58 protein-coding genes and 1 pseudogene (1 of these 59 only partly in view) are annotated in these 55,110 nt (G+C 61.9%); 42 read left to right on the top strand and 17 right to left on the bottom strand.

What is annotated here, in order from left to right:
* Positions 1–12: 12 nt before the first annotated feature.
* The 9 genes from Q1W70_RS02895 (at position 13) to flhB (ending at position 7,146) form a co-directional block, all read left to right on the top strand.
* Complete coding sequence (locus Q1W70_RS02895; protein WP_302098618.1) at positions 13–1,287, top strand: flagellar hook-length control protein FliK; 1,275 nt, start codon at positions 13–15, stop codon at positions 1,285–1,287.
* A 463-nt stretch (positions 1,288–1,750) separates the two neighbouring features.
* The gene (gene fliL, locus Q1W70_RS02890) at positions 1,751–2,251 is read left to right on the top strand and encodes a flagellar basal body-associated protein FliL (RefSeq protein ID WP_166592929.1); all 501 of its coding nucleotides are present in this window, start codon (positions 1,751–1,753) and stop codon (positions 2,249–2,251) included.
* Positions 2,252–2,260: 9 nt separating this feature from the next.
* Positions 2,261–3,229 (top strand): flagellar motor switch protein FliM, encoded by a 969-nt coding sequence (fliM, locus tag Q1W70_RS02885; protein WP_166592930.1) that lies wholly within the window; start codon positions 2,261–2,263, stop codon positions 3,227–3,229.
* A gap of 54 nt (positions 3,230–3,283) precedes the next feature.
* Positions 3,284–3,742: a flagellar motor switch protein FliN gene (gene fliN / locus Q1W70_RS02880; RefSeq protein WP_166592931.1), complete on the top strand. Its 459-nt coding sequence runs from the start codon at positions 3,284–3,286 to the stop codon at positions 3,740–3,742.
* Positions 3,743–3,787: 45 nt separating this feature from the next.
* On the top strand, positions 3,788–4,174 hold the full coding sequence (fliO, locus tag Q1W70_RS02875) for a flagellar biosynthetic protein FliO (protein ID WP_166592947.1): 387 nt from the start codon (positions 3,788–3,790) through the stop codon (positions 4,172–4,174).
* A complete protein-coding gene (gene fliP / locus Q1W70_RS02870) occupies positions 4,174–4,923 on the top strand; it encodes a flagellar type III secretion system pore protein FliP (RefSeq protein WP_166592932.1) in 750 nt (249 codons plus the stop codon). Before fliO ends, fliP begins: the two co-directional genes overlap by 1 nt.
* Before the next feature lie 24 nt (positions 4,924–4,947).
* Entirely contained in the window at positions 4,948–5,217 is a 270-nt protein-coding gene (fliQ, locus tag Q1W70_RS02865; protein WP_027621022.1) for a flagellar biosynthesis protein FliQ, read from the top strand.
* A 3-nt stretch (positions 5,218–5,220) separates the two neighbouring features.
* On the top strand, positions 5,221–6,003 hold the full coding sequence (gene fliR, locus Q1W70_RS02860) for a flagellar biosynthetic protein FliR (protein ID WP_302098617.1): 783 nt from the start codon (positions 5,221–5,223) through the stop codon (positions 6,001–6,003).
* 3 nt (positions 6,004–6,006) lie between these two features.
* Positions 6,007–7,146, top strand: a complete 1,140-nt coding sequence (gene flhB, locus Q1W70_RS02855; RefSeq protein WP_166592934.1) for a flagellar biosynthesis protein FlhB — start codon at positions 6,007–6,009, stop codon at positions 7,144–7,146.
* Between the two features lie 101 nt (positions 7,147–7,247).
* On the opposite strand, the gene Q1W70_RS02850 is transcribed toward flhB, so the two are convergent.
* Both Q1W70_RS02850 and Q1W70_RS02845 read right to left on the bottom strand, forming a co-directional pair.
* A complete protein-coding gene (locus tag Q1W70_RS02850) occupies positions 7,248–7,451 on the bottom strand; it encodes a cytochrome b (RefSeq protein ID WP_302098616.1) in 204 nt (67 codons plus the stop codon).
* Between the two features lie 109 nt (positions 7,452–7,560).
* A pseudogene (locus Q1W70_RS02845) lies at positions 7,561–7,740 on the bottom strand (cytochrome b); the annotation flags it as partial.
* 558 nt (positions 7,741–8,298) lie between these two features.
* On the opposite strand from Q1W70_RS02845, the gene flhA reads away from it, so the two are divergent.
* The 14 genes from flhA (at position 8,299) to Q1W70_RS02775 (ending at position 22,500) form a co-directional block, all read left to right on the top strand.
* Positions 8,299–10,428 carry a flagellar biosynthesis protein FlhA gene (gene flhA, locus Q1W70_RS02840; protein WP_166592935.1) on the top strand — a complete coding sequence of 710 codons (2,130 nt, stop codon included), beginning with the start codon at positions 8,299–8,301 and terminating at the stop codon, positions 10,426–10,428.
* Positions 10,429–10,439: 11 nt separating this feature from the next.
* Positions 10,440–11,765, top strand: a complete 1,326-nt coding sequence (gene flhF / locus Q1W70_RS02835; protein ID WP_182343897.1) for a flagellar biosynthesis GTPase FlhF — start codon at positions 10,440–10,442, stop codon at positions 11,763–11,765.
* A 114-nt stretch (positions 11,766–11,879) separates the two neighbouring features.
* Positions 11,880–12,710, top strand: coding sequence for a flagellar synthesis regulator FleN (gene fleN, locus Q1W70_RS02830; RefSeq protein ID WP_166592937.1), 831 nt, complete (start codon positions 11,880–11,882; stop codon positions 12,708–12,710).
* Positions 12,707–13,447, top strand: coding sequence for an RNA polymerase sigma factor FliA (gene fliA, locus Q1W70_RS02825; protein WP_018925059.1), 741 nt, complete (start codon positions 12,707–12,709; stop codon positions 13,445–13,447). The genes fleN and fliA overlap by 4 nt, the downstream gene beginning before the upstream one ends.
* Before the next feature lie 165 nt (positions 13,448–13,612).
* A complete protein-coding gene (locus Q1W70_RS02820) occupies positions 13,613–13,984 on the top strand; it encodes a chemotaxis response regulator CheY (RefSeq protein ID WP_162530195.1) in 372 nt (123 codons plus the stop codon).
* A gap of 22 nt (positions 13,985–14,006) precedes the next feature.
* Positions 14,007–14,795 carry a protein phosphatase CheZ gene (locus Q1W70_RS02815; RefSeq protein ID WP_302098615.1) on the top strand — a complete coding sequence of 263 codons (789 nt, stop codon included), beginning with the start codon at positions 14,007–14,009 and terminating at the stop codon, positions 14,793–14,795.
* A 14-nt stretch (positions 14,796–14,809) separates the two neighbouring features.
* Positions 14,810–17,029, top strand: coding sequence for a chemotaxis protein CheA (locus Q1W70_RS02810; RefSeq protein WP_166592939.1), 2,220 nt, complete (start codon positions 14,810–14,812; stop codon positions 17,027–17,029).
* A 51-nt stretch (positions 17,030–17,080) separates the two neighbouring features.
* A complete protein-coding gene (locus tag Q1W70_RS02805; protein ID WP_302098614.1) occupies positions 17,081–18,232 on the top strand; it encodes a protein-glutamate methylesterase/protein-glutamine glutaminase in 1,152 nt (383 codons plus the stop codon).
* Positions 18,232–18,972, top strand: a complete 741-nt coding sequence (locus tag Q1W70_RS02800; protein ID WP_166592941.1) for a flagellar motor protein — start codon at positions 18,232–18,234, stop codon at positions 18,970–18,972. Before Q1W70_RS02805 ends, Q1W70_RS02800 begins: the two co-directional genes overlap by 1 nt.
* A 15-nt stretch (positions 18,973–18,987) precedes the next feature.
* Positions 18,988–19,881, top strand: coding sequence for a flagellar motor protein MotD (gene motD / locus Q1W70_RS02795; protein WP_166592942.1), 894 nt, complete (start codon positions 18,988–18,990; stop codon positions 19,879–19,881).
* Between the two features lie 43 nt (positions 19,882–19,924).
* The gene (locus tag Q1W70_RS02790) at positions 19,925–20,713 is read left to right on the top strand and encodes a ParA family protein (protein ID WP_185818469.1); all 789 of its coding nucleotides are present in this window, start codon (positions 19,925–19,927) and stop codon (positions 20,711–20,713) included.
* Between the two features lies 1 nt (position 20,714).
* Entirely contained in the window at positions 20,715–21,545 is an 831-nt protein-coding gene (locus tag Q1W70_RS02785; protein WP_166592944.1) for a CheW domain-containing protein, read from the top strand.
* A gap of 76 nt (positions 21,546–21,621) precedes the next feature.
* On the top strand, positions 21,622–22,107 hold the full coding sequence (locus tag Q1W70_RS02780; protein ID WP_166592945.1) for a chemotaxis protein CheW: 486 nt from the start codon (positions 21,622–21,624) through the stop codon (positions 22,105–22,107).
* Positions 22,108–22,500, top strand: a complete 393-nt coding sequence (locus tag Q1W70_RS02775; protein ID WP_166592946.1) for a DUF2802 domain-containing protein — start codon at positions 22,108–22,110, stop codon at positions 22,498–22,500. It abuts the gene before it with no gap.
* 194 nt (positions 22,501–22,694) lie between these two features.
* Here the strand turns inward: Q1W70_RS02775 and Q1W70_RS02770 are convergent, their stop codons facing one another.
* The gene (locus Q1W70_RS02770; RefSeq protein WP_185818468.1) at positions 22,695–23,024 is read right to left on the bottom strand and encodes an EscU/YscU/HrcU family type III secretion system export apparatus switch protein; all 330 of its coding nucleotides are present in this window, start codon (positions 23,022–23,024) and stop codon (positions 22,695–22,697) included.
* The gene (gene fliK, locus Q1W70_RS02765) at positions 23,021–24,586 is read right to left on the bottom strand and encodes a flagellar hook-length control protein FliK (protein ID WP_302098613.1); all 1,566 of its coding nucleotides are present in this window, start codon (positions 24,584–24,586) and stop codon (positions 23,021–23,023) included. The genes Q1W70_RS02770 and fliK overlap by 4 nt, the downstream gene beginning before the upstream one ends.
* A 247-nt stretch (positions 24,587–24,833) precedes the next feature.
* Here fliK and ccmA point away from each other — a divergent pair, with 247 nt between their 5' ends.
* From ccmA to Q1W70_RS02710, 11 genes are all read left to right on the top strand, one after another.
* The gene (gene ccmA / locus Q1W70_RS02760; RefSeq protein WP_232534587.1) at positions 24,834–25,415 is read left to right on the top strand and encodes a cytochrome c biogenesis heme-transporting ATPase CcmA; all 582 of its coding nucleotides are present in this window, start codon (positions 24,834–24,836) and stop codon (positions 25,413–25,415) included.
* Positions 25,412–26,080, top strand: coding sequence for a heme exporter protein CcmB (ccmB, locus tag Q1W70_RS02755; RefSeq protein WP_166590888.1), 669 nt, complete (start codon positions 25,412–25,414; stop codon positions 26,078–26,080). The genes ccmA and ccmB overlap by 4 nt, the downstream gene beginning before the upstream one ends.
* Positions 26,081–26,157: 77 nt before the next feature.
* Positions 26,158–26,913 carry a heme ABC transporter permease gene (locus tag Q1W70_RS02750; protein WP_166590887.1) on the top strand — a complete coding sequence of 252 codons (756 nt, stop codon included), beginning with the start codon at positions 26,158–26,160 and terminating at the stop codon, positions 26,911–26,913.
* Positions 26,910–27,086 (top strand): heme exporter protein CcmD, encoded by a 177-nt coding sequence (gene ccmD / locus Q1W70_RS02745; protein ID WP_166590886.1) that lies wholly within the window; start codon positions 26,910–26,912, stop codon positions 27,084–27,086. Before Q1W70_RS02750 ends, ccmD begins: the two co-directional genes overlap by 4 nt.
* Complete coding sequence (ccmE, locus tag Q1W70_RS02740) at positions 27,083–27,538, top strand: cytochrome c maturation protein CcmE (protein ID WP_159994420.1); 456 nt, start codon at positions 27,083–27,085, stop codon at positions 27,536–27,538. Before ccmD ends, ccmE begins: the two co-directional genes overlap by 4 nt.
* A 3-nt stretch (positions 27,539–27,541) precedes the next feature.
* A complete protein-coding gene (locus Q1W70_RS02735) occupies positions 27,542–29,530 on the top strand; it encodes a heme lyase CcmF/NrfE family subunit (RefSeq protein WP_166590885.1) in 1,989 nt (662 codons plus the stop codon).
* Complete coding sequence (locus Q1W70_RS02730; RefSeq protein ID WP_185818466.1) at positions 29,527–30,063, top strand: DsbE family thiol:disulfide interchange protein; 537 nt, start codon at positions 29,527–29,529, stop codon at positions 30,061–30,063. The genes Q1W70_RS02735 and Q1W70_RS02730 overlap by 4 nt, the downstream gene beginning before the upstream one ends.
* A complete protein-coding gene (locus Q1W70_RS02725; RefSeq protein ID WP_182343905.1) occupies positions 30,060–30,533 on the top strand; it encodes a cytochrome c-type biogenesis protein in 474 nt (157 codons plus the stop codon). Before Q1W70_RS02730 ends, Q1W70_RS02725 begins: the two co-directional genes overlap by 4 nt.
* Positions 30,526–31,734, top strand: a complete 1,209-nt coding sequence (gene ccmI / locus Q1W70_RS02720; RefSeq protein WP_182343907.1) for a c-type cytochrome biogenesis protein CcmI — start codon at positions 30,526–30,528, stop codon at positions 31,732–31,734. The genes Q1W70_RS02725 and ccmI overlap by 8 nt, the downstream gene beginning before the upstream one ends.
* 15 nt (positions 31,735–31,749) lie before the next feature.
* Positions 31,750–32,160: a hypothetical protein gene (locus Q1W70_RS02715; RefSeq protein WP_166590882.1), complete on the top strand. Its 411-nt coding sequence runs from the start codon at positions 31,750–31,752 to the stop codon at positions 32,158–32,160.
* A gap of 111 nt (positions 32,161–32,271) precedes the next feature.
* A complete protein-coding gene (locus tag Q1W70_RS02710) occupies positions 32,272–32,670 on the top strand; it encodes a RidA family protein (protein ID WP_302098612.1) in 399 nt (132 codons plus the stop codon).
* A 57-nt stretch (positions 32,671–32,727) separates the two neighbouring features.
* On the opposite strand, the gene Q1W70_RS02705 is transcribed toward Q1W70_RS02710, so the two are convergent.
* The 8 genes from Q1W70_RS02705 to gcl all read right to left on the bottom strand — a co-directional run bounded on the left by Q1W70_RS02705 (position 32,728) and on the right by gcl (position 42,290).
* Positions 32,728–33,726 (bottom strand): sulfate ABC transporter substrate-binding protein, encoded by a 999-nt coding sequence (locus Q1W70_RS02705; protein WP_166590880.1) that lies wholly within the window; start codon positions 33,724–33,726, stop codon positions 32,728–32,730.
* A 92-nt stretch (positions 33,727–33,818) separates the two neighbouring features.
* Entirely contained in the window at positions 33,819–34,643 is an 825-nt protein-coding gene (locus Q1W70_RS02700; protein ID WP_182343911.1) for an ion transporter, read from the bottom strand.
* Between the two features lie 21 nt (positions 34,644–34,664).
* Positions 34,665–35,579 carry an urea transporter gene (locus Q1W70_RS02695; protein ID WP_265537337.1) on the bottom strand — a complete coding sequence of 305 codons (915 nt, stop codon included), beginning with the start codon at positions 35,577–35,579 and terminating at the stop codon, positions 34,665–34,667.
* 163 nt (positions 35,580–35,742) lie between these two features.
* On the bottom strand, positions 35,743–37,158 hold the full coding sequence (pyk, locus tag Q1W70_RS02690) for a pyruvate kinase (RefSeq protein ID WP_166590877.1): 1,416 nt from the start codon (positions 37,156–37,158) through the stop codon (positions 35,743–35,745).
* Positions 37,148–38,428 carry a glycerate kinase type-2 family protein gene (locus Q1W70_RS02685; RefSeq protein ID WP_166590876.1) on the bottom strand — a complete coding sequence of 427 codons (1,281 nt, stop codon included), beginning with the start codon at positions 38,426–38,428 and terminating at the stop codon, positions 37,148–37,150. Before Q1W70_RS02685 ends, pyk begins: the two co-directional genes overlap by 11 nt.
* A 173-nt stretch (positions 38,429–38,601) precedes the next feature.
* Positions 38,602–39,492: a 2-hydroxy-3-oxopropionate reductase gene (locus tag Q1W70_RS02680; protein WP_166590875.1), complete on the bottom strand. Its 891-nt coding sequence runs from the start codon at positions 39,490–39,492 to the stop codon at positions 38,602–38,604.
* 172 nt (positions 39,493–39,664) lie between these two features.
* Positions 39,665–40,447 (bottom strand): hydroxypyruvate isomerase, encoded by a 783-nt coding sequence (hyi, locus tag Q1W70_RS02675; RefSeq protein ID WP_182343913.1) that lies wholly within the window; start codon positions 40,445–40,447, stop codon positions 39,665–39,667.
* Between the two features lie 67 nt (positions 40,448–40,514).
* The gene (gene gcl, locus Q1W70_RS02670; protein ID WP_166590873.1) at positions 40,515–42,290 is read right to left on the bottom strand and encodes a glyoxylate carboligase; all 1,776 of its coding nucleotides are present in this window, start codon (positions 42,288–42,290) and stop codon (positions 40,515–40,517) included.
* Between the two features lie 268 nt (positions 42,291–42,558).
* On the opposite strand from gcl, the gene Q1W70_RS02665 reads away from it, so the two are divergent.
* Complete coding sequence (locus Q1W70_RS02665) at positions 42,559–42,999, top strand: GlcG/HbpS family heme-binding protein (protein WP_166590872.1); 441 nt, start codon at positions 42,559–42,561, stop codon at positions 42,997–42,999.
* Between the two features lie 211 nt (positions 43,000–43,210).
* A complete protein-coding gene (locus tag Q1W70_RS02660) occupies positions 43,211–43,669 on the top strand; it encodes an REP-associated tyrosine transposase (protein WP_166590871.1) in 459 nt (152 codons plus the stop codon).
* Positions 43,670–43,793: 124 nt separating this feature from the next.
* Here the strand turns inward: Q1W70_RS02660 and Q1W70_RS02655 are convergent, their stop codons facing one another.
* Positions 43,794–44,402, bottom strand: a complete 609-nt coding sequence (locus tag Q1W70_RS02655) for a TetR/AcrR family transcriptional regulator (RefSeq protein WP_166590870.1) — start codon at positions 44,400–44,402, stop codon at positions 43,794–43,796.
* Positions 44,403–44,535: 133 nt separating this feature from the next.
* Between Q1W70_RS02655 and Q1W70_RS02650 the strand changes: the two genes are divergently transcribed.
* Positions 44,536–45,450: a DUF808 domain-containing protein gene (locus Q1W70_RS02650; RefSeq protein WP_166590869.1), complete on the top strand. Its 915-nt coding sequence runs from the start codon at positions 44,536–44,538 to the stop codon at positions 45,448–45,450.
* A gap of 99 nt (positions 45,451–45,549) precedes the next feature.
* Here Q1W70_RS02650 and Q1W70_RS02645 read toward each other — a convergent pair whose 3' ends face one another.
* Together Q1W70_RS02645 and Q1W70_RS02640 are read right to left on the bottom strand one after the other, a co-directional pair.
* Positions 45,550–46,338 carry an MlaA family lipoprotein gene (locus Q1W70_RS02645; protein ID WP_166590868.1) on the bottom strand — a complete coding sequence of 263 codons (789 nt, stop codon included), beginning with the start codon at positions 46,336–46,338 and terminating at the stop codon, positions 45,550–45,552.
* Positions 46,331–47,629 (bottom strand): serine/threonine protein kinase, encoded by a 1,299-nt coding sequence (locus Q1W70_RS02640; RefSeq protein ID WP_166590867.1) that lies wholly within the window; start codon positions 47,627–47,629, stop codon positions 46,331–46,333. The genes Q1W70_RS02645 and Q1W70_RS02640 overlap by 8 nt, the downstream gene beginning before the upstream one ends.
* 223 nt (positions 47,630–47,852) lie before the next feature.
* On the opposite strand from Q1W70_RS02640, the gene Q1W70_RS02635 reads away from it, so the two are divergent.
* A complete protein-coding gene (locus Q1W70_RS02635) occupies positions 47,853–48,221 on the top strand; it encodes a hypothetical protein (protein WP_166590866.1) in 369 nt (122 codons plus the stop codon).
* A gap of 47 nt (positions 48,222–48,268) precedes the next feature.
* On the opposite strand, the gene Q1W70_RS02630 is transcribed toward Q1W70_RS02635, so the two are convergent.
* Complete coding sequence (locus Q1W70_RS02630) at positions 48,269–49,864, bottom strand: glycoside hydrolase family 17 protein (RefSeq protein WP_302098611.1); 1,596 nt, start codon at positions 49,862–49,864, stop codon at positions 48,269–48,271.
* A 287-nt stretch (positions 49,865–50,151) separates the two neighbouring features.
* Between Q1W70_RS02630 and Q1W70_RS02625 the strand changes: the two genes are divergently transcribed.
* From Q1W70_RS02625 to Q1W70_RS02615, 3 genes are all read left to right on the top strand, one after another.
* Positions 50,152–51,000, top strand: coding sequence for a glycine betaine ABC transporter substrate-binding protein (locus Q1W70_RS02625; RefSeq protein WP_095172027.1), 849 nt, complete (start codon positions 50,152–50,154; stop codon positions 50,998–51,000).
* A gap of 218 nt (positions 51,001–51,218) precedes the next feature.
* Positions 51,219–51,530: a DUF485 domain-containing protein gene (locus Q1W70_RS02620; protein WP_166590864.1), complete on the top strand. Its 312-nt coding sequence runs from the start codon at positions 51,219–51,221 to the stop codon at positions 51,528–51,530.
* Entirely contained in the window at positions 51,527–53,185 is a 1,659-nt protein-coding gene (locus tag Q1W70_RS02615; protein ID WP_182343922.1) for a cation acetate symporter, read from the top strand. The genes Q1W70_RS02620 and Q1W70_RS02615 overlap by 4 nt, the downstream gene beginning before the upstream one ends.
* Positions 53,186–53,450: 265 nt before the next feature.
* Here the strand turns inward: Q1W70_RS02615 and gltA are convergent, their stop codons facing one another.
* Entirely contained in the window at positions 53,451–54,740 is a 1,290-nt protein-coding gene (gltA, locus tag Q1W70_RS02610; RefSeq protein WP_007959044.1) for a citrate synthase, read from the bottom strand.
* A gap of 363 nt (positions 54,741–55,103) precedes the next feature.
* Between gltA and sdhC the strand changes: the two genes are divergently transcribed.
* Positions 55,104–55,110: the beginning of a succinate dehydrogenase, cytochrome b556 subunit gene (sdhC, locus tag Q1W70_RS02605; protein WP_095167532.1), read on the top strand. Its footprint extends 368 nt past the window's final position; only the first 7 of its 375 coding nucleotides appear in the window; the start codon lies at positions 55,104–55,106; its stop codon lies off the right edge, out of view.

Below are 55,110 nucleotides of genomic sequence, written 5' to 3'. Positions count from 1 at the left end.
GCGGAGACCGCTATGCCCCTTTCCCCCAACATCCTGCTTCAGGCTGGCACGCAGGCCAAGTCTCAGTCGGCCTCGGCCAATGCCCCGGCGACGCCTGTGGACAAGGCGTCCGGCTTCGCCCGGGTGTTTGCCGGCCAGGGGGCGGGCAAGTCCTTGGCGGCGGCCGATGTGGGGGCTAAACCACTGCGTGACAAGGTCCCGGACCACCCGGGCCGTGGGGACAAACCTGCCGCCTCGGCCCCAGCGGTTGCCGCTAGCGGCAAAACCTTGCCCGCCGAAAAAGTGGCGCCTGAAGAGGCCTCCGACACCGAGCCTGGTGCAGTGGTTGGAGACGCTGCGGTAGATCCGGCGCAGGCCCAGGCCGCAACCCCGGCGCCGGTCCCCGTCCCTGTCCCCGTAGTCGAGACCCCTGCCACCGTAGACCCGGCCATCGAGGCGGCGCTGCTGGCCACCACGCAGGCGGTCAGCGGTCCGGCGTTCGATCCTGAGGCCGATCCGCTGGATAGCTTGCCGGCAGTGCGCCTGGCGATGGAGCAGAGCGGTCATCTGTCCGCCTCCAGCCAGGCTCAAGCCAAGACCCCGCCTGCGACCGCCCAGCTCGACGGCGAGCCGACCACGACGCAGACCTTCGCCGCAGGCATGGCCAGTATGCTCGGCCTGCAAGCGGAGCAGGACGGTGCGGGCGAGGGCGGCGAAAAGGCCTTCAGCGGCCTGATCGACGAAGGCCTCAAGGACCTCAAGGCCGCCAGCAGCGACACCCGGGTGGAAGGTTTTGCCGACCGCCTGGCTGCGCTGACCCAGGCCGCCACGGCGAAAACCGCCAATGCGCTGCCGGTCAATCAGCCGATTGCCATGCACCAGAGCGGCTGGACCGAAGAGGTGGTCAACCGGGTCATGTACCTGTCGAGCGCTAACCTCAAGGCGGCGGACATCCAGTTGCAGCCCGCCGAGCTGGGGCGCCTGGACATCCGCGTCAATATGATTCCCGACCAGCAGACCCAGGTCACCTTCATGAGCGCCCACGTTGGCGTGCGCGAAGCGCTGGACGGGCAGATGCATCGCCTGCGCGAGATGTTCGCGCAGCAGGGCATGGGGCAGGTCGACGTCAATGTCTCCGACCAGTCCCGTGGCTCTCAGGAGCAGGCGCAGCAGGGGCAGGGTGCCCGCACCTCGGCCACTGCCAACCGACTGGAGCCGATGGCGGATGAATCGCCGGCCGGCATCGCTGAAGTCGCCGCCAGCGCCACCCGTGTGATGGGCTCCAGTGTGGTCGACTATTACGCTTGATTGACCCTTGTGGGGGTTGCCGAAGGCTTGAGGCAGAAGGCTGGATAACCAGCTTCTTGGCGTCCGCTGCCAGGAGACAGGCCCAGCAAAAAAACGCTTGCCCCAGGCGTACGGCCCCTCGCTACGGTATCCATCCCGGGGCATCGCCTCCGGTTTGCTTCGCTGCACCTCCTCTGGATGTATGCGGCTTCGCCGCACGGCGCTCCACGCCTCCCCCAGATGGGCACCTTCGCTCAGCCTGCCGATGGGGCCGGTGGATCAAGATCAACAGCCAGAGCACGGCGACCTGCCGGTTTTTACCGGTGTGCAAATTTCCACTGTGTGAGCCTGCTGGCGAAGTCCGCAAGTGCGCTCGCGCGCCTACAGGATCTATGCAATCCGGGTCCCCCGACACTTCTGGCATAACACTTGCTCTTGCCTTGCCGTGCGACTGTGAAAACCCGAATAGTGACGGATTATTGGCATGGCGAAGAGCGACGCAGCAGTAAAAGATCCCGCCGGCAAAGGCAAACTCAAGCTGATCCTGGTGATTGCCGCGGCCTTGTTGCTGGCGATCGGTTTGTCCGTGGGCGCGACCTGGTACTTCATGCACGGTGCCCAGAGCAAGCCTGAGCCTGCAGCCGATGCGGCCGGCAATGCCAAGCCTGCGGCCATCTACGAAGCCATGGCGCCGGCCTTCATCGCCAACTACAACCAGAACGGCCGCCAGCGCTACATGCAGGTGAGCATTACCCTGCAGGCCCGTAACCAGGCCGATCTGGACGCCCTGAAGGTGCACATGCCGGTGATCCGCAACAACCTGGTGATGCTGTTCTCCGGGCAGAGTTTCGACAACCTGGCCACCCCGGTCGGCCAGGAAATGCTGCGCCAGAAAGCCACTGCCAGCGTGCAGGAAGTGGCGCAGAAAGAAGTCGGCAAAGTGGTGGTCGAGCAGTTGCTCTTTACTAATTTCGTACTGCAGTAGGAACACGACATGGCCGTGCAAGACCTGCTGTCCCAAGATGAGATCGACGCGCTGTTGCATGGCGTCGACGATGGTCTGGTTGAGACCGACGCCGCTGCCGAGCCGGGCAGCGTCAAAAGCTATGACCTGACCAGTCAGGACCGGATCGTCCGGGGGCGCATGCCGACCCTGGAAATGATCAACGAACGTTTCGCCCGCTACACCCGCATCAGCATGTTCAACATGCTTAGGCGCTCGGCCGATGTGGCCGTGGGCGGGGTGCAGGTGATGAAATTCGGCGAGTACGTGCATTCGCTGTACGTGCCCACCAGTCTCAACCTGGTCAAGATCAAACCCCTGCGCGGCACGGCCCTGTTCATTCTCGATGCCAAGCTGGTGTTCAAGCTGGTGGATAACTTCTTCGGCGGCGACGGACGTCACGCCAAGATCGAAGGGCGTGAATTCACCCCCACCGAATTGCGCGTGGTGCGCATGGTGCTGGAGCAGGCCTTCATCGACTTGAAGGAAGCCTGGCAGGCGATCATGGAAGTCAATTTCGAGTACATCAACTCGGAAGTGAATCCGGCCATGGCCAACATCGTCGGGCCCAGTGAAGCGGTGGTGGTTTCCACCTTCCATATCGAGCTCGATGGGGGCGGCGGCGACCTGCACGTGACCATGCCGTACTCGATGATCGAGCCGGTCCGGGAAATGCTCGATGCCGGTTTCCAGTCCGACCTCGACGACCAGGACGAGCGCTGGGTCAACGCCCTGCGCCAGGACGTGTTGGACGTCGATGTGCCCTTGAGTGCCACCGTCGCGCGCCGCCAGTTGCGCCTGCGCGACATTCTGCACATGCAGCCGGGCGACGTGATCCCGGTGGATATGCCCGAAGACATGATCATGCGCGCCAACGGCGTGCCGGCTTTCAAGGTCAAGATGGGGTCCCACAAGGGCAACCTGGCGTTGCAAGTGATCGAACCCATCGAGCGCCGCTGAGCGGCGTTGCTCTCCACTCGTTTTTAAATGCTTGCTGCCCGCCGAGGACAAATGATGGTTAACGATATGAATGCCCAGGACGACCAGGCCCTGGCTGATGAATGGGCCGCCGCGCTGGAAGAAGCCGGTGATGTCGGACAGGACGATATCGATGCCCTGCTGGCGGCCGATGCGGCCAGTTCGCCGTCCAACCGTCTGCCGATGGAAGAGTTCGGCAGCGTGCCGAAAAACAACGGCCCGGTGACGCTGGACGGTCCGAACCTGGACGTGATCCTGGACATCCCGGTATCGATCTCGATGGAAGTCGGCAGTACCGACATCAACATCCGTAACCTGTTGCAGCTCAACCAGGGGTCGGTGATCGAACTCGATCGCCTGGCGGGTGAACCTCTCGACGTGCTGGTCAATGGCACGCTGATCGCCCATGGCGAAGTGGTGGTGGTCAACGAGAAGTTCGGCATCCGCCTGACGGACGTGATCAGCCCAAGCGAACGCATCAAGAAGCTGCGCTGAGTGAACAGGTTACTCGGTGGGTTGCTGGCCTTGCCTGGTTGCGTGATGGCGGCCGAGCCGGTGGCGGCCGTGGCTGCGCCAGCGGTCGGCGGCGGGGTGGCCGGGCAGTTGACGCAGCTGGTGCTGGGTCTGCTGCTGGTGCTGGGCCTGATCTTTTTCCTCGCCTGGCTATTGCGCCGGGTGCAGCAGGCAGGGCCGGCGGGCAAGGGTCAGGTGATCGAGCTGATCGGTTCGCGCGCCCTCGGCCCGCGGGACCGGCTGGTCCTGGTGCAGGTCGGCAACGAGCAGATTCTGCTGGGCCTGACGCCGGGCACCATCAGCGCGCTGCATGTCCTCAAAGAGCCAGTGCAGGTGCCCGGCACCGAGCAGGCCACCCCCGAGTTTGCCCAGCGCCTGATGGAGTTGCTGGGTAAAGACAAGGATAAGAAGTAATGCCGTTGCGTTTCCTCCTGACGCTGCTCCTGTTGCTGACCGCGCCCCTGGCGCTGGCCGCCGATCCGCTGTCGATCCCGGCGATCACCCTGGGCACCAATGCCGACGGTGCCCAGGAATATTCGGTCAGCCTGCAGATCCTGCTGATCATGACCGCGCTGAGTTTCATCCCGGCGTTTGTCATGCTGATGACCAGCTTCACCCGGATCATCATCGTCTTCTCGATCCTGCGTCAGGCCCTGGGCCTGCAGCAGACGCCGTCGAACCAGATTCTCACCGGCATGGCGCTGTTCCTGACCTTGTTCATCATGGCGCCGGTCTTCGACCGAGTGAACCAGGACGCCTTGCAGCCGTATCTGGCGGAAAAAATGACCGCCCAGGATGCCGTGGCCAAGGCCCAGGTGCCGATCAAGGATTTCATGCTGGCCCAGACCCGCAGCAGCGACCTCGAGTTGTTCATGCGCCTGTCCAAGCGCACCGACATCGCGTCGCCGGATCAGGCGCCGCTGACCATCCTGGTACCGGCCTTCGTCACCTCGGAGCTCAAGACGGCGTTCCAGATCGGTTTCATGATCTTCATCCCGTTCCTGATCATCGACCTGGTGGTGGCGAGTGTGCTGATGGCGATGGGTATGATGATGCTCTCGCCGCTGATCATTTCGCTGCCGTTCAAGATCATGCTGTTTGTGCTGGTGGACGGCTGGGCGCTGATCATCGGCACCCTGGCCGGCAGTTTCGGCGGTGTTTAGCCTGGTGCGAGCGAGTGGCCCGATATGACGCCTGAAGTAGCGGTAGACCTGTTCCGGGAAGCGCTCTGGCTGACCACCGTGATGGTCGCGGTGCTGGTGGTGCCCAGCCTGTTGGTGGGCCTGCTGGTGGCGATGTTCCAGGCGGCGACCCAGATCAACGAACAGACCCTCAGCTTCCTGCCGCGCCTTTTGGTGATGCTGGTCACGCTGATCGTTGCCGGCCCGTGGCTGGTGCAAACCTTCATGGAATACATCCTGCGCCTGTACGGCAGTATTCCGCAGTTGATCGGCTAGGCTATGTCGCTGCTGGCGCTGACCGACGCGCAGATCAGTACCTGGGTGGCCAGTTTCATGCTGCCACTGTTCCGGGTGACGGCACTGCTGATGACCATGCCGATCATCGGCACCACCCTGGTGTCCAAGCGCATCCGCCTGTACTTCGCCCTGGCGATCACCGTGGTGATCACCCCCAGCCTGCCGCCGATGCCCACGGTCAATGCGCTGGACTTGAGCGGCCTGTTGCTGATTGCCGAACAGATCCTGATTGGCGGGCTGCTGGGGTTCTCCCTGCAGCTGTTTTTCCAGGCTTTCGTGATTGCCGGCCAGATCATCTCGATCCAGATGGGCATGGGCTTCGCGTCCATGGTCGATCCCACCAACGGCGTGTCGGCGGCGGTGATCGGGCAGTTCCTGACCATGCTGGTGACCCTGCTGTTTCTCGGCATGAATGGCCATCTGGTGGTGTTCGAAGTGGTCACCGAGAGCTTCACCACCTTGCCGGTGGGCAGCGCCATGCTGGTCAATCACTTCTGGGATATCGCCAACAAGCTCGGCTGGGTGCTGGGTGCGGCCATGCTGCTGGTACTGCCGGCGATCACCGCGTTGCTGGTGGTCAACATTGCCTTCGGCATCATGACCCGCGCGGCGCCGCAGTTGAACATCTTCTCCATCGGCTTTCCGCTGACCCTGGTGCTGGGCCTGGTGATCTTCTGGATCAGCCTGGGCGACATTCTCAATCAGTATCAACCGCTGGCCACCGAGGCTTTGCAGTTGCTGCGCGATATGGCTCAGGCGCGCTAAGCCATGGCCGAGAGCGAGAGTGGCCAGGACAAGACCGAAGAGCCCACGGACAAAAAGAAAAAGGACGCCCGGGAGAAGGGGGAGATTGCCCGCTCCAAGGAGCTCAATACCCTGGCGGTGATGCTCGCCGGTGCCGGAGGCCTGCTGATCTACGGCGGTGGCCTGGCCCTGGATTTACTTGAAATCATGCGCCTGAACTTCAGCTTGCCCCGCGATGTGCTGCTCAGCCCCGGTGCCATGGGCCAGTACCTGCTGCACTCGGGCAAGATCGCGATCATCGCCGTGCAGCCGGTGTTGATTACCTTGCTCCTGGCCGCGCTGATCGGCCCGATTTCCCTGGGGGGCTGGTTGTTCGCCGGCAGCAGCCTGGCGCCCAAATTCAGCCGGATGAACCCGGCCAATGGCCTCAAGCGCATGTTCTCCTCGACCGCGGTGATCGAACTGCTCAAGGCGCTGGCCAAGTTCCTGTTGATCCTGTTCGTCGCGTTGACCGTGTTGAAGTCCGACATCGACGACCTGCTGCGCATCGCCCATGAACCATTGGAGCAGGCGATTATCCACAGTGTGCAACTGGTGGGCTGGAGCACGCTGTGGATGGCCTGCGGGCTGATCCTGATTGCCGCCGTCGACGTGCCGGTGCAGTTGTACCAGAGCCATAAGAAGCTGCTGATGACCAAGCAGGAAATCCGCGACGAGCACAAGGACCAGGAAGGGCGTCCCGAGGTCAAGCAGCGCATTCGGCAACTGCAGCACGATATGTCCCAGCGGCGGATGATGGCGGCCATTCCCGACGCCGACGTGGTCATCACTAACCCGACCCACTATGCGGTGGCGCTCAAATACGATCCGGACAAAGGCGGCGCGCCGATGCTGGTCGCCAAGGGCAGCGACTTCCTGGCCCTGAAGATCCGCGAAATCGCGGTCAGCAACAATGTGCTATTGCTCGAGTCGCCGGCCCTGGCGCGCTCGATCTACTACTCCACCGAAATGGACCAGGAGATCCCGGGCGGGCTGTACCTGGCGGTGGCCCAGGTGCTGGCCTACGTCTACCAGATCCGTCAGTTCCGCGCCGGCAAAGGCAAGCGGCCGGAGCCGTTCAAGGACGACGTGCCGATCCCAGAGGATTTGCGGCGCGATTCCTGATCCGCTGAAAAGCAAAAGATCGAAGCCATGGCAAACCCCACGGGCGTGCATGTTCCATGTGGGGGGTGAGGCGGCTCCGATCTTTTTCCTGCGAAAACCCTCTACTTCACTCGACGCTTCTTACTGGGCAGCATTCCGGCCAGGATGTTGTCCTTGTCGACAAAGTGATGCTTCAGCGCAACCAATAAGTGCCCGCCGATCAACGCGCCACAGAACCACGATGTCCAGGTATGAATGTACTTGGCCAGGTCGTAGAGATCGGGGGCGGGATCGACCAGCGGAGGTAAAAGGAACAGGCCCGCCACAAGAATGGGTTTGTCTGCAACCGAGACTCCAATACCAACCTGATAAGGGCAAGGCAATCAGGGCAATGGCGTAGAGCAAGATATGTCCGATCATCGCTCCACGCTTCGCAAGTGCGGACATGCTTTCAGGCAAGGCTGGCGGGGGATTCTTCAATCGCCAGGTGACTCGCGCAACGATCAGGAGCAGTAGCGTACTGGCCAGTGCTTTGTGCAAGAACGTGAGTTCATGCTGGGGGTTCAGCGTGTCGCGCCAGTGGGTAGCCAAGATGCCAAGCCCCCAACTCACCATCCAAATGAATGCCATGCTCCAATGCAACCACTTGGCAATACGGGTGTATCCCGTGTTTTCCTTTTCCAGCATTGGTATTTCCCTCTTTTTGTTGAATGAAATTTGATGTGCGCCTGGGTGTCAGGACTGCGCGCAAAAAAATAATCAAACGGTTAAGTGGGCTTTTTCATTCGCTCAAAATTTCTATGCCGGGTAATGGGGCGTCACTCAGCGCTTGGGGGGGCGAGGGTTAGATAAAGCTACTTGCCGGGTTTGTTTATCGCCGGCAATGCTCTTGGGGGTGCGTTAACCGAGAATTAACCCGAGCGCTTGATCTGGTGAGTCCTGCAGCCGTTTTGTTACATAAACTTTCAGCGCATTCACCTCGTCGCCAATGATTGCCCCGCTCATTGGCCGTTGCCGGGCTTGCATGGCTGCGCTCGAGGGCGACGTCCTCGCCAATCCGCCCGCGGGCGCTGTCGTGTTTCAATCTTTTTCAAAGTTGGAAAGCTTCTTGCAGTAGCCGCCCTGCGCCCGCTTCTGGCGTCAAAAGTTTGCTTCAAGGAACGGGGAATACCGGTGGATCGCTCTCAACTAATCAACAATGCCCGCAGCAACATGGCAGACCTCACACGAGGCAATCTGGGTGTGCCGCTGTTGTTGTTGGTCATGCTGGCAATGATGATGTTGCCGATCCCGCCGTTCCTGCTCGACGTGTTCTTTACCTTCAACATTGCCCTGTCGATCGTGGTGCTGCTGGTCTGTGTGTACGCCTTGCGGCCCCTCGATTTTGCGGTGTTCCCGACCATTTTGCTGGTGGCGACGCTGCTGCGCCTGGCGCTCAACGTGGCGTCGACGCGGGTGGTGATGCTGCACGGCCAGGACGGCCACGCCGCCGCCGGTAAGGTGATCCAGGCCTTCGGCGAGGTGGTGATTGGCGGTAACTACGTGGTCGGTATCGTGGTGTTTGCGATCCTGATGATCATCAACTTCGTGGTGGTGACCAAGGGCGCCGGGCGGATTTCCGAGGTCAGCGCGCGTTTCACCCTCGATGCGATGCCCGGCAAGCAGATGGCGATCGACGCCGACCTCAACGCCGGCCTGATCGATCAGGGCCAGGCCAAGACCCGTCGTACTGAAGTCGCCCAGGAAGCCGAGTTCTATGGCTCGATGGACGGTGCCAGCAAGTTCGTGCGCGGCGACGCCATTGCCGGCCTGTTGATCCTGTTCATCAACCTGATTGGCGGCATGGCGGTGGGGATCTTCCAGCACGGCATGACCTTTGGCGATGCCGGCCGGGTGTATGCCTTGCTGACCATCGGTGACGGTTTGGTGGCGCAATTGCCATCACTGCTGTTGTCCACCGCGGCGGCCATCATGGTGACCCGTGCCTCGGGCTCCGAAGACATGGGCAAGCAGATCAATCGGCAGATGTTCGCCTCGCCCAAGGCCCTGGCCGTTTCGGCGGGCCTGATGGCGGTGATGGGGATTGTCCCGGGCATGCCACACTTCGCCTTCCTCAGCATGGCGGCCCTTGCGGCAGGCGGTGCCTACCTGTTCTGGAAGAAGCAGAACACCATCAAGGTCAAGGCCCTGGAAGAGGTCCAGCGCCAGCAGGAACTGCTGCCTTCGCCCGCGCGGGCCATGGAAACCAAGGAGTTGGGCTGGGACGACGTGACGCCGATCGACATGATTGGCCTGGAGGTCGGCTACCGCCTGATCCCCCTGGTGGATCGCAACCAGGGCGGGCAATTGCTGGCGCGGATCAAGGGCGTGCGCAAGAAGCTGTCCCAGGACCTGGGCTTCCTGATGCCCACGGTGCACATCCGCGACAACCTCGACCTGGCACCCAGCGCCTATCGCCTGACGTTGATGGGGGTGATCCTGGCCGAGGCGGAGATTTACCCGGACCGCGAGCTGGCGATCAACCCGGGGCAGGTGTTCGGTACCCTCAACGGGATTACCGCCAAAGATCCGGCCTTTGGCCTGGAGGCGGTGTGGATCGAAGTCAGCCAGCGTTCCCAGGCGCAATCGCTGGGTTACACCGTGGTCGATGCCAGTACGGTTGTGGCCACGCACCTGAACCAGATTCTGTACAAGCACTCCAGCGAGCTGATCGGTCACGAGGAAGTCCAGCAACTCCTGCAATTGCTGGCCAAAAGCTCGCCAAAACTGGCCGAGGAGCTGGTGCCAGGTGTCCTGTCGCTGTCGCAACTGCTCAAGGTGCTGCAGGCGCTGTTGGCCGAACAGGTGCCGGTACGCGACATCCGCAGCATCGCCGAGGCGATCGCCAACAATGCCACCAAGAGTCAAGATACCGCCGCTTTGGTCGCGGCCGTGCGTGTCGGTCTGTCCCGCGCTATCGTGCAAAGCATTGTAGGCACTGAGTCCGAGCTGCCTGTGATCACCTTGGAGCCAAGGTTGGAACAAATATTGCTCAATAGTATTCAAAAGGCAGGGCAGGGCGCCGACGAGGGTGTCTTGCTGGAGCCAAGCATGGCCGAAAAGCTGCAGCGTTCGTTGATCGACGCGGCCCAGCGTCAGGAAATGCAAGGTCACCCGGTGATTCTGTTGGTCGCAAGTCCGGTCCGCGCGATGCTCTCGCGGTTTGGACGCCTGGCAGTCCCGGGGTTGCATGTGTTGGCCTATCAGGAAATTCCTGACAACAAGCAAGTGACCATCGTTGCGACAGTAGGGCCCAACGGCTGAGGTAGTGGTTTATGCAAGTTAAGCGTTTTTTCGCCGCCGATATGCGTCAGGCCATGAAACTGGTTCGTGATGAGCTGGGCGCTGATGCCGCGATCATCGGCAACCGCCGCATTGCCGGCGGTGTCGAGCTGATGGCGGCCCTGGATTACAAGCTGTCGGCCCTGGCGCCGCGGGTGCCGAACATCGAGCTCGAGGACGAGCTGCGCAAGACCCAGTCGCGCATTGTCACGGCTCAGGCCGAACTGAGCTTGCGTGGCGAAGGCGAGGCGGGCGAGCACGCCAGTCGCCAGCTGTTTGCCGGGTTGCCGCTGACCGCCGCCGAACCCTTGATCGAGCCGACCCTGTCCGAGCCACCCCGTCCTGCCCCGACACCAGCGCCGGCGGCCGCCATCGACCCGCGGGCCTATGACTCGATGCGTTCGGAGCTCAATGGCTTGCGCGAATTGCTCGAAGTGCAACTCGGCTCCCTGGCCTGGAACCAGCTGCAAGGCCGTCATCCGCAGCAGGCCAACCTCTGGCGCCGGCTGCAACGCATCGGCCTGTCCGGTCCGTTGTCCCGCGACCTGCTGGAGCTGACCGCCAGTATTGAAGAACCCCGCCAGGCCTGGCGCATGCTGCTGGCCCACCTGGCGCGGATGATCGTCACCCCCGAGATCGAGCCCCTGGAAGAGGGCGGAGTGATTGCCATGGTCGGCCCGGCCGGCATGGGCAAGACCACCACCCTGGCCAAGCTGGCGGCGCGTTATGTGCTCAAGTACGGCGCGCAGCACATCGCCCTGGTGAGCATGGACAGTTACCGCATTGGCGCCCAGGAACAGCTCAAGACCCTGGGGCGCATCCTCAACGTCTCGGTGACGCACCTGGATCCGGGCCAGTCCCTGGCCCAGGCGCTGGACCCGCTGCTGCGCAAGCGCGTGGTGTTGATCGACACCGCGGGCCTGCAGGCCAGTGACCCGGCGTTGCGCATGCAGTTGGAAAGCCTGGCCGGTCGTGGCATCAAATCGAAGAATTATCTGGTGCTGGCCACGACCAGCCAGAAGCAGGTGCTGACGGCCGCCTACCACAGTTACAAACGCTGCGGGCTGGCCGGCTGCATCCTGACTAAACTGGACGAAACGGCAAGCCTGGGCGAGGTCTTGAGCTTGGCGATCAGTCACGAATTACCGGTGGCTTATCTGACTGATGGTCCGCGTATTCCGGATGACCTGCATCTGCCGCGCCGCCATCAGTTGGTCAGTCGCGCCGTGAGTGTACAAATGCAGGAAGAACCCAGCGAAGAAGCCATGGCTGATATGTTCGCTGATCTCTACCACAGCCCGACCAAACGGGTTGGCTGAGGTATTAATGACTAGATTTGTATCTACATCGATGGCCTGCCATGCATTGTTCCCCAGGGAACGCGCAGCCAGTCATGTAGCCCGCGTCTAAGCAAGACAAGGTATAGAAAGCACATGGGCAGCATGCATCCCGTACAGGTGATCGCGGTGACCGGCGGCAAGGGTGGCGTCGGTAAGACTAACGTTTCAGTGAACTTGTCCCTGGCTCTGGCAGAGCTCGGTCGGCGCGTCATGTTGCTGGACGCCGATCTGGGGCTGGCGAACGTCGATGTGTTGCTGGGGCTGACGCCCAAGCGCACCCTGGCCGACGTGATCGAGGGCCGCTGCGAACTGCGCGACGTGCTGCTGCAGGGGCCCGGCGGGATTCGTATCGTCCCGGCTGCCTCCGGAACCCAGAGCATGGTGCACCTGAGCCCGGCCCAGCACGCGGGCCTGATCCAGGCGTTCAGCGATGTGGGCGACAACCTCGATGTGTTGGTGATCGACACCGCGGCAGGGATCGGCGAATCGGTGGTCAGCTTTGTTCGCGCCGCCCAGGAAGTGCTGCTGGTGGTCTGCGACGAGCCGACCTCGATCACCGACGCCTATGCCCTGATCAAGCTGCTGAACCGTGACTACGGCATGAACCGCTTCCGCGTGCTGGCCAACATGGCGCAAAGCCCGCAGGAAGGGCGCAACCTGTTCGCCAAGTTGACCAAGGTCACGGACCGCTTCCTGGATGTCGCCCTACAATACGTCGGCGCGGTGCCCTACGACGAAAGTGTGCGCAAGGCGGTGCAGAAGCAGCGCGCGGTGTACGAAGCCTTTCCTCGCTCCAAATGTGCCCTGGCTTTCCGGGCCATTGCGCAGAAAGTCGATACCTGGCCATTGCCCGCCAATCCGCGTGGGCATCTGGAGTTTTTTGTGGAGCGCCTGGTGCAACAGACTGCGGGTCCGGTGCTATGACAGCTAGCGGCTACAACCTGTACAAGCAGTCGGCGCGTGACGCGCAGTACGAGCTGATCGAGCGTTACGCGCCACTGGTAAAACGCATTGCCTATCACTTGCTGGCGCGTCTGCCGGCCAGTGTGCAGGTCGAAGACCTGATCCAGGCCGGGATGATCGGCCTGCTTGAAGTGTCGACCAAGTACGACGCCAGCAAAGGCGCGAGTTTCGAGACCTACGCCGGGATCCGCATCCGCGGGGCGATGCTCGACGAGGTCCGTAAAGGTGACTGGGCGCCACGCTCGGTGCACCGCAATACCCGCATGGTCAGTGACGCGATTCGCTCAATTGAAGCTAAAACCGGACGTGACGCTAAAGATCACGAGGTTGCGGCCGAACTCCAATTGAGTCTCGACGATTATTACGGGATTTTGAATGACACCTTGGGCAGTCGCCTGTTCAGTTTCGACGACCTGTTGCAGGACGGCGAGCATGAAGGGCTGCATGAGGATGGCGCGAGTGCTCATCTCGAGCCGTCGCGCGACCTGGAGGATGAACGCTTCCAGGCGGCGCTGGCGGACGCGATTGCCAATTTGCCGGAGCGTGAGCGACTGGTCTTGGCGCTGTACTACGACGAGGAGCTGAACCTCAAGGAAATCGGTGAGGTCCTGGGGGTCAGCGAATCGCGGGTCAGCCAGTTACACAGCCAGTGCGCAGCCCGTTTGCGGGGGCGTTTGGGAGAGTGGCGAGCGCGCTGACAGCAGTGTGGGGACACTGCGAAAGACACTGCTACAGCTTCACGCTGGCGCGGTCATCATCCGTTGTGCTCCAAACCGTCGTTGAGTGCTCTGCCTGTTGATTGAATGGCGTGCCCAGGTGCTGGGCGCGTTTAAGACTGCTTGGAGGTCGAATTGGACAAGAACATGAAAATCCTCATCGTTGATGACTTCTCAACGATGCGGCGGATCATTAAAAACCTGTTGCGTGACCTCGGGTTCACCAACACGGTCGAGGCAGACGACGGCACTACCGCCATCCCTATGCTCAACAGCGGCAGCATCGATTTTCTGGTCACGGACTGGAACATGCCGGGCATGACCGGTATCGATCTGCTGCGTCACGTGCGCGCCAACGAAAAGCTCAAGCATTTGCCAGTGTTGATGGTGACCGCCGAAGCCAAGCGCGAGCAGATCATCGAAGCGGCCCAGGCCGGTGTAAACGGCTATGTGGTCAAACCGTTCACTGCCCAGGCGTTGAAAGAGAAGATCGAGAAGATCTTCGAACGCATCGGTTGATGACTGGCGCTACGGGGGAGCTATGGAACAACGAGAGATTTCACAGGGCGATTTTGAATCGACCCTGAAAAAACACGCGGTCGAATTGGTCGAAAGCCTGGAAAAAGGCAAGTTCGGCGACGCCGTGCAACTGATCCATGAGCTCAACCAGACCCGCGACCGTGGCCTGTACCAGGAAGTGGGCAAGCTCACCCGTGAGCTGCATAGCGCGATCGTCAATTTCCAGATTGACCCGAACATGCCGCAAGCCGAGGAAGTCTCGCAGATCACCGACGCCACCGAGCGCCTGGGGTATGTGGTCAAACTGACTGAGGCGGCGGCCAACCGCACCATGGACCTGGTGGAGAACAGCACGCCGCTGGTCAATGCCCTGGGCACCGATGCCCAGGCGTTGAGCGCGGACTGGGGGCGTTTCATGCGCCGTGAAGTCGGGGCTGAAGAGTTCCGCGAGTTGGCCCGGCGCGTCGATGGCTTCCTGAGTCGCAGCGCCAACCACAGCCAGGTCGTGGCGGGCAACCTCAACGACATTCTGCTGGCCCAGGATTACCAGGACCTGACCGGTCAGGTGATCAAACGCGTGACGCAACTGGTCACGGAAGTGGAAAGCAATCTGCTCAAACTGGTGCTGATGGCCAGCCAGGTCGACCGCTTTGCCGGTATCGAACATGACCGTGCAGCGATCCTCGCGGAAAAAAATCCGCAAAAACATCTGGCGCAGGGTGAAGGTCCGCAGATTCATGCCGATAAACGTGATGACGTGATGTCCGGTCAGGACGATGTCGACGATTTGCTTTCCAGCCTTGGATTCTAGGAGCACCCCTACACATGAGCTTCGGCGCCGATGAAGAGATCCTTCAGGATTTTCTGGTTGAGGCCGGCGAGATTCTGGAGCAACTGTCCGAACAACTGGTCGAGCTGGAAAGCCGACCGGATGATGCGGACCTGCTCAATGCAATTTTTCGCGGTTTTCACACTGTAAAAGGGGGCGCCGGCTTCCTCCAGCTCAACGAACTGGTGGAGTGCTGCCACATCGCCGAGAACGTCTTCGACATCCTGCGCAAGGGTGAGCGACGCGTCGACTCGGAGCTGATGGACGTGGTGCTCGAAGCGTTGGACGCAGTCAACGGCATGTTCAGCGAAGTGCGCGAGCGTGCACCGGTCACGGCCGCCACGGCCGAGCTGCTGGCGGCCCTGGCGCGCCTGGCGGAACCGCAATCGGCCGACGAGGTGGCAGCGCTTGCGCCAGCTCCCGAGGCGCCGGTTGTTGCCAGCGACAGCGGCGATATCACCGACAACGAATTTGAACAACTGCTCGACTCGCTGAATGCGGTCAAGGCGCAAGCCGAGGCACCAGTGGTCCAGGCCCCGGTGGCGGCGACCGGCAGTGATGAAATCAGCGACGCCGAGTTCGAGTCGTTGCTCGATCAGTTGCACGGCAAAGGCCAGTTCGCCGTGGACAATCTGCCGGCAGCGGCCGAGCCGGTCGCCCCGGTGGTCGCATCTGAAAGCAGTGACATTACCGACGACGAGTTCGAAGCCTTGCTCGACCAGTTGCACGGCAAGGGCAACTTTGCCGTTGAAGCGCTGGAGTCGGCGCTCGCCTCGGTCCCGGCAGCCGCAGTGCCCGAAGCGGCGGCGGTCGGCAGTGACCTGATCTCCGATCACGAGTTCGAATCCCTGCTCGATGAGTTGCACGGCAAGGGCAAGTTCAGCCACGTTGCGGGCAATGCCGAGACCGCTGCGGTCAGCGCCGCGCCAGTCGCGGCCGCGGCGGCCAACGTCGTGGCCCCGGCCCCGGCCGCCAAGGCCCCTGTCGCCAAGCCGGCCCCGGCTCGTGCCCAGTCTGCGCCGCCGGCGGAAAAACCAGCCAGCGAAGCCGAGACCACGGTACGGGTGGACACCGCGCGCCTGGACGAAATCATGAACATGGTGGGCGAACTGGTACTGGTGCGTAACCGCCTGGTGCGCCTGGGGCTCAACAGCGGTGACGAAGCCATGTCCAAGGCTGTGTCGAACCTCGACGTGGTCACCGCGGACCTGCAGACGGCGGTCATGAAGACCCGCATGCAGCCGATCAAGAAGGTCTTCGGGCGCTTCCCGCGCCTGGTTCGTGACCTGGCCCGCCAGCTCAAGAAAGAGATCAACCTGGAGCTGGTCGGCGAAGAAACCGATCTGGACAAGAACCTTGTCGAGGCCCTGGCCGACCCGCTGGTGCACTTGGTGCGCAACGCGGTCGACCACGGCATCGAATCGCCGCAGGAACGTGAAGACGCGGGCAAGTCCCGGGGCGGCAAAGTGGTGCTGGCGGCCGAACAGGAGGGTGATCACATCCTGCTGTCGATCTCCGACGACGGCAAAGGCATGGACCCCAACGTCCTGCGCGCCATCGCGGTGAAACGCGGGGTGATGGACAAGGATGCGGCCGAGCGCCTGAGCGACACCGAATGCTACAACCTGATCTTCGCCCCGGGGTTCTCGACCAAGACCGAGATCTCCGATGTGTCCGGGCGTGGCGTGGGCATGGACGTGGTGAAAACCAAGATTTCCCAGCTCAATGGCTCGATCAATATCTACTCGACCAAGGGCCAGGGCTCGAAGATCGTGATCAAGGTGCCGTTGACCCTGGCGATCATGCCGACCCTGATGGTGATGCTGGGCAACCAGGCCTTTGCGTTCCCGCTGGTCAACGTCAACGAGATCTTCCACCTCGACCTGTCGCGCACCAATGTGGTCGACGGCCAGGAAGTGGTGATCGTGCGGGACAAGGCCTTGCCACTGTTTTACCTCAAGCGCTGGCTGGTTGCCTCTGCCGCTCATGAAGAGCAGCGCGAGGGCCATGTGGTGATTCTTTCGGTGGGCACCCAGCGGATCGGCTTTGTCGTCGATCAACTGGTCGGCCAGGAAGAAGTGGTCATCAAGCCATTGGGCAAAATGCTCCAGGGAACGCCGGGCATGTCGGGCGCCACCATTACCGGTGACGGTCGCATCGCGTTGATTCTCGATGTCCCGAGCATGCTCAAGCGTTACGCCACACGGCGTATTTGATTCTGGTGGAGCGGGGCGCCTGGCGCCCTGCTGCGCCTATATGGAGTGTTTATGGCAGTCAAAGTCCTGGTGGTGGATGATTCCGGTTTTTTCCGCCGCCGCGTCTCGGAAATCCTTTCGGCGGATCCGAATATCCAGGTGGTCGGGACCGCGACCAATGGCAAAGAGGCGATTGATCAGGCGCTGGCCCTCAAGCCCGACGTGATCACCATGGACTACGAGATGCCGATGATGGATGGCATCACGGCGGTGCGGCATATCATGCAGCGCTGCCCGACCCCGGTGTTGATGTTCTCCTCGCTGACCCATGAAGGCGCGCGGGTCACCCTCGACGCGCTGGATGCCGGCGCGGTGGATTTCCTGCCGAAGAATTTCGAAGACATCTCGCGCAACCCGGAGAAGGTCAAGCAACTGCTGTGCGAGAAGGTCCACAGCATTTCGCGCAGTAACCGGCGTTTCAGTGCCTATCGGGCACCTGCACCGGTAGCGGCGCCAACCCCGACCCCGACCCCGACCCCAACCCCAGCCCCTGCACCGGTCAATAGTTTTGCCGGCAGCAGCCCGACACCGCGTCCGGCAGCGGCTCCGGTGCCAAGCCGCGCCGCGGCATCCGTGCCGTCGTCGCCCGCGCCCAAGCGCAAGGCCTACAAGCTGGTCGCCATCGGTACCTCCACGGGCGGCCCGGTGGCCCTGCAGCGCGTGCTGAGCCAATTGCCGGCCAACTTCCCGGCGCCCATTGTGCTGGTCCAGCACATGCCGGCGGCCTTTACCAAGGCATTCGCCGAGCGCCTGGACAAGCTGTGCCGGATCAGCGTCAAGGAGGCCGAGGACGGCGACATCCTGCGTCCGGGCCTGGCCTTGCTGGCGCCTGGTGGCAAACAGATGATGATCGACGGCCGTGGCGCGGTGAAAATCCTCCCGGGTGACGAGCGTTTGAACTACAAGCCGTGTGTGGATATCACCTTCGGCTCAGCGGCTAAATCCTACGGCGACAAAGTTCTGGCGGTGGTCCTCACTGGCATGGGCGCCGACGGTCGGGAAGGCGCGCGCCTGCTCAAGCAGAGCGGCAGCGCCATCTGGGCCCAGGATGAAGCCAGCTGCGTGATCTACGGCATGCCGATGGCGATTGTCAAAGCCAACCTGGCCGATGCCATCTACGACCTCGACGAGATCGGCAAGCACCTGGCCGAGGCGTGCCTCTGATGGATGTGCTGAGCCTGATCGGGATCATCATGGCGTTTGTCGCCATCATCGGCGGCAACTACCTGGAAGGCGGCCACCTGGGGGCGCTGGCCAACGGCCCGGCCGCCCTGATCGTACTCGGCGGAACCATCGGCGCGGCGCTGCTGCAGTCGCCGATGAGCGCCTTCAAGCGGGCCATGCAGATCCTGGTGTGGATTCTGTTTCCGCCACGGGTCGACCTGGCGGGCGGGATAGACCGGGTGGTCAACTGGAGCCTGACCGCGCGCAAGGAAGGCCTGCTGGGCCTCGAAGGCGTGGCGGATGCGGAGCCCGACAGCTATTCGCGCAAGGGCCTGCAATTGCTGGTCGATGGCGCCGAGCCGGAGGCGATCCGCAGCATCCTGGAAGTGGATTTCTACACCCAGGAAAGCCGCGACATCGAAGCCGCCAAGGTCTTTGAAAGCATGGGTGGCTACGCCCCGACCATCGGCATCATCGGCGCGGTAATGGGCCTGATCCATGTCATGGGCAACCTGGCCGATCCGTCGCAACTGGGCAGCGGCATTGCCGTGGCCTTCGTCGCGACCATCTACGGGGTGGCCAGTGCCAACCTGGTGCTGCTGCCCATCGCCGCCAAACTCAAGGCCATCGCCTTGCGTCAGTCGCGGTACCGGGAAATGTTGCTCGAAGGCATCCTGTCGATCGCCGAAGGTGAAAACCCTCGCTCCATCGAACTCAAGCTACAGGGCTTCATGGACTGATGGGGGGCATGGAGCATGGCACGTCGGCGCTACACTGAAGAACCCGTCAACCATGAACGCTGGCTGGTGTCCTACGCCGACTTCATTACCTTGCTGTTCGCCTTTTTTGTGGTGATGTATTCCATTTCCTCGATCAACGAAGGCAAGTACAAGGTGATCTCCGAGGCGCTGATCGGCGTGTTCACCGACGCCGATCGGGCCCTCAAGCCGATCCCCATCGGCGACGAACGACCGCAGACCGTGACCCCGGCCAAGCCCCTGGTCAAGGACAGCGAGCAGCTCGACGCTGGCATTGCCCAGGCCGCTGACGACCCGCTCAAGCGCATCGCCGATGACATCAGCGCGGCCTTCGGCGACCTGCTCAGTGCCAACCAGATGACGATCCGCGGTAACGAGTTGTGGGTCGAGATCGAGCTCAACTCCAGCCTGTTGTTCGGCAGCGGCGATGCCATGCCCAGCGATATCGCGTTCAACATCATCGATAAGGTCGGGGCCATCCTCAAGCCGTTCGATAACCCGATTCACGTCGAAGGTTTCACCGACGACTTGCCGATCCGCACCGCGCAATACCCGACCAACTGGGAGCTGTCCTCGGCCCGCTCGGCGAGTATCGTGCGCATGCTCGCCATGCAGGGCGTCAACCCCCAGCGCCTGGCGTCGGTGGGGTATGGCGAGTTCCAGCCGGTGGCCAACAATGCCACCGCCGAAGGCCGCGCACGCAACCGGCGGGTGGTGCTGGTGATCTCGCGCAACCTCGATGTGCGACGCAGCTTGACCGGTACCGGTACCGCTCATGCACAACCGGATGCGGCATTGAAGCGGGCTGGCACACAAACTGCACCAACCCAGGTCAAGTCGCCGGGAGCGCCGAGCGCCGTCAATTCTCCGTCACCCGGCTTGCCACGTTGAGCTATTTCTCGGTTGCCCCATACGACCGGGAGGAACGAACTGAATGAGAGTCTGGGCAGTTGCCAATCAAAAGGGTGGTGTTGGTAAAACCACTTCCTCCATCGCTTTAGCCGGTTTGCTGGCAGAGGCGGGCAAGCGCGTGGTCGTGGTCGATCTCGACCCCCACGGCTCCATGACCAGTTACTTCGGTTACGACCCGGACAGCCTGGAACACAGCTGTTACGACCTGTTCCTGCATGGTGGCAGCGTGCCGCAAGGCCTGCCCGGGCAGTTGTTGTTGCCCACCAGCGACGAACGTATTTCCCTGTTGCCGTCGAGCACCGCGCTGGCCACCCTGGAGCGCCAGTCGCCGGGCAAGAGCGGCCTGGGCCTGGTGATTGCCAAGAGCCTGGCGCAGTTGTGGCAGGATTTCGATTACGCCCTGATCGACAGCCCGCCGTTGCTCGGTGTGTTGATGGTCAATGCCTTGGCGGCCAGCCAGCAACTGGTGATCCCGGTGCAGACCGAGCACCTGGCGGTCAAGGGCCTGGAGCGCATGGTCAACACCCTGGCGATGATCAATCGCTCGCGCAAGCAGGCGCTGCCGTTCAGCATCGTGCCGACCCTGTTCGATCGCCGTACCCAGGCCTCCCTGAGCACTCTGCGGGTGCTGCGCGATATGTACCCGGAAGACATCTGGCAGGGCTATATCCCGGTCGACACCCGGCTGCGCGATGCCAGCCGTGCCGGCCTCACGCCTTCACAGTTCGACGGCAAGAGCCGTGGCGTGCTGGCCTATCGCTCGTTGCTCAAGCACCTGCTGGCGCAGCAACTTGTCGCGCAGGTGGCTTGAGATGAATCGGCCGCTGAAAACCACCTCGCGCCCGCAACTGGCGCTGCAATCCTACCTCGACGCCTTGCTGCAGGACGCCACCGAAGAGCTGCCTGTGGAAGTGGCCGAAGTCATCGACGTGCTTGAGGTGATCGAGGCTCAAGGCGCGTTGGACGAGTTCCAGGCGGCGGTGCTGCAAGAGCAGGCACGGGATGCCCAGCCATCGGTGGTCGAGGCACCGCGGGTGACCCTGGTTGCCGAACCGTGCGCCCCGATGCTGCCGTTGCTGCACACGCTGGTCGAGCCGGTGGCCGACGTGCACCTGCCGCCGAGCGCCACGCCACCACCGGTGGACAGCGATGGCCGGCCGAGCTGGGCCGCCGAACCATTCGAATGCCTGCTGTTCGACGTCGCAGGTTTGACCCTGGCGGTTCCGCTGGTGTGCCTGGGTTCGATCTATCCCCTGGCCGGGCATGAGCTGACGCCCCTGTTCGGCCAGCCGGAGTGGTTCCTGGGGATCCTGCCGAGCCAGGCCGGCAACCTCAAGGTGCTCGACACCGCGCGCTGGGTGATGCCCGATCGCTACCGCGACGACTTTCGCCAGGGCTTGCAATACGTGATCTCGGTGCAGGGCTACGAGTGGGGGCTGGCGGTGCATCAAGTCAGCCGCTCGTTGCGCCTGAACCCCAACGAAATCAAATGGCGCAGTCATCGCGGGCAACGGCCATGGCTGGCGGGCACCGTGATCGAACACATGTGCGCCTTGCTCGATGTCGCGCAACTGGCCGAGTTGATCGCCAGTGGCGGGGCCAAACACATGGGCGCGCGCAAGCCGCTGCACTCACTGACATAACAAGCCGCTGGCCGTCCATCGTGGCGGCCAGGCAGAACACACACCGCCATCGGCGGTTTTTTTAAGGGGTCAGGGTATGAATGATAAGGCGTCGTCTGCAAAGGGTTCCGAAGATCCGATCCTGCAATGGGTAACCTTCAAGCTGGACAATGAGACCTACGGCATCAACGTGATGCGTGTCCAGGAAGTCCTGCGCTACACCGAGATCGCGCCGGTGCCGGGTGCGCCCAGCTACGTGCTGGGCATCATCAACCTGCGCGGCAACGTGGTGACTGTGATCGACACCCGCCAGCGTTTTGGCCTGATGAACACCGAGATCAGCGACAACACCCGGATCGTGATCATCGAGGCCGACAAGCAAGTGGTCGGGATCATGGTCGACAGCGTGGCGGAAGTGGTTTACCTGCGTCAGTCGGAAATCGAGACCGCACCCAACGTCGGCAACGACGAGTCGGCCAAGTTCATCCAGGGCGTGTGCAACAAGAACAACGAACTGCTGATCCTGGTCGAGCTGGACAAGATGATGAGCGAGGAAGAGTGGTCGGACCTGGAGAGTATCTGATTGATTCTCGAAGTGGCTGTTATTGTCCTGGGGTTGCTGTGGATCGGTACCCTGGCGATTTTCCTCGCCTATACCCGCAAGCAGCGGGCTCTGAGCGCGGCTGCGGCCCAGGCCGATGCGCTGCGTGACCAGCGGCTCAAGGAGCTGGCTCGGCGCGTCGATCATTACCAGGACGGTACGGTGCGCATGGGTGAAGAACTGCAAGAATTGCGGGTGCTGGTCGAGCCGTTGCCGGACAAACTGACCCGGATCGAACAGCGCGACCCCACCAGCCTGTCATTCGCCCAGGCCGCGCGCCTGGTGGGCATGGGCGCCAGCGTCGACGAACTGACCCACTCCTGCGGCTTGACCCAGGCCGAGGCCGAGTTGATGAGCAAGATGCACAAGGGCTGAGTGTCAGGCGCCATCGCTGTTGAACCTACCGGCCTCATCGCGGGCAAGCCCGCTCCCACAGTATTTTGCGGTGCTTGCAGATCTTGCATGCGGCCATCGAACTTGTGGGAGCGGGCTTGCCCGCGATGGCGGTGTGTCAGGCGCCACATTTGTCGGCTGTACCAGCGCCCATTCAATCTGTGGGCGCTGACACTTCAGTAGTCATCCCCGCGATGGCTGATGTCTTTCTCAAGCTGCGTCGAGTCCAGATCATGTCCTTGAGGAAACTTGCCCTTCAGATTCCAGGCAAACGCAATGATCTCGGCAATGGTGCGATACAGCTCTTCGGGGATGCTGTCGCCCAGTTCCATCCGCGCCAGTAATCGCACCAGTTCAGCGTTCTCGTAGATCGGAACTTCATGCTCGCGAGCGATTTTCAGGATGGCTTCGGCCAGGGCGTCGTCGCCTTTGCCGGTGAGCGTGGGGGCGTGCTGGCCGTCGTACTTGAGGGCAATGGCCTGGCGGGGAGGGGTGTTGTGGTTCATGCGGTGTCGTCCACCCAGCGTTGTTCGAGTCGGGTTTGCGGGCCTTGGGGGGGGATGCCGAGGTGGCAGTCGAGGTCGCCGACGTTCAGGCCGCAGGCATACAGTTGCGCACGCAGGTGGTCCAGGTGCTGTTCAATCAGGCTGGCGGTGTAGGGGTGTTCGGCCCAGAGTTGGCTGGACAGGCTGCCGCGCACCAGTTGCGCCTGCACCTGCAATGGGCCCAGGGGGGCGAGGTCAAACGCCAGGTCAATGCGCCATATGTGCTGGCGGGCTTCGCGTTCGGCGGGTTTTTCCTTGGGATCCCTGGGCGGTGGGTCTTCGCGCTGCACCTTGACTTGCAGCGGCACGATGTCTTGCAGGTTGCGCATGGGGATTTCCAGTTGCCAGGTGGTTTGCAGGCGGCCGTCCTCGGTCATGCCGGTCTGCTCCAGGCTCGACAATTGGTGGCTTTGCAGGCGCGAGATCGCGGCGGCGGCCAGGCGCAGCAGGTGTTCCAGGTCGCCTTCTTCGGTCAGGTTCTGCAGCAGCCGCGAGGGCAGGGGAAAGCCACCCGGGGCAGGTTTGGCGCTGACTTGGCCGAGGGTGCCGAGGGCGTTGCGCACGAAGCTGGGCAGGGCCTGGGCCAGGGTGTTGGCGGCCAAGGCGGCATTGAAGCTGGGGTTGGCCGGCAGGCCGGGGGCCAGTTGGGCGATCAGGCGCAACAGGTTGCCCTTGAGGTCGTCTGCCGGCGCCGGAGTCTGCCCGGCCAGGAGTCGGCTTTCGAGAAACAGCCCGCTGTTGGCCAGCGCTTGCGCCAGCCCCTTGGCGCTGCTCAGGTGCTGGACCTCGGGCAGGCTGGCAAGCAGTTTGTCGACGCTGGCGCGAACCTCAGAGGATTGCCCATCGGCCGGCAGGTTCTGCAAGGCCTTGAACAGCGCGTCCAGTGAACCTTGGCGACTCTGCTGGGTGTGCAACTGTTGGCTGATCGCCAGTTGTTCCTGGCGGTTGCTCAGGGGCACGAAGCTGAGGGTGTGTGCATCCTGGACCTGGGCACTGAGCAGGGTGCCGATGCGCAGTGGCTGCGGGCTGTCGATGTTCAGGGTGCTGCCGCTGAGCGCGCTGTTGAGCAGGCTGACCATCGAGCGGTACACCGCCGGTTGCCCCGGTGTCTGTGGCTGTAACTGGGTGGTCAGCACCTTGCCCTGCAACAGCGTGCCCACCGGCAGTTGTGTGGTGTCAATGCGCGACAGGGCGGCGGCGTTGCCCGCCAGGCTGGATTGCGGGCTGATCGCCAGGCTGCCGGCCGAGGGCTGGGTGATGGCCAGGCTGGCACCCAGGGCCAAGGGCAGGCTGCTGGTGGCCGATACGGTGGTCTGGCGTCCGCCCGCCAGGGTGATCTTGAGCAGCAGCTGGAAAATCTGCTGGTCCTGCTTGAGTGACAGGACTTCGGCCTTGGCGCTCTGCCCGGCACCGATCAGGCCGTCCACCGGGGTCAGCAGCTTGAGCAACTCGCCGCTGGCCTGCGGGCGCGCCGTGGCAGGTGCCGCGGGGGGCAGGGGAGGAAGGTTGATCTCAGCGGTCATCGGTCACACCCTGTCGAAATTGCCCTCTTGAGAGTAGGACATGACATGTATAATGCCGCCCGTCTCCAAGGACGCGTGGCGAAACACCATAAATGTTGACCCAGCTCTCTGGAACAGGCCGTCAATGAATCTATGCTGCACCACTTTAACGGCCGATCCACTGCCGACTTGAACCGTAAAGGCCCGCGATCTCTTGACCATCCCTCTTCTAGAAGCCGTAGCGCTCGCCTGTGAGCGAGACTGGCGGATGCTCTTCGAAAACCTCGGATTGCGTCTGGATCGCGGTGACATGCTGCAGATCAGCGGCCCCAACGGCAGCGGCAAGACCAGTCTGCTGCGCCTGCTGGCCGGGCTGATGCAGCCGACCAGCGGCCAGGTGTTGCTCAATGGCGAGCCGCTGCACAGCCAGCGCACGGAGCTGGCCCACAACGTGTTGTGGATCGGCCATGCCGCCGGCATCAAGGACCTGCTGAGCGCCGAAGAGAACCTCAGTTGGCTCTGCGCCCTGCACCAGCCGGCCAGCCGCGAGGCCATCTGGCAGGCGCTGGCGGCCGTCGGGCTGCGCGGTTTTGAAGACGTGCCGTGCCATACCCTGTCCGCCGGCCAGCAACGCCGGGTCGCCCTGGCGCGGTTGTACCTCGACAGCCCGGCGCTGTGGATCCTCGACGAGCCGTTCACCGCGTTGGACAAACAAGGTGTGGCACAGCTGGAAGAGCACCTGGCCGCCCATTGTGAGCAGGGTGGCATGGTGATCCTGACCACCCACCACACCATGACCCGGATGCCGGCCGGTTACCGTGACATCGACCTGGGGCAGTGGGCCGTATGAGTGTTTTTGCGCTGTTGGTGGCCCGCGAGGCCCGTTTGTTGTGTCGCCGTCCGGCGGAGCTGGCCAACCCCTTGGTATTTTTCGCAATAGTTGTCGCATTGTTTCCATTGGCGGTGGGACCTGAGACTCAATTGTTGCAAACCTTGTCTCCAGGCCTGGTCTGGGTAGCGGCCCTTTTATCGGTTTTGCTCTCGCTGGACGGGCTTTTCCGCAGTGATTTCGAGGACGGATCCCTTGAGCAGTGGGTCCTTTCGTCGCACCCCCTGGCTCTTCTGGTTTTGGCCAAGGTACTGGCACACTGGGTGTTTTCCGGCCTGGCACTGGTATTGCTTGCGCCGTTGCTGGCATTGATGCTCGGTTTGCCTGCCGCCTGTCTGCCGGTTTTGCTCTTGTCGCTGTTGCTGGGTACACCGGTGCTGAGCCTGCTCGGTGCGGTCGGCGCGGCGCTGACGGTGGGTTTGAAGCGTGGTGGCTTGCTGCTGGCGCTGTTGATTCTGCCGTTGTATATCCCGGTGTTGATCCTGGGCAGTGGCGCCTTGCAGGCGGCACTTCAGGGCATGCCGGCGACCGGGTATCTGCTGTGGCTTGGGAGCCTGACCGCCCTGGCAGTTACCCTGACACCCTTTGCAATAGCTGCTGGCCTGAAGATCAGCGTCAGCGAATAATGAGGTCTGGTCAAAAAACGACCAGTAAAGACCCTGGCTTTTCGTGTTGACGAAAAGCAACCGTGATGGAAACAGCAATGAACTGGACCTGGTTTCACAAGCTCGGCTCGCCCAAGTGGTTTTACGGCATCAGCGGCAAAATGCTGCCCTGGCTGAGTATCGCCGCCGTGTTGCTGATCGGCATTGGAGTGGTCTGGGGCCTGGCGTTCGCACCGCCGGACTACCAGCAAGGCAACAGCTTCAGGATCATCTACATTCACGTGCCGGCGGCCATGCTGGCGCAGTCGGTGTATGTGATGCTGGCGGTCTGCGGCATTGTCGGGCTGGTCTGGAAGATGAAGCTGGCCGACGTCGCCCTGCAATGCGCGGCCCCCATTGGTGCCTGGATGACCGCCGTGGCGCTGGTCACCGGGGCGATCTGGGGCAAGCCGACCTGGGGTTCGTGGTGGGTCTGGGATGCGCGACTAACGTCGATGCTGATCCTGCTGTTCCTGTACTTCGGTCTCATTGCGCTGGGCAACGCCATCAGCAATCGTGACAGCGCCGCCAAGGCGTGCGCGGTGCTGGCGATTGTCGGGGTGATCAACATCCCGATCATCAAGTATTCGGTGGAGTGGTGGAACACCCTGCACCAGGGCGCGACCTTCACCCTCACCGAAAAACCGGCCATGCCGGTGGAGATGTGGCTGCCGTTGCTGCTGACGGTGCTGGGTTTCTACTGTTTCTTCGGTGCGGTGCTGTTGCTGCGCATGCGCCTTGAAGTGCTCAAGCGCGAAGCCCGGGCCAGTTGGGTCAAAGCCGAAGTGCAAAACAGCCTGGAGGTCAGTTCATGAGTTTTGCTTCTTTGAGCGACTTCCTCGCCATGGGCCATCACGGTCTATATGTCTGGTCGGCCTATGGCATCTGCCTGGCAGTACTGGCCCTCAACGTGGTCGCGCCGATCCTGGCCCGCAAGCGTTATCTGCAACAAGAGGCGCGTCGTCTGCGCCGGGAGAACAGCAAGTGAATCCGCTGCGTAAAAAACGTCTGCTCATCATTCTCGCGATCCTGGTGGGGGTTGGCGCTGCTGTCGGCCTGGCCTTGAGTGCCTTGCAGCAAAACATCAACCTGTTCTACACCCCGACCCAGATCGCCAATGGCGAAGCGCCGCAAGACACGCGCATCCGCGCCGGTGGCATGGTCGAGGCCGGTTCCCTGAAACGCTCCGGCGATTCGCTGGACGTGAGATTCGTCGTCACCGACTTCAATAAATCCGTGACCATCACCTACCGCGGCATCCTCCCGGACCTGTTCCGCGAAGGGCAGGGCATCGTCGCCCTGGGCAAGTTGAATGCCGAGGGCGTGGTGGTGGCTGACGAAGTGCTGGCCAAGCACGACGAGAAGTACATGCCGCCGGAAGTGACCAAGGCGCTCAAAGACAGTGGTCAATCCGCCCCGACACCCGTGAAGGAGGGTTGATCCATGACATCCGGCATCTTTATTCCCGAGTTGGGCCACCTGGCGATGATCCTCGCCCTGTGTTTTGCCGTCGTCCAGGCCATCGTGCCGTTGCTCGGCGCCTGGCGCGGTGACCGCATGTGGATGGGCCTGGCCCAGCCAGCCGCCTGGGGGCAGTTCGCCTTCCTGGCGTTCTCCTTCGGCTGCCTGACCTATGCCTTCATGGTCGACGATTTCTCCGTCGCCTATGTGGCCAACAACTCCAACACGGCCTTGCCGTGGTACTACAAGTTCAGCGCCGTGTGGGGCGCCCACGAAGGTTCGCTGCTGCTGTGGGCGATGATTCTTGGCGGCTGGACCTTCGCCGTGTCGGTGTTCTCGCGGCAATTGCCGCAGGTCATGCTGGCGCGGGTGCTGTCGGTGATGGGCATGATCAGCATCGGCTTCCTGCTGTTCCTGATCCTCACCTCGAACCCGTTCGAGCGCATCTTGCCGCAGATGCCTACCGATGGCGCCGACCTTAACCCGTTGCTGCAGGACATCGGCCTGATCGTCCACCCGCCGATGCTGTACATGGGCTACGTCGGCTTCTCGGTGGCGTTCGCCTTCGCCATCGCCGCCTTGATGGGCGGTCGCCTGGATGCTGCATGGGCCCGTTGGTCACGTCCGTGGACCATCGTCGCCTGGGCATTCCTGGGCATCGGTATCACCCTGGGTTCGTGGTGGGCCTACTACGAACTCGGCTGGGGCGGCTGGTGGTTCTGGGACCCGGTGGAAAACGCCTCGTTCATGCCTTGGTTGGTCGGCACGGCGCTGATTCACTCCCTGGCCGTGACCGAAAAACGTGGCGTGTTCAAAAGCTGGACCGTACTGCTGGCCATCGCGGCCTTCTCCCTGAGCCTGTTGGGGACCTTCCTCGTGCGTTCCGGGGTCCTGACGTCGGTCCACGCCTTTGCCTCGGACCCTGAGCGTGGCGTGTTCATCCTGATCTTCCTGCTGTTTGTGGTGGGTGGCTCTCTGACCCTGTTCGCTCTGCGCGCGCCGGTGGTCAAGAGTCATGTGGGCTTCAACCTGTGGTCGCGCGAAACCCTGCTGCTGGGCAACAACCTGGTGCTGGTGGTAGCGGCCTCGATGATCCTGCTCGGTACCCTGTATCCGCTGATCCTGGACGCCATGACCGGCGCCAAGCTGTCGGTCGGTCCGCCGTACTTCAACGCCTTGTTCATTCCGTTGATGGCGTTGTTGATGGTGGTGATGGCCGTCGGCGTATTGGTGCGCTGGAAGGACACCCCGGTGAAGTGGCTGGTGGGCATGCTCACTCCGGTCTTGCTGGGCAGCGCTGCGCTGGCAGTGGTGGCCGGTATCGCCTATGGCGACTTCAACTGGGCCGTGCTGGCAACCTTCATGCTCGCCGCCTGGGTGCTGTTGGCCGGGGTCCGCGACATCCTCGACAAGACCCGCCACAAAGGCCTGATCAAGGGCCTGCCGACCCTGACCCGCAGTTACTGGGGCATGCAGGTCGCGCACCTGGGGATCGCCATATGCGCCTTGGGCGTGGTCCTTTCCAGCCAGAACAGCGCCGAGCGCGACCTGCGCCTGGAGCCGGGCGAGTCGATGGAACTGGCCGGCTATCACTTTGTGTTCGAGGGGGCCAAGCATTACGAAGGGCCGAACTTCACCTCCGACAAGGGCACCGTGCGGGTGATCCGCAACGGCAAGGAAGTCAGCGTACTGCACCCGGAAAAACGCCTGTACACCGTGCAGAACTCGGTGATGACCGAGGCCGGGATCGACGCCGGTTTCACCCGTGACATCTACGTCGCCCTGGGCGAGCCATTGGGCGAAGGCGCCTGGGCCGTGCGGGTGCACGTCAAGCCATTCGTGCGCTGGATCTGGTTCGGTGGCCTGCTGACCGGCTTCGGCGGGTTGCTGGCGGCGATGGACCGGCGTTATCGGGTCAAGGTGAAGAGCCGGGTGCGTGAAGCGCTGGGCATGTCGGGAGCGACTGCATGAGACGTTGGTTGATGGTGTTGCCACTGGCGCTTTTTCTGGTGGTGGCGGTGTTTCTGTACCGCGGGTTGTACCTCAATCCGTCCGAGTTGCCGTCGGCGATGATCGGCAAGCCGTTCCCGGAGTTCAGCCTGGTCAACGTGCAGGGTGACAAGACCCTGACCCGCGCCGATCTGCTGGGCAAGCCGGCGCTGGTCAACGTCTGGGGCACCTGGTGCATTTCCTGCCGGGTCGAGCACCCGGTGTTGAACAAGCTGGCCGAGCAGGGCGTGGTGATCTACGGGGTGAACTACAAGGACGTCAATGCCGATGCCTTGAAGTGGCTGGCCGAGTTCCATAATCCGTACCTGCTGGACATCCGTGACGAGGAGGGCACCCTGGGCCTGAACCTGGGCGTCTACGGTGCGCCGGAAACCTTCTTTATCGACGCCAAGGGCATCATCCGCGACAAGTACGTGGGGGTGATCGACGAGGTGGTCTGGCGTGAACAACTGGCGGCCAAGTATCAGGCGCTGGTGGATGAGGCCAAGCCATGAAGCGCTGGTTTGCCGCTGTGGTCCTGGGCTTGAGTCTGGCCGGCGTGGCGCACGCCGCCATCGACACCTACGAGTTCGCCAAGGACGGGGATCGCGAGCGTTTTCGCGAACTGACCAAGGAACTGCGTTGCCCCAAGTGCCAGAATCAGGACATTGCCGACTCCAATGCGCCGATTGCCGCTGACCTGCGCAAAGAGATTTTCCGCATGCTCGGCGAGGGCAAGGACAATCAGCAGATCATCGACTTCATGGTCGACCGCTATGGCGACTTCGTCCGCTACAAGCCCGCCCTGACCAGCAAGACCGCGCTGTTGTGGTTTGGCCCGGCCGGGCTGTTGCTTGGTGGCGTGGTGGTGATTGCCCTGATCGTCCGTCGTCGTCGCGTTGAACGCGCGGCTGGCAAGGACACGCTTTCTGCCGAGGAGCGCGAGCGCCTCGACCAACTGCTGGACAAAAACACTGATGATTGATTTCTGGCTTGCCGCAGGTCTGCTGCTACTGGTTGCCCTGAGTTTTCTGTTGATCCCGGTTCTGCGTGGCCGTCGCGCCCAACGTGAAGAGGATCGTACCGCGCTGAACGTGGCGCTTTATCAAGAGCGGGTGGCCGAGTTGCAGGCGCAGCAGGTCGAAGGTGTGCTCGATGCCACACAAATGACCGCCGGGCGTGACGAAGCCGCCCGTGAACTGCTGGCCGACACCGAGGGTGCCGACGTTGGCCGGGTGTCCCGTCTGGGCAAGCCGCTGCCACTGCTGGCGGCGATCCTGGTGCCGGTGCTGGGCCTGGGCCTGTACCTGCATTTTGGTGCCAGCGACAAGGTTGAGCTGACCCGCGAGTTCGCCCAGGCGCCGCAGTCGATGGAAGAAATGACCCTGCGCCTGGAGCGTGCCGTGGCGGCACAACCGGACTCTGCCGAGGGCCTGTACTTCCTGGGTCGTACCTACATGGCCCAGGACCGTCCGGCCGACGCGGCGAAGATCTTCGAGCGGACCGTGGCCCTGGCGGGTCGCCAGCCCGAACTGCTGGGTCAATGGGCCCAGGCCCAGTACTTTGCCGACAACAAGAAATGGTCGGACAAGGTCCAGGCGCTGACCGACGAAGCACTCAAGGCCGATCCAAAGGAAGTCACCAGCCTGGGCCTGCTGGGTATCGCCGCCTTCGAAAGCGAGCGCTACCAGGACGCTATCGACTACTGGAACCGCCTGTTGGCCCAGCTGCCGACCGAGGACGCTTCCCGCGCTGCGCTGCAAGGCGGCATTCAGCGCGCCACGGAAAAACTCCAGGAAAGCGGCGCGACTGTCGCCAAGGCGCCAGCCGTCGTGAGCAAGCCGGTGGCCCTGCTCAAGGTGTCGGTTGACCTGTCGGCCGAGGTCAAGGCCAAGGTCCTGCCAGGCGACAGCGTGTTTATCTTCGCCCGTGCCGTTTCCGGCCCGCCGGCCCCCCTGGCAGCCAAGCGCTTGACCGTTGCCGACCTGCCGGTGACCGTGGAACTGGGTGACGCGGATGCAATGATGCCGCAGTTGAAACTGTCGAACTTCCCTGAAGTCCAACTGGTTGCACGGGTATCCCGTGCCGGTCAGCCGACTGCGGGCGAGTGGGTCGGGCGCAGCCAGCCAATGGCCAGCAGCACCACCGCGCCGCAATCGTTGACCATCGACAGCCCGGACCAATAATCAGGAAACGCCGCTATGACCGTACTCGCTCGAATTACCCTGCTCAGCCTGGTTCTAGGGTTAAGCGCCTGTACGGTCCAGCAGCCCACTCCGGACACCAGCCCGCTACCGCCGATCCCGCCGTCGGGCCCGACCACCAAGCCCAAGCCTTCGACGGCACCCGGCAAGCCGGTGACGCCGAGCAAACCGGCCAAACCCCTGCCGCGGACCTCCGCCAGCTTCGCCCCACCCCCAGGCGGCAACAGCCACTGGGACGCGAAACTGGGGGTCTACGTCCTCGACGACCAGAGCAACGTCTTCTACCGCCAGCGCACCTACTACCGCTGGAACAACGGCTGGAGCCGCAGCATCAGCCCGCAAGGGCCGTGGGAAGAGACCGATATCCACGGTGTGCCTTCGGGGTTGGGCAGGCAGTTCGGGCAGTAAAAACACCAGCGCCTTGGGCTTGATCGGTGAGTTTCCGAATGTTGCAGCCACTGGAACCCTGATGCCGGTTGATTTAGATTTCCCGGTCATTCCAGGGAGTCAGGAGTCTTCATGCACAAGTCGGTGTTAAATCCCTCCAGTGTTTTCAATTCGCTGCAGTACGGATTCAGCCAGGCGGTTGAGGTCAGTGGTGGGCGTCGTGTGCTGTTGTCCGGTCAGGTCGGTGTCGATGAGCATGAGCGCACGGTAGCGCCTGGCTTGCGCGAGCAGACCGACAAGGCGTTCGACAATATCGAGGCGATTCTGCGCGAGGCGGGCGGGGATCTCTCCCATGTGGTGGTGATGCGGATTTACATTGCCGAGGCCGCGCGCGATGAGCAAGAGCAGGTCACCCAGGTGTTGCTGGAGCGCTTCCCGGCCAATCCGCCAGCGTCTTCGTGGCTGATTGTCAGTGGGCTTTCCTTGCCGCAGTGGCTGATCGAAGTGGAAGTGGAAGCGATGTTGCCCTAGAACGGGCAGCGACAAAAAAGGCGACCCGCAGGTCGCCTTTGTTCGTTTCAGCGCCGCTTATTGGCCGCTGTAGATCTTGTCGAAAATCCCGCCGTCGTTGAAGTGGGTCTTCTGCACGGTGCGCCAGTCACCGAAGGTTTTTTCCACCGACAGGAAATCGACTTTCGGGAAACGGTCGGTGTACTTGGCCAGCACGGCCGGGTCACGTGGGCGCAGGTAGTTGGCAGCTGCGATTTCCTGACCTTCCGGGGACCACAGGTACTTCAGGTATTCCTCGGCCGCGGCACGGCTGCCTTTTCTGTCGACGACTTTGTCGACCACGCTGACCGGTGGCTCGGCTTCGGCGGAGACGCTTGGGTAGATCACTTCGAACTGGTCGCGACCGAATTCGCGGGCAATCATTTCCGCTTCGTTCTCGAAGGTCACCAGCACGTCGCCGATCTGGTTGGTCATGAAGGTGGTGGTGGCCGCACGGCCGCCGGTGTCGAGCACAGGGGCTTGTTTGAACAGTTTGCCAACGAAGTCCTTGGCCTTGTTCTCATCGCCGCCGTTCTTCAGCACGTAGCCCCAGGCAGACAGGTAGGTGTAGCGGCCGTTACCCGAGGTTTTCGGGTTGGGCACAATCACCTGTACGCCGTCCTTGAGCAGGTCGGGCCAGTCTTTCAGGGCCTTGGGGTTGCCCTTGCGGACGATGAACACGGTGGCCGAGGTGAACGGTGCGCTGTTGTTCGGCAGGCGGGTGACCCAGTTGTCCGGGATCAGTTTGCCGTTGTCGGCCAGGGCATTGATATCGGTGGCCATGTTCATGGTAATGACGTCAGCCGGCAGGCCGTCGATCACTGAGCGTGCCTGTTTGCTGGAACCGCCGAAAGACATCTGCAGGGTGATGGTTTCGTTGTGCTCGGCTTGCCAGTGTTTCTGGAAGGCAGTGTTGTAGTCCTTGTAGAAATCGCGCATCACGTCGTAGGAAACGTTAAGCAGGGTCGGTGCGGCTTGAGCCACGCTAGCGAGGGTCAGGCCTGCGGCCAGGAGTGAGGCGCCAAAGATCTTTTTCACTGCACATTCCTTTTGTTCGAGAGAGTGAAGGCATTTTGCCGTCGACTATAGCCGGGCCTCTATAGCTCTTTAAAGATTAAAAAGTACTTTGCTTATTCGATTTTCTTAAATAGCGCATTGCCGCAGCGTGAGCAGAATGCTGCGCCGTGCTCATGGCCGTTTTTCTTGCACACCGGGCAGTCGTGTTGCAGCTGCTCACCGCGCATGGCGTTGGCCAGTTCCGCGGTGAAGATGCCCGTCGGCACTGCGATGATCGAGTAACCGGTGATCATCACCAGCGATGAAACCACCTGGCCCAGGGGGGTCTTGGGCACGATGTCGCCGAAGCCCACGGTGGTCAGGGTGACGATCGCCCAGTAAATGCCCTTGGGAATGCTGGTGAAGCCGTTCTGCGGGCCTTCGATCACGTACATCAGGGTGCCGAACACAGTCACCAGGGTGCACACGCTGACCAGGAACACCACGATCTTCTGCTTGCTGCCGCGCAGCGCCGACATCAGGTAGTTGGCTTGCTTGAGGTAGGGGCTGAGCTTGAGCACGCGAAAGATGCGCAGCATACGGATGATGCGGATGATCAGCAGGTATTGGGCGTCGCTGTAGTACAGGGCGAGTATTCCCGGCACGATCGCCAGCAGGTCGACCAATCCATAGAAGCTGAAGGCATAGCGCAACGGCTTGGGCGAGCAGTACAGGCGCAACCCGTATTCGATGGCGAAGATGAAGGTGAAACCCCACTCGATGTAGGCCAGCACGTCGGCATAGTCGCGGTGAATGCTGTTGATGCTGTCGAGCATCACGATCACCAGGCTGGCGAGGATGATCAACAGCAGGATGCCATCGAAGCGCCGTCCGGCCTGGGTGTCGCTCTGGAATACGATGACGTGAAGTTCTTCACGCCAGTTTTTGCTGCTGTCCATGGAAAACGCCTGAATCAATGATCAGCGCAGCCTAGGTTGATTCTCCTCCAGAGTGCAAGGTGTATGGCTGACAGTGGCCTTCACGAACATTTGCACGGTGCTGCGTACCAGCCAGCAGGCGAGAATGAACGGTGCGGTCAGCGTGGGCAGGCCGATGGCGGCAAACAGCGGCGTCAGCAACAGTGCCAGGGTGATGCCTACCAGCGGCAGCCACGGTTGCTGGCGTTGCGCGCTGAGGGCGAGGGCGGCGAGCACGGCGTTGTAGCCACCGAGGCCGAGCAATGCGCTGTAGAAGTCGTGATGCAGCATGCTCCAGCCCATGCCCGCGACCGAGGCCAGCAACGCCCAGCAGAAGGCGCGGCGGTCGGCGATCAGCAGTCCGCCGGCAATCATCGCACCGGCCAGCGGATGCCCCAGGAACATGACCTGGCCGATACCTTTGAGGGGCGCGGCGAGCATGTTCAGTGTGCTGACTTCGATCAAATGCGCGGTTGTCGGGGGCGTGGCGAAACACAACAGCAGCCAGCTCAGCACGACGAAGGGGGTGGTGTAGGCCGGCAGGTATTGGCTGACCCGCGCGCGTTTGAGCCACTGTTGCGTGATCATTGCGCTCAGGCCGCCGGCGGCCAGGATCAGCGGTGGCAGCAGCGCCGACCAGGGGAAATACAGGCTCAGCAGCAAGCCGAGCAGGACGCCGTTGTAGCTGAAAAGCCCAGCCTGGCGATCGGCCTTGGCATAGTTGCGGCGTTGCGCGGTGAGCAGCCCCGCGACACCGCCCAGCAGCGCGCCGCCCAGCAAGGCAGGCGCGGTAAACAAGATGGCACACAGGCACAGCAGGCCGCACAGCGGGTTACGCTGGAGGAAGATCTGGCTGAAGCCGTTGAGCAGGGCAGTCGCCCAGTCGGGGCAGTGGGTGTTGAAGTGGTTGGCAGGCATGGCAGTTCTGAAAGGGCAAAGGGAGCGAGTCGGTCGAGCGCGACCCCGGCTGATCGCCAGCAGGCTGGCTGCCACACTGAATCTCTGTTCAGTCGGGATTGTGTGATCAACACAGAACCCCTGTGGGAGCGAGCCGGCTCGCGATGAGGCCGGTATGGGCGCTCTAGATCAACGTCTCGATGCGCAACGAGTTAGTCGATCCCGGCTGGCCGAAAGGCACACCGGCGGTGATCAGCAAGGTGTCGCCGCGCTGGGCCATGCCTTGGGCCTGGGCAATTTCCAGGGCGGTAGAGCAGACCTCGTCGACCTGGCGCAAGCGGTCGTTGACCACCGAGTGCACGCCCCAGGCCACGCTCAGGCGTCGCGCAGTCGAGAGGTTCGGGGTCAGGTTGAGGATCGGCACCGCCGGTCGCTCCCGCGCCGCACGCAAGCTCGAGCTGCCCGACTCGCTGTAGTTGACCAGGACCGCCACCGGCAGGATGTTGCTGATGCGGCGGATTGCACAACTGATGGCGTCGGAGGTGGTGGCTTCGGCTTTCGGTCGGCTGACGTCGAGTTGCGCCTGATAGTCCGGGCCGCTTTCGACCTGGCGGATGATCTTGCTCATCATCTGCACGGCTTCGAGCGGGTATTCACCGGAGGCGGTTTCCGCCGACAGCATCACCGCGTCGGTGCCTTCGGCCACGGCGGTGGCGACATCGGTGACCTCGGCGCGGGTCGGTGCCGGGGAGAAGCGCATGGACTCGAGCATCTGGGTCGCCACTACCACCGGCTTGCCCAGTTGGCGGCAGGTGCTGATGATGTCTTTCTGGATCTGCGGCACGCTTTCGGCCGGCACTTCCACCCCCAAGTCGCCCCGGGCCACCATGATCGCGTCACTCAGCTCGGCGATTTCGCGCAGTTGCTCGACTGCCGAAGGCTTCTCGATTTTCGCCATCAGGAACGCCTTGTCGCCGATCAGGGCGCGGGCTTCGCGGATGTCCTCGGGACGCTGGACAAACGACAGGGCCACCCAGTCCACCCCCAGTTCCAGGCCGAAGCTCAGGTCACGGCGGTCCTTGGCGGTCAGCGGACTGAGATCGAGCACCGCTTGCGGCACGTTGACGCCTTTGCGATCCGACAGCTCGCCGCCATTGAGCACCGTGGTGTCGATGGCGTCGGCATATTTGCTGACTACCCGCAGGCGCAGCTTGCCGTCGTCCAGCAGCAGGTCCATGCCCGGTTCCAGCGCCGCGATGATTTCCGGGTGGGGCAGGTTGACCCGGCGTGCGTCGCCCGGCGTGGGGTCGAGGTCCAGGCGCAGGGCCTGGCCGCGCACCAGTTGCACCTTGCCTTCGGCGAACTTGCCGACCCGCAGCTTCGGCCCTTGCAGGTCCATCAGAATCCCCAGTGGGTAATTGAGCTGGCGCTCGACTTCGCGGATCCACTGGTAGCGCTGGGCGTGATCGGCATGATCGCCGTGGCTGAAGTTCAGGCGAAAGATGTTGACCCCGGCCTGCACCAGTTCGCGGATGTCTTCGATGCCGTCGGTGGCAGGCCCCAGGGTGGCGAGGATTTTGACCTTTTTGTCAGGCGTCATGTTTTGGGCTCTCGAGGATCAGGATGGCGCGGAAGTCGTTGACGTTGGTGCGCGTCGGTTCGGTGACGATCAGGGCGTCGAGCGCTGCGAAGTAACCGTAGCCATTGTTGTTGTCCAGCTCGTCGCTGGCGCTCAGGCCCAGGGCGGTGGCGCGGGCGTAGCTGTCCGGGGTCATCAGGGCGCCGGCGTTGTCTTCGGAGCCGTCGATGCCGTCGGTATCGCCGGCCAGCGCGTAGACGCCTGGCAGGCCCTTGAGGCTGTCGGTCAGGCTCAGCAGGAACTCGGCGTTGCGTCCGCCACGGCCATTGCCGCGCACGGTCACGGTGGTTTCGCCACCGGACAGGATCACGCAGGGCGCGGCCAGCGGCTGGCCATGCAGCACCACTTGGCGGGCGATGCCGGCGTGGACCTTTGCCACCTCGCGGGATTCGCCTTCCAGGTCCCCCAGGATCAGTGGGCTGAAACCGGCCTGGCGGGCTTTCACTGCCGCGGCTTCCAGGGATTGCTGGGGACGGGCGATCAGTTGGAAATGGCTGCGGGCCAGGCTCGGATCACCGGGTTTTACCGTTTCCGATTCGGGGCTTTGCAGCCAGTTGCGCACCGAAGCCGGAACTTCGATGGCGTACCGCTTGAGAATGTCCAGGGCCTGGCCCGACGTGCTCGGGTCGGCCACGGTCGGGCCGGAGGCGATCACGGTGGCGAGGTCGCCCGGCACATCGGAAATGGCATAGGTGTACACCGTGGCCGGCCAGCAGGCTTTGCCCAGGCGGCCGCCCTTGATGGCGGAGAGGTGCTTGCGCACGCAGTTCATCTCGCCGATGGTCGCGCCGGACTTGAGCAGGGCCTTGTTGATCGCCTGCTTGTCGGCCAGGGTGATGCCGGCTGCGGGCAAGGCCAGCAAGGCCGAACCGCCACCGGAGAGCAGGAAGATCACTCGGTCGTCTTCATTGAGGTTGCTGACCAGTTCGAGTACGCGCTTGGCCACGGCCAGGCCGGCGGCGTCGGGTACCGGGTGGGCGGCTTCGACCACTTCGATTTTTTCGCAGGGTGCGCCGTGACCGTAGCGGGTGACGACCAGCCCGGACACTTCACCCTGCCAGCAGCGTTCGACCACCTGGGCCATGGCGGCCGCGGCCTTGCCGGCGCCGATGACGATGACCCGACCGCTGCGGTCTTTGGGTAGATGGGCTTCGAGGACCTGTTGCGGATGGGCCGCGTCGATGGCGGTGGCGAACAGGTCGCGCAGGAATTGTTGCGGATCGACCGACATGGCGGGCTCCCGGAATTCTTGTTATTGGGATAGAGCGAACACTTGCGGGCAGCTCGGGCTCTTGTGGGAGCTGGCTTGCCTGCGATTCAGACGACGCGATTTATCAGGTACACCGCGGCGATTCCATCGCGGGCAAGCCCGCTCCCACAGGGAGAGCGGGTGGCCCCAAAGATTTACTTATCGCGAATCGAGAAATTCGCCATGTGCTCCAGGCCCTTGATCAGCGCCGAGTGGTCCCAGTTGCTGCCACCGATGGCCGCGCAGGTGCTGAACACTTGCTGGGTATTGGCGGTGTTGGGCAGGTTGATGTTCAGTTCCTTGGCGCCTTGCAGGGCCAGGTTCAGGTCCTTCTGGTGCAGGCTGATGCGGAAGCCAGGATCGAAGGTGCCCTTGATCATGCGCTCGCCGTGGACTTCCAGGATCTTCGAGGAGGCAAAGCCGCCCATCAGTGCTTCACGCACCTTGGCCGGGTCGGCGCCGTTTTTCGAGGCGAACAGCAGGGCTTCGGCCACCGCCTGGATGTTCAGCGCCACGATGATCTGGTTCGCTACCTTGGCGGTTTGACCGTCGCCATTGCCACCCACCAGGGTGATGTTCTTGCCCATGGCCTGGAACAGCGCCAGGGCGCGTTCGAAGGCATCGGCATCGCCGCCGACCATGATGCTCAGGGTTGCCGCCTTGGCGCCCACTTCACCGCCGGACACCGGGGCGTCGAGGTACTGCGCGCCTTTTTCGTTGATCCGGGCGGCGAAGGCTTTGGTCGCGGTTGGCGAGATCGAGCTCATGTCGATCACGACCTTGCCTTTGCCAACGCCGGCGGCAACGCCATCGGCGCGGAACAGCACGTCCTCGACCTGGGGGGTATCGGGGACCATGACGATGATGAATTCGGCTTCCTGGGCGACTTCCTTCGGGTTCGCCAGGGCGACGGCGCCAGCGGCGATCAGATCGGCAGGGGCAGCGTCGTGGTGTTGCGAAAGGAACAGGCTGTGCCCGGCTTTCTGCAGGTTTGCCGCCATTGGGTGGCCCATGATGCCGGTGCCGATAAATCCGATTTTAGCCATGAGAAAATCCTCTTGTTTTTATTGCTGCTTCAAGCAAATGGGCAACTGCTGCTTTTAGGAGGGAGCGAACTGGCTCGCGATAGCGGTGTGCCAGGCAGCATCGATGTGCGATGAGCCGGCGTCATCGCGAGCAAGCCGCAAGCGGGCACTCGCTCCTACATGGGGGGCAGCGTTAGATTGCGTTGTGGGTTTTCAGCCAACCCAGGCCTGCTTCAGTGGTGGTCAGCGGCTTGTATTCACAGCCAACCCAACCCTGGTAGCCGATGCGGTCCAGGTGTTCGAACAGGAAGCGGTAGTTGATCTCACCGGTGCCCGGCTCGTTGCGGCCCGGGTTGTCGGCCAGTTGGATGTGGTTGATCTCGCCCAGGTGCGCCGCCATGGTGCGGGCCAGGTCGCCCTCCATGATTTGCATGTGGTAGATGTCGTATTGCAGGAACAGGTTGGCACTGCCCACCTGTTCGCGAATCGACAGCGCCTGCGCGGTGTTGTTCAGGTAGAAACCCGGGATGTCGCGGGTGTTGATGGCTTCCATCACCAACTTGAGGCCGGCCGCTTGCAGCTTGTCGGCGGCGAACTTGAGGTTGGCGACGAAGGTTGCTTGCACCGTGGCATCGTCGACGCCTTGTGGGCGAATGCCGGCCAGGCAGTTGACCTGAGTGTTGCCCAGCACTTTGGCGTAGGCGATGGCCAGGTCGACACCGGCGCGGAACTCTTCCACGCGATCGGGGTGGCAGGCGATCCCGCGTTCACCCTTGGCCCAGTCACCGGCCGGCAGGTTGAACAGTACTTGGGTCAGGCCGTGGGCCTCCAGCTGGGCCTTGATTTCGGCGGAGCTGAAGTCGTACGGGAACAGGTATTCGACGCCACTGAAACCGGCCTTGGCGGCCGCTTCGAAGCGGGCAAGAAAATCCTGTTCGGTGAACAGCATGGACAGGTTGGCTGCAAAACGCGGCATGGTGGACTCCTGTAAATCTCTGGTGAGCGTTCCCGGATCCCGCAGGATGCGAGAACGCTCCTACAAATTAATCGAGCATCGAAATCGCGGTTGGCGCGTCGTTGCCGACCAGTGCCAGGTCTTCGAATTCGTTGACCGCGTTGATCTCGGTGCCCATGGATATGTTGGTCACGCGTTCCAGGATAATCTCGACGATCACCGGTACCTTGAACTCTTCGATCAGCTCCTGGGCCTTGCGCAGGGCAGGGGCGATTTCGGCCGGTTCGAAGACCCGCAGGGCCTTGCAACCCAGGCCTTCGGCAACCGCGACGTGGTCCACGCCGTAGCCGTTGAGCTCCGGTGCGTTGAGGTTGTCGAAGGACAGCTGCACGCAGTAGTCCATGTCGAAGCCGCGCTGCGCCTGACGGATCAGGCCCAGGTATGAGTTGTTCACTACCACGTGGATGTACGGCAGCTTGAACTGCGCGCCCACCGCCAGCTCTTCGATCATGAACTGGAAGTCGTAGTCGCCCGAGAGTGCCACAACCTTGCGGCTCGGGTCAGCCTTGACCACCCCCAGTGCGGCCGGAATGGTCCAGCCCAGTGGGCCGGCCTGGCCGCAGTTGATCCAGTGGCGCGGTTTGTAGACGTGCAGGAACTGCGCGCCGGCGATCTGCGACAGGCCAATGGTGCTGACGTAGCAGGTGTCTTTGCCGAACACCTGGTTCATCTCTTCGTAGACGCGCTGTGGCTTGACCGGCACGTTGTCGAAGTGAGTCTTGCGGTGCAGGCTGGCCTTGCGCTGCTGGCAGTCCTGCAGCCAGGCGCTGCGGTTTTTCAGTTTGCCGGCTGCGTGCCACTCGCGAGCAACCTCGATGAACACGGTCAGCGCGGCGGCGGCGTCGGAGACGATGCCCAGGTCCGGGGTGAACACACGGCCGATCTGGGTCGGTTCGATGTCGACGTGAATGAACTTGCGACCTTCGGTGTACACGTCGACCGAACCGGTGTGGCGGTTGGCCCAACGGTTACCGACGCCCAGCACCACGTCGGACTTGAGCAGGGTGGCGTTGCCGTAGCGGTGCGAAGTCTGCAGGCCAACCATGCCGACCATCAACGGGTGATCGTCGGGGATCGTGCCCCAGCCCATCAGGGTCGGAATGACTGGAATACCGGTCAGTTCGGCGAACTCTACCAGCAGCTCGCTGGCGTCGGCATTGATGATGCCACCACCGGCCACCAACAACGGACGTTCAGCCTGATCGAGCATGGCCAGGGCTTTTTCCACCTGCACGCGGGTCGCGCTCGGCTTGGCCAATGGCAGCGGTTGGTAGGCGTCGATGTCGAATTCGATCTCGGCCATCTGCACGTCGAACGGCAGGTCGATCAGCACTGGGCCTGGACGGCCGGAGCGCATTTCATAAAAGGCCTTCTGGAACGCGTAAGGCACCTGGCCCGGTTCCATGACTGTGGTCGACCACTTGGTCACCGGCTTGACGATGGTGGTGATGTCGACAGCCTGGAAGTCTTCCTTGTGCATACGGGCGCGGGGTGCTTGCCCGGTGATGCACAGGATCGGGATCGAGTCGGCCGAGGCGCTGTAGAGCCCGGTGACCATGTCGGTGCCGGCAGGGCCGGACGTACCGATGCACACGCCGATGTTGCCGGCCTTGGTGCGGGTGTAGCCCTCGGCCATGTGCGAGGCGCCTTCAACGTGGCGAGCGAGGACGTGATCGATGCCGCCGACCTTTTGCAAGGCGGAGTACAGCGGGTTGATCGCGGCTCCCGGGATGCCAAAAGCGGTATCAACCCCTTCACGGCGCATCACCAGAACGGCGGCTTCGATTGCTCTCATTTTGCTCATGGTTTTGTGCCTCTTTACGTTTTGTAATTGTATACAAGTGGCTTTGCGCAGAGTGTATTCACGGCGGATGGCGCAGGTCAATCCATTTTCTCAAGCGCTCGTTTCATTCGGCAAAAGCCCATAAACACTGTGGCGTTTCGTCGCACGAGGCGCATTTCGAAAATTATTGTATACAAAAAAATACTTCATTGTGTTCTATTTGTTGCATCGGACTGCGGCACCCACCCGCGTCCCACGGCTTTGTGAAAAACAAAATGAGGACGGCACCATGAGCGCTATAACCTTGAAAGTCGCAGTCAACCTGGCCAGTCAGGCCATCGCCGCGGGACGTGCCATAGCGGCAGCGCCCCTGACCATCGCGGTACTGGATGCCGGTGGGCATCTGATCACCCTGCAACGTGAAGACGGCGCCAGCCTGCTGCGCCCGCAGATCGCCATCGGCAAGGCCTGGGGGGCGATCGCACTGGGCAAGGGCTCGCGCCTGTTGGCGCTGGACGCCCAGCAACGTCCCGCCTTCATCGCCGCGCTCAATAGCCTGGGGCAGGGCAGTGTGGTGCCGGCGCCGGGCGGGGTGCTGATTCGCGATCAGCAGGGCACTGTGCTGGGCGCCGTGGGGATCAGTGGGGATCTGTCGGATATCGACGAGCAATGCGCGATCAATGCCATCGAGGCGCTGGGGTTGCGGGCGGATGCGGGGGTAGCGGCTTGATCTGCGGCGGCTGATCTAATGCCATCGCGGGCAAGCCCGCTCCCACAATGATCGAAGGTGCCCACATATTTTATGTACACCATCAGACCCTGTGGGAGCGGGCTTGCCCGCGATGGCTATCGACGGGACACATCCAGCTAAAGGTCCGCATGATCATCCAGCGCTTCCGGGGCTAGCCTTCTCATGACTTCATCATGAGAGTGGCAAAGGAATGCCGGATTCACCTGCTTCACATCGTCTACGCACGGGTCGCTATGCCGAACCCAATCGAATCTATTTACTGACCACCAATACGCTTGGCCGAGAACCGGTTTTCGCCGATTACGCTTTGGGCAGATTGGTAGTGCATCAATTTCGGAAGGCGCAAAGCCTGGGATTGGCAAACTCATTGGCTTGGGTTGTCATGCCTGACCATTTCCACTGGTTGGTGGAATTGGAGAAATGCTCACTCAGTAGTCTGATGCGGCAAACCAAATCACTGACTACGCGGGAGGTGAACCTTTCCACAGCCAGGCACGGACCACTCTGGCAGCAGGGCTATCACGATCGAGCACTGAGGCGAGATGAGGATCTGGTGAAGATGGCGCGGTATGTTGTTGCCAACCCGTTGCGCGCTGGGCTTGTAAAGCGTCTTGGCGACTATCCTTTGTGGGATGCGATTTGGGTCTGATCCACTCCCAGTTGCCGCCATCGCGGGCAAGCCCGCTCCCACAGGGATATGTGTGGCTCACAGAATATGAATTCTACAGGGAAACCTGTGGGAGCTGGCTTGCTCGCGAAGGCCGCGCAGCGATCTACCTGTCCGGCTCGCAGCCCTTGAGCACCAGGCGGATGATGGTCTGTGCGGCGGCTTCGTAGTCGTTTTCGTCGAGCTTGGCCTTGCCGGTGACGGCGGAGATCTGCCAGTCGAAGTCGGCGTAGGTCTGGGTTGCGGCCCAGATGCTGAACATCAGGTGGTTGGGGTCGATCGGGGCGATCTGGCCGCGGTCGATCCAGGTCTGGATGCATTCGATATTGTGCTTGGCCTGGCCGTTGAGCTGTTCGACCAGGTCGGCGCTCAGGTGCGGTGCGCCGTGCATGATCTCGCTGGCAAACACCTTGGAGGCAAACGGCAGGTCGCGGGAGATGCGGATCTTGGAGCGGATGTAGCCGCTGAGCACTTCGCTGGGTACGCCATCGGCGTTGAATGGCGTCGAGGCCTGCAGGATCGGCTCGATGATGCTTTCCAGGACCTCGCGGTAGAGGTTTTCCTTGGACTTGAAGTAGTAGTAGACGTTGGGCTTGGGCAAGCCCGCCTTGGCCGCGATGTCACTGGTTTTGGTCGCAGCGAAGCCTTTGTCGGCAAACTCCTCACTGGCGGCACGCAGGATCAGTTCTTTATTGCGCTCGCGGATAGTGCTCATAAACCAAGGTGTTCCTTGCCGGTACTGGCGGTGGCGCATGGTAGCACCGGCCTTGCGCAGCGCTCAAGAATGCCCATTGGCCCGATGGCAGGCTATGCTGCGCAACATCCATTTCCCAAGGAAACCCTGAGCCATGGCAGGAAGTAGTTTGCTGGTGCTGATCGACGATATCGCAGCCGTGCTCGATGACGTCGCGCTGATGACCAAGATGGCCGCGAAAAAGACCGCGGGCGTGCTGGGCGACGACCTGGCGCTCAATGCCCAGCAGGTCTCCGGCGTGCGGGCCGAGCGGGAAATTCCGGTGGTCTGGGCGGTGGCCAAGGGTTCGTTCATCAATAAGTTGATCCTGGTGCCCTCGGCGCTGGCCATCAGTGCGTTCGTGCCCTGGCTGGTAACGCCGCTGTTGATGCTTGGCGGTGCCTACCTGTGTTTCGAGGGCTTTGAAAAGCTGGCGCACAAGTTTCTCCACAGCCCGGCGCAGGATCGGGCCGAGCATGCGCAGTTGGTCGAGGCGGTCGCGGACCCGGCGGTCGACCTGGTGGCGTTCGAGAAGGACAAGATCAAGGGCGCCGTGCGCACCGACTTCATTCTCTCGGCGGAAATCATCGCCATCACCCTGGGCACCGTGGCGGATGCACCGCTGACCCAGCAGGTGATCGTGCTGTCGGGCATTGCCATTGTCATGACCATTGGGGTCTATGGCCTGGTGGCGGGTATCGTCAAGCTCGACGACCTCGGCCTGTGGCTGACCCAGAAGCCTTCGCAGATTGCCAAGGGCATTGGCGGTGCGATCCTGCGGGCCGCGCCCTACATGATGAAAAGCCTGTCGGTGATCGGCACTGCCGCGATGTTCCTGGTCGGTGGCGGGATCCTGACTCACGGCGTACCGGCCGTGCATCACTGGATCGAAGGCGTTAGCCAGAGCATTGGCGGCTGGTCGTGGGTCGTACCGAGCCTGCTCAATGCGGTGGCCGGAATTGTCGCGGGAGCGGTGGTGTTGGCGGGGGTGATGCTGGTGAGCAAGATCTGGCGTTCGGTCAAAGGCTGACGATCGCGGTTTTCGCTGGACAGCCCCAAGCGGGCGCCAGTTCCCACAAAAAAGGCCATTCGATCTGCATCGAATGGCCTTTTTTTATCACCGTAATAGTTATTCGGCGATCTGCAGCTTGCGTGCTTCGGTGTACACGTAGCGGACCTTTTCATACTCGAACGGCGAGTTCATCTGACCGTAGCGGAAGTTGGTCTGGTAGCGTTTGTCGACGCCGCGCAGGACCCAGATTTCCGGGTGGTTCTCGCTGACTTTCGAGACGTTGAGGAAGTTGACCGCCGACTCTGCGCTGTAGTCCACCACCAGCCCGCCGGTGTCGCGCAGGTTGGAAGGACCGAGGATCGGCAACATGAAGTAGGCGCCACCGGGAACACCGTAGAAGCCCAGGGTCTGGCCGAAGTCTTCGCTCTGGCGCGGCAGGCCCATGGCGGTTGCCGGGTCCCACAGGCCGGCGATGCCGATGGTGGTGTTGAGCAGCAGGCGGCCGGTGGTTTCCAGTGAGCGCTGGCCCTTGAGTTGCAGCAGGCTGTTCATCAGGTTGGGCACGTCACCCAGGTTGTTGAAGAAGTTGCTGACGCCGGTGCGCAGGAAGCTTGGGGTGATGTAGCGGTAGCCGTCGACCACGGGCAGGAATACCCACTGATCGAAGCGGTAGTTGAAGTGGTAGACCCGACGGTTCCACGACTCCAGCGGGTCATAGACGTTCAGCGCACTGAGGGTCGAGCGCTCGAATTCGCGCTGGTCCAGCCCCGGGTTGAACTTGAGTTTGGTCAATGGCTCGGTAAAGCCGTCCGGGTCGACCACTGTGGGCTCGTTGGCCTTGCTGTTGTCGGCATTGGCATAGCCTGCGCACAGCAACGCGGCGAGAAGCAGGAGAGATTTAGCCACGGAAAAACTCCAGCATGGCGTCGGCGTTGACGCGGTAGTTGAGGTTGCCGCAATGGCCGCCGTGAGGGTAGACCGTCAGGCGGTCACCAAAAGTCTTGCGCAGGAAACCGAGGTCGCCTGGGCCGAGGATCACGTCGTCGGCGTTGTGCATGACAGCGATTTTCGGGCTGGCTTGCAGGTAGTCCTTGAGCGCGTAGAGGCTGACCTGGTCGATCAGTTGCAGCAGGCTGCCACCGTCGGTGCGGGCGCGCCACATCGGAATCACCTGCTCGGTGAGGTAGCAGTCGAAGTCGCATTGCAGTGCACGCTTGAGGAATGGCGTGAGGCTGGTGCCTTCGGTGATCGGGTACTTGGGCGGAGTGATCAGGCCGCGACGGTTGACCAGGTCCGAGGTGTAGGCGATGTCGGCCGCGGAGAAGCGGAACGAGGTGCCGATCAGCATGGCCATCTGTTCGTTGGTCAGGTGCTGTTTGGATTGCTGGAAGTCGTAGAGCAGGGCGTCGTTGAGGTCGATGTAGCCTTTCTGCTGGAAGTAGCGGGTCAACTTGTTGAGCACCAGTTCATAGAAGGTGGTGCTGTTGCTGATGCCCTTGACCTCGGTTTGCACCAACTTGTCCAGGTTGGTGATGGAGGTGTAGAGGTTGACCGGCGGATTGAGCAGCAGGACTTTCTTGAAGTTGAAGCTGCGCCGGGTTTCGTCCAGGTGGGCCACGAAGGCCGCGTCCAGGGCGCCCAGGCTGTAGCCGGTGAGGTAGTAGTCGGTCACCGGCAGTTTCGGGTTCTGCGCACGCACCGCTTGCATCACGCGGTACAGGTCTTCGGCGTCTTCCTTGGATATGCCTGGGGTGGCGAAGCGCGACGCTGCACTGATGAAGTCGAAGCTGGTGGGCGAGGACAGTTGGACGACGTGGTAGCCGGCCTTGTAGTACAGGCGCTTGAGGTATTGGTTGTGGCTGCTGTCGTAGCGGGCGCCAGTGCCGGCGATCAGAAAGATCAGCGGTGCTGCGTGATCCTGGGTGGCCATGCGATAGGTGAGCTTCTTCACGGCCCAGAAGTTGTCCGGCAGTTCGAACTGACGTTCCGGGCGCAGGGTCAGGCTGTGATCCGATTGGTTGATGTCTTCGTCCAGGGGCAGCTCTGGCCTCAGGTCCGGAGGCGTCGTGGCAATAGTCGCTTCAAACGGGTTGGTAAGCGGGTAGCCATAACTGGTGGCATCGATATCTGCCCCCAGTGCGGACGCACTCAAGATAAGGCCGCCGAAAACGGCAGCAAAGCGCAAGGAACGGAGCATGACTAAATCCCTTAGAGGAAGGTGCCTAATGAAGTTCGCAGGCTATGACCACAGGTTATGCGCCAAAGTGCCATGAATCGGCACCAAACAGGCCTTATGGTGGGTAATAGTAGCTGGACGATACACTTTGCCGGTAATTGATGACCAGTTATCTGTTGATCTTCCTTGCGTCGTTTCGCGGGGGGATTAAGCTGGGCGCCGTTTTTGCCTATCGGAGTGTTTCATGTCCAGCCGTTTCCCCGTGATTTTACTGCTCATCGTCCTGCCGTTGTGGCTGGCCGCCAGTTATGGCGCGCGTTATGGCTTCATGGAGGATGCCCAGTGGGTGGGGATTTGCGTCGACGAGGCGAACCGCTGGCAATGCCAGTTGCGTGCAAACCTGGGGCTGCTGATTCACTTCAAGGTCATGGGCTGGGGGGCATTGGCGGCGGCTGTGCTGGGGTTTGTGCTGCCGGGGCGTGCGGGTTGGTGGCTGGCGGTGTTGGCGCTGGTGTTCGGCTTTCCCGCACTGGCGTTGTACAACACCGGCCTGGCGGTGTTTGCGGTGGTGATTGCGGGGCTGCGGTTGGTCAGGGCGCCGCGTGGCGCCTGACAGGCCTGATCGCGAGCAGGCTCGCTGCGCTGCTCGCGATGATGCCCTTAGCCGTGGCGCACCCTCAGGCTGCGCCACAGTGCAGCCACCAGCAGTCCGCTGACCAGCGCCCAGCCCCAGGCCTGCTGGTTGAATAAGCCTTCACGGTACAGCTGCGGGGCGATGCCGGCACCGATGATGAACGCCAGCAGGGCGATTTCGCGGCGCGGTGCGCTCACTGGGCGAATCAGGTAGACCAGCGCCGGCAACAGCAGGGCGGCGCTGGGGAAACTGCGATAGCGGGGTTCGAACACCAGCCCCAGCATCATGACCGCGCCTGCAAAGCCGGCCGCGGCCAGCAACCAGCCGGCACGTCGTTGCAGTGCATCAAACGCGCGCTCACGCCAACCGGTACGGGCGCTCAGGCTCAGCGCTGCGTGGGCCAGCACCAGCAGGTTCAGCGCCATCAGCAACGCGGCCCACAGCCATTCATCGAGCGAGCGGCTGGTGACCCGCGCCAGTTCCCCCCAGGTACCGATAGAGCAGGCCGCGACGGCGCCCAGCAGCGGCAGCACCAAGGCGGCGCGGGTGCTGCGTACGCGACCACCCAGCAGCAACGCACCGAGGAAAACCAGCCCGCCTACGGCCAGCCATTGAGGCCAGAGTGGCAGGTTGCTGACCGGGCCGGCGAGGATGTTCTTGTCCTGGCGATCGGCATCGAACAGGCCCCAATAACCGCCCACCGCGCCTTCGCTGCCGCGTTTCCACGGCTGGTCGAAGGCTTCGATCAGGTTGTAGTGCCAGCCTTCCTGTTCGGCCATGGCGACAAAACCACGAATGAATCGCGCTTCGTTGACCCGGCTGGGCAGGGCGGTTTCACGCTGGCGGCCTTCGCTGGGCCAGCCGGTTTCGCCGATCATCACGTCCTTGGGAGCGAAGCGGTTGCCGAACACCTGGCGCACTTGGGCAACATGCTGCAAGGCGGCATCGATGTTGGACGGCTCGTCTTCCCAATACGGCAGCAGGTGGATGGTCAGGAAGTCCACTTCGGGGGCGATTTGCGGGTGCTGGAGCCAGAACTCCCAGACGTCGGCGTAGGTCACTGGTTGCTTGACGCTCTGCTTGACCTGCTTGATCAGCTTGGCCAGTTGCGGGCCGGTGACTTCCTTGCGCAGCAGTGCCTCGTTACCGACGATCACCGCCGAGACGACATCCGGGTTGGCATTGGCCTCGGCAATCAACAGCTCGATTTCCTTGGCGGTGTCCACTGGGTTGCTGTTGACCCAGGCGCCGATCATCAGCTTCAGGCCATGTTTGCGCGCCAGTGCCGGCAACGCTTCAAGGCCGGTGACCGAGTAGGTGCGAATGCATTCGAAGCGGGTTGCCAGCAGGGCCAGGTCGGCGTCCATGCGCTCGGGGCGCAGGTTGAATGGCTGGTCGAACGGCGACTGGTCCTTGTCGAAGGGGGTATAGGAGGCGCACTGCAGTTTGTGCGTGGCGCTGGCGACATCCGGCAGCACCACCGGTTGGCCGAGGCCGTACCAGTAGCCGCCGAGGGCAAACAGGCCGAGCAGGCAGGCAAATGCATAAGCTAATAAAGGAAAACGCGCGGTGGCGGGCATGGTCAGACCGTCTGAGAGCAAAGCCGCGCATCTTACCTGCATTTGCCGGCGGTCTGGGTGTTGCGTGGTTTTGCCATGCAAGGTTCGGGCGGGATCGGCCGGGGTTTTACTGACGGCTGTCGTTACTGGCTTTCTGATGTCGTTTCTCGCTGCCTTGAGGTCGCTGACAGAGCAGGTCCCCTTGGGCGTGAGGTTGATGATCGAAGCATCAGTACTCCGCTGATGTTCGAACGAGTTTGCGGTGAAGCGTGATGGGGGCGCTGTGCACCATAACAATACGTTGACGCCGCTCGGCATCCGTCGGGCGCAGCACTTTCGGGGAAGTAACGATGAAGATGCGACGACTCTTAGGCGCCGGTGCCGTTCTGGCACTGGCGATGGGCTCTACTCTGGCTACCGCCGACAGCAAAACCCTGAGCATCGGCTATGTCGACGGTTGGTCCGACAGCGTGGCGACCACCCATGTGGCGGCGGAAGTCATCAAGCAGAAGCTGGGCTATGACGTGAAACTGCAGGCCGTGGCGACCGGGATCATGTGGCAGGGTGTGGCCACCGGCAAGCTCGACGCCATGCTCTCGGCCTGGTTGCCAGTGACCCACGGTGAGTACTGGGCCAAGAACAAGGACAAGGTGGTCGACTACGGCCCCAACTTCAAGGACGCGAAAATCGGCCTGATCGTGCCGGAGTACGTCAAGGCTGTCTCGATTGCCGACCTCAAGACCGACACCACCTTCAAGAACAAGATCGTTGGCATCGATGCCGGTTCAGGGGTAATGCTCAAGACCGACCAGGCGATCAAGGACTACGGCCTCGATTACAAACTGCAGGCCAGTTCGGGCGCCGCGATGATTGCCGAACTGACCCGCGCCGAAGACAAGAAAGACTCCATTGCCGTGACCGGCTGGGTGCCGCACTGGATGTTCGCCAAGTGGAAACTGCGTTTCCTTGAAGATCCAAAAGGCGTGTATGGCGCGGCGGAAACCGTCAACAGCATCGGCAGCAAAGGCCTGGAAGCCAAGGCGCCGGAAGTGGCCAAGTTCCTGCACAACTTCCAATGGGCGTCGAAGGACGAAATTGGTGAAGTAATGTTGGCGATTCAGGATGGTGCCAAGCCTGACGCAGCGGCCAAGGATTGGGTCGCCAAACACCCCGAGCGCGTCGCAGAGTGGATCAAGTGATTTGATTCGACGCGTCTAGTCAGCATCTTCCAGGCCCGTTTGGCATTTTTGCCAAGCGGGCCTTTGTGTTTCTGGTGCCAAAGCAGTGGTTTTTCTGTCCGGGGCACATTGGCGAAAGCGACACCTGCCTCTAAGACTAAGGTCGTCTGGAACCTCTCCTTGAGCCGCATAGAGTGGATAACGTTCCAACTAATAGCTGTGCTGCGAGGATAAAAACAATGAACGACAGCATTTACCTCTCGATTCAAAACAGCCCGCGCTTCAAGGAGCTGGTTCGCAAACGAGAAAAGTTCGCCTGGATTCTCTCGGCGATCATGCTTGGGCTGTACTCCGGATTCATTCTTCTGATCGCTTACGGGCCGCACGTACTGGGGGCAAAAATCAGCCCTGAGTCGTCGATTACCTGGGGCATTCCGATTGGTGTGGGGCTGATTGTGTCGGCCTTCATCCTGACCGCTATCTATGTGCGACGCGCCAACGGCGAGTTCGACGATCTGAACAATGCAATTCTGAAGGAGGCCAAGCAATGATCCGGCGTCTATTTGCTCTATTGAGCGTTGCAGCGTTCGCGCCGGGTGCCTGGGCGGCTGATGCCCTGACCGGTGCCGTGGCCAAACAGCCGCTGAACATTCCAGCAATCCTGATGTTCGTGGCCTTTGTCGGCGCGACGTTGTGCATCACTTACTGGGCCTCGAAGAAAAACAACTCGGCGGCCGACTACTATGCGGCGGGCGGCAAGATCACCGGTTTTCAGAACGGTCTGGCGATTGCCGGCGACTACATGTCGGCAGCGTCCTTCCTGGGGATTTCCGCGCTGGTGTTCACCTCCGGCTACGATGGCCTGATCTACTCGATCGGCTTCCTGGTGGGCTGGCCAATCATTCTGTTCCTGATCGCCGAGCGTCTGCGTAACCTGGGTAAGTACACATTTGCCGACGTGGCGTCCTACCGCCTTGGGCAAACCCAGATCCGCACCCTGTCTGCCTGCGGTTCGCTGGTGGTGGTGGCGTTCTACCTGATTGCGCAGATGGTCGGTGCGGGCAAGTTGATCCAGCTGCTGTTCGGCCTGGACTACCACGTTGCGGTGATTCTGGTCGGTGTGCTGATGTGCATGTACGTGCTGTTCGGCGGCATGCTGGCGACTACCTGGGTGCAGATCATCAAGGCGGTGCTGCTGCTGTCCGGTGCCTCGTTCATGGCGCTGATGGTGATGAAGCACGTCAACTTCGACTTCAACATGCTGTTCTCCGAGGCGATCAAGGTTCACCCTAAAGGTGAGGCGATCATGAGCCCGGGCGGCCTGGTGAAAGATCCGATCTCGGCATTCTCCCTGGGGTTGGCGCTGATGTTCGGTACTGCGGGCCTGCCGCACATCCTGATGCGCTTCTTCACCGTGAGTGACGCCAAAGAAGCGCGCAAGAGCGTGCTGTACGCGACTGGCTTCATTGGTTACTTCTACATCCTGACCTTCATCATCGGCTTTGGCGCGATTCTGCTCGTGAGCACCAACCCTGCATTCAAGGACGCTGCCGGCGCTCTGCTGGGCGGCAACAACATGGCGGCGGTGCACCTGGCCAATGCAGTGGGTGGCAGCATCTTCCTCGGCTTCATCTCGGCAGTGGCGTTCGCGACCATTCTGGCGGTGGTAGCGGGTCTGACGCTGGCGGGTGCTTCGGCGGTGTCCCATGACCTGTATGCCAGTGTGATCAAGAAGGGCAAGGCCAACGAGAAGGATGAGATTCGTGTCTCGAAGATCACCACTATCGCTCTGGCGGTGTTGGCGATTGGCCTGGGTATTCTGTTCGAAAGCCAGAACATTGCGTTCATGGTGGGCCTGGCCTTCTCCATTGCAGCCAGCTGTAACTTCCCGGTGTTGCTGCTCTCCATGTACTGGAAGAAGCTGACGACTCGTGGGGCGATGATTGGTGGTTGGTTGGGACTGGTCAGTGCGGTGGGGCTGATGGTGCTTGGGCCGACCATCTGGGTGCAGATTCTGCATCATGAGAAGGCGATCTTCCCTTACGAATACCCGGCGTTGTTCTCGATGATTATTGCGTTTGTCGGGATCTGGTTCTTCTCGATCACTGACAAGTCGGCAGCGGCGGACAATGAGCGGGCGCTGTTCTTCCCGCAGTTTGTTCGGTCGCAGACTGGGCTGGGGGCGAGCGGGGCGGTTTCGCACTGATTGCCTGAGGCTTATGTGTAAGTGGTAATGCGTCACTGAAATGCCCTGGTCGAGAGACTGGGGCATTTTTTTTGTTGGGCTTGGGGGGATGTCCGTTGCTGCGGTAATGGCTGCTTAGTGACCCGCCGTCAGGGCGCAACCGTAATAAGCCGCTACCGCAACGATGGATACACACCCAACCCCAAACCCCGCACAAACAAAAACGGCCTCCATTCACATAGAGGCCGTTTCCAGTGCAACTTAAGACGTCATCGCAAGACGGGTCTTATTTGCGGTCTTCCAGCTTGGTAATGTCACGCGACTCGTAGCCGGTGTACAGCTGGCGCGGGCGGCCAATCTTGTACGGGCTGGAGAGCATTTCTTTCCAGTGGGAAATCCAGCCTACGGTCCGCGCCAGGGCGAAGATCACGGTGAACATGCTGGTTGGAATGCCGATTGCCTTGAGGATGATCCCCGAGTAGAAGTCGACGTTCGGGTACAGCGAGCGTTCGATGAAGTACGGGTCGGTCAGGGCGATCTCTTCCAGGCGCATGGCCAGTTCGAGTTGCGGATCGTTCTGGATGCCCAGTTCCTTCAACACTTCGTCGCAGGTCTGTTTCATGACGGTGGCGCGCGGGTCGCGGTTTTTATAAACGCGGTGGCCGAAGCCCATCAGTTTGAACGGATCGTTCTTGTCCTTGGCCTTGGCGATGAACTTGTCGATGTTCGAGACATCGCCAATTTCGTCGAGCATGGTCAGTACCGCTTCGTTGGCGCCGCCGTGAGCCGGGCCCCAGAGTGCGGCAATGCCGGCAGCGATACAGGCGAACGGGTTGGCACCCGAGGAGCCTGCCAGGCGAACGGTGGAAGTCGAGGCGTTCTGCTCGTGGTCGGCGTGGAGGATGAAGATCCGGTCCATGGCCTTGGCGAGTACCGGGCTGATCGGTTTGATCTCGCACGGGGTGTTGAACATCATGTGCAGGAAGTTTTCCGCGTACGACAGGTCGTTGCGCGGGTACATCATGGGTTGGCCCATGGAGTACTTGTAAACCATCGCTGCCAGGGTTGGCATCTTGGCAACCAGGCGAATCGCGGAGATTTCGCGATGCTGCGGGTTATTGATGTCCAGGGAGTCGTGGTAGAAGGCCGAGAGAGCGCCGACTACGCCGCACATGACCGCCATCGGGTGGGCGTCGCGGCGGAAGCCGTTGAAGAAGGTCTTCAGCTGCTCGTGAACCATGGTGTGGTTCTTCACGGTGCCGACGAACTGGGCCTTTTGCTCTGCGGTCGGCAGTTCGCCGTTAAGCAGCAGGTAGCAGGTTTCCAGGTAGTCCGACTTTTCAGCCAGTTGTTCGATCGGGTAGCCGCGGTGCAGCAGGATGCCGTTATCGCCGTCAATATAGGTAATCTTCGACTCGCAGGAAGCGGTCGACATGAAACCCGGGTCAAAGGTGAAGCGGCCCGTGGCGGTCAGGCCCCGGACGTCGATAACATCGGGACCAACGGTGCCGGTTAAAATGGGCAGCTCGACGGGGGCTGCGCCCTCGATGATCAACTGCGCTTTTTTGTCAGCCATGTGGCCTCCTATTTATGCTTGAAATCATCAGACAGACCCCCCACGCAGGGCCCGCACCACTATAGTGAGATAAATTCGAATGTCAATTTGCCTAAAGTCTTGCCCCAGAAGGCTTTAACCACACTTTTTCCTCGAAATTGCCTGCCGTTTACGCCTTTTATCCCGCTTGTGCAATCAGCTATTAGGGGAAGGTGTTTGCGTTGTCATTAGTAACCTAACTGTCTATACTCGGCAGCCGACCGCCAAGGGCTTTTGGGCCTGTTTTGATGGGGGTCGCATCCCTGGGTGGTGGTTACCTGACCAGTGCACTCCCCAACAACTTTGCCCTGATTGTTAGGGGCTCTTCAGTGTGAAAAAAAAGCCGTGAATA

This window comes from Pseudomonas kielensis (assembly GCF_030505375.1).
Taxonomy (GTDB): Bacteria; Pseudomonadota; Gammaproteobacteria; order Pseudomonadales; family Pseudomonadaceae; genus Aquipseudomonas; species Aquipseudomonas kielensis.
This window is presented reverse-complemented; position numbering and strand designations above follow the sequence as displayed.

Excerpts from the sequence above, each read along its gene's own strand:
- Q1W70_RS02895 (WP_302098618.1), top strand. The coding sequence starts at position 13 with ATGCCCCTTTCCCCCAACATCCTGCTTCAGGCTGGCACGCAGGCCAAG.
- fliL (WP_166592929.1), top strand. The coding sequence starts at position 1,751 with ATGGCGAAGAGCGACGCAGCAGTAAAAGATCCCGCCGGCAAAGGCAAA.
- fliM (WP_166592930.1), top strand. The coding sequence starts at position 2,261 with ATGGCCGTGCAAGACCTGCTGTCCCAAGATGAGATCGACGCGCTGTTG.
- fliN (WP_166592931.1), top strand. The coding sequence starts at position 3,284 with ATGGTTAACGATATGAATGCCCAGGACGACCAGGCCCTGGCTGATGAA.
- fliO (WP_166592947.1), top strand. The coding sequence starts at position 3,788 with ATGGCGGCCGAGCCGGTGGCGGCCGTGGCTGCGCCAGCGGTCGGCGGC.
- fliP (WP_166592932.1), top strand. The coding sequence starts at position 4,174 with ATGCCGTTGCGTTTCCTCCTGACGCTGCTCCTGTTGCTGACCGCGCCC.
- fliQ (WP_027621022.1), top strand. The coding sequence starts at position 4,948 with ATGACGCCTGAAGTAGCGGTAGACCTGTTCCGGGAAGCGCTCTGGCTG.
- fliR (WP_302098617.1), top strand. The coding sequence starts at position 5,221 with ATGTCGCTGCTGGCGCTGACCGACGCGCAGATCAGTACCTGGGTGGCC.
- flhB (WP_166592934.1), top strand. The coding sequence starts at position 6,007 with ATGGCCGAGAGCGAGAGTGGCCAGGACAAGACCGAAGAGCCCACGGAC.
- flhF (WP_182343897.1), top strand. The coding sequence starts at position 10,440 with ATGCAAGTTAAGCGTTTTTTCGCCGCCGATATGCGTCAGGCCATGAAA.
- fleN (WP_166592937.1), top strand. The coding sequence starts at position 11,880 with ATGGGCAGCATGCATCCCGTACAGGTGATCGCGGTGACCGGCGGCAAG.
- fliA (WP_018925059.1), top strand. The coding sequence starts at position 12,707 with ATGACAGCTAGCGGCTACAACCTGTACAAGCAGTCGGCGCGTGACGCG.
- Q1W70_RS02820 (WP_162530195.1), top strand. The coding sequence starts at position 13,613 with ATGAAAATCCTCATCGTTGATGACTTCTCAACGATGCGGCGGATCATT.
- Q1W70_RS02815 (WP_302098615.1), top strand. The coding sequence starts at position 14,007 with ATGGAACAACGAGAGATTTCACAGGGCGATTTTGAATCGACCCTGAAA.
- Q1W70_RS02810 (WP_166592939.1), top strand. The coding sequence starts at position 14,810 with ATGAGCTTCGGCGCCGATGAAGAGATCCTTCAGGATTTTCTGGTTGAG.
- Q1W70_RS02805 (WP_302098614.1), top strand. The coding sequence starts at position 17,081 with ATGGCAGTCAAAGTCCTGGTGGTGGATGATTCCGGTTTTTTCCGCCGC.
- Q1W70_RS02800 (WP_166592941.1), top strand. The coding sequence starts at position 18,232 with ATGGATGTGCTGAGCCTGATCGGGATCATCATGGCGTTTGTCGCCATC.
- motD (WP_166592942.1), top strand. The coding sequence starts at position 18,988 with ATGGCACGTCGGCGCTACACTGAAGAACCCGTCAACCATGAACGCTGG.
- Q1W70_RS02790 (WP_185818469.1), top strand. The coding sequence starts at position 19,925 with ATGAGAGTCTGGGCAGTTGCCAATCAAAAGGGTGGTGTTGGTAAAACC.
- Q1W70_RS02785 (WP_166592944.1), top strand. The coding sequence starts at position 20,715 with ATGAATCGGCCGCTGAAAACCACCTCGCGCCCGCAACTGGCGCTGCAA.
- Q1W70_RS02780 (WP_166592945.1), top strand. The coding sequence starts at position 21,622 with ATGAATGATAAGGCGTCGTCTGCAAAGGGTTCCGAAGATCCGATCCTG.
- Q1W70_RS02770 (WP_185818468.1), bottom strand. The coding sequence starts at position 23,024 with ATGAACCACAACACCCCTCCCCGCCAGGCCATTGCCCTCAAGTACGAC.
- fliK (WP_302098613.1), bottom strand. The coding sequence starts at position 24,586 with ATGACCGCTGAGATCAACCTTCCTCCCCTGCCCCCCGCGGCACCTGCC.
- ccmA (WP_232534587.1), top strand. The coding sequence starts at position 24,834 with ATGCTCTTCGAAAACCTCGGATTGCGTCTGGATCGCGGTGACATGCTG.
- ccmB (WP_166590888.1), top strand. The coding sequence starts at position 25,412 with ATGAGTGTTTTTGCGCTGTTGGTGGCCCGCGAGGCCCGTTTGTTGTGT.
- Q1W70_RS02750 (WP_166590887.1), top strand. The coding sequence starts at position 26,158 with ATGAACTGGACCTGGTTTCACAAGCTCGGCTCGCCCAAGTGGTTTTAC.
- ccmD (WP_166590886.1), top strand. The coding sequence starts at position 26,910 with ATGAGTTTTGCTTCTTTGAGCGACTTCCTCGCCATGGGCCATCACGGT.
- Q1W70_RS02735 (WP_166590885.1), top strand. The coding sequence starts at position 27,542 with ATGACATCCGGCATCTTTATTCCCGAGTTGGGCCACCTGGCGATGATC.
- Q1W70_RS02730 (WP_185818466.1), top strand. The coding sequence starts at position 29,527 with ATGAGACGTTGGTTGATGGTGTTGCCACTGGCGCTTTTTCTGGTGGTG.
- Q1W70_RS02725 (WP_182343905.1), top strand. The coding sequence starts at position 30,060 with ATGAAGCGCTGGTTTGCCGCTGTGGTCCTGGGCTTGAGTCTGGCCGGC.
- ccmI (WP_182343907.1), top strand. The coding sequence starts at position 30,526 with ATGATTGATTTCTGGCTTGCCGCAGGTCTGCTGCTACTGGTTGCCCTG.
- Q1W70_RS02715 (WP_166590882.1), top strand. The coding sequence starts at position 31,750 with ATGACCGTACTCGCTCGAATTACCCTGCTCAGCCTGGTTCTAGGGTTA.
- Q1W70_RS02710 (WP_302098612.1), top strand. The coding sequence starts at position 32,272 with ATGCACAAGTCGGTGTTAAATCCCTCCAGTGTTTTCAATTCGCTGCAG.
- Q1W70_RS02700 (WP_182343911.1), bottom strand. The coding sequence starts at position 34,643 with ATGGACAGCAGCAAAAACTGGCGTGAAGAACTTCACGTCATCGTATTC.
- Q1W70_RS02695 (WP_265537337.1), bottom strand. The coding sequence starts at position 35,579 with ATGCCTGCCAACCACTTCAACACCCACTGCCCCGACTGGGCGACTGCC.
- pyk (WP_166590877.1), bottom strand. The coding sequence starts at position 37,158 with ATGACGCCTGACAAAAAGGTCAAAATCCTCGCCACCCTGGGGCCTGCC.
- Q1W70_RS02685 (WP_166590876.1), bottom strand. The coding sequence starts at position 38,428 with ATGTCGGTCGATCCGCAACAATTCCTGCGCGACCTGTTCGCCACCGCC.
- Q1W70_RS02680 (WP_166590875.1), bottom strand. The coding sequence starts at position 39,492 with ATGGCTAAAATCGGATTTATCGGCACCGGCATCATGGGCCACCCAATG.
- hyi (WP_182343913.1), bottom strand. The coding sequence starts at position 40,447 with ATGCCGCGTTTTGCAGCCAACCTGTCCATGCTGTTCACCGAACAGGAT.
- gcl (WP_166590873.1), bottom strand. The coding sequence starts at position 42,290 with ATGAGCAAAATGAGAGCAATCGAAGCCGCCGTTCTGGTGATGCGCCGT.
- Q1W70_RS02665 (WP_166590872.1), top strand. The coding sequence starts at position 42,559 with ATGAGCGCTATAACCTTGAAAGTCGCAGTCAACCTGGCCAGTCAGGCC.
- Q1W70_RS02660 (WP_166590871.1), top strand. The coding sequence starts at position 43,211 with ATGCCGGATTCACCTGCTTCACATCGTCTACGCACGGGTCGCTATGCC.
- Q1W70_RS02655 (WP_166590870.1), bottom strand. The coding sequence starts at position 44,402 with ATGAGCACTATCCGCGAGCGCAATAAAGAACTGATCCTGCGTGCCGCC.
- Q1W70_RS02650 (WP_166590869.1), top strand. The coding sequence starts at position 44,536 with ATGGCAGGAAGTAGTTTGCTGGTGCTGATCGACGATATCGCAGCCGTG.
- Q1W70_RS02640 (WP_166590867.1), bottom strand. The coding sequence starts at position 47,629 with ATGCTCCGTTCCTTGCGCTTTGCTGCCGTTTTCGGCGGCCTTATCTTG.
- Q1W70_RS02635 (WP_166590866.1), top strand. The coding sequence starts at position 47,853 with ATGTCCAGCCGTTTCCCCGTGATTTTACTGCTCATCGTCCTGCCGTTG.
- Q1W70_RS02630 (WP_302098611.1), bottom strand. The coding sequence starts at position 49,864 with ATGCAGGTAAGATGCGCGGCTTTGCTCTCAGACGGTCTGACCATGCCC.
- Q1W70_RS02625 (WP_095172027.1), top strand. The coding sequence starts at position 50,152 with ATGAAGATGCGACGACTCTTAGGCGCCGGTGCCGTTCTGGCACTGGCG.
- Q1W70_RS02620 (WP_166590864.1), top strand. The coding sequence starts at position 51,219 with ATGAACGACAGCATTTACCTCTCGATTCAAAACAGCCCGCGCTTCAAG.
- Q1W70_RS02615 (WP_182343922.1), top strand. The coding sequence starts at position 51,527 with ATGATCCGGCGTCTATTTGCTCTATTGAGCGTTGCAGCGTTCGCGCCG.
- gltA (WP_007959044.1), bottom strand. The coding sequence starts at position 54,740 with ATGGCTGACAAAAAAGCGCAGTTGATCATCGAGGGCGCAGCCCCCGTC.